At 64.5% G+C, this 57671-nt stretch carries 47 protein-coding genes (2 of these 47 only partly in view); 20 read left to right on the top strand and 27 right to left on the bottom strand.

What is annotated here, in order from left to right; translation table 11 throughout:
• Positions 1-337: the 5' portion of a cytochrome c5 family protein gene (locus tag HW090_RS12715; RefSeq protein WP_179113871.1), read on the bottom strand. The gene continues 89 nt to the left of window position 1, outside the view; 337 of the gene's 426 nt are visible here — the first part of the coding sequence; its start codon is at positions 335-337; its stop codon lies off the left edge, out of view.
• 257 nt (positions 338-594) lie between these two features.
• Between HW090_RS12715 and HW090_RS12710 the strand changes: the two genes are divergently transcribed.
• Positions 595-1893 carry an NAD(P)/FAD-dependent oxidoreductase gene (locus HW090_RS12710; RefSeq protein ID WP_179113870.1) on the top strand — a complete coding sequence of 433 codons (1299 nt, stop codon included), beginning with the start codon at positions 595-597 and terminating at the stop codon, positions 1891-1893.
• Between the two features lie 63 nt (positions 1894-1956).
• Here HW090_RS12710 and mdtD read toward each other — a convergent pair whose 3' ends face one another.
• The 6 genes from mdtD to HW090_RS12680 form a co-directional block, all read right to left on the bottom strand.
• Positions 1957-3348 (bottom strand): multidrug transporter subunit MdtD, encoded by a 1392-nt coding sequence (mdtD, locus tag HW090_RS12705; RefSeq protein ID WP_179113869.1) that lies wholly within the window; start codon positions 3346-3348, stop codon positions 1957-1959.
• A 50-nt stretch (positions 3349-3398) separates the two neighbouring features.
• Positions 3399-4031 carry a flavin prenyltransferase UbiX gene (gene ubiX / locus HW090_RS12700; RefSeq protein ID WP_179113868.1) on the bottom strand — a complete coding sequence of 211 codons (633 nt, stop codon included), beginning with the start codon at positions 4029-4031 and terminating at the stop codon, positions 3399-3401.
• Between the two features lie 24 nt (positions 4032-4055).
• On the bottom strand, positions 4056-5405 hold the full coding sequence (mpl, locus tag HW090_RS12695; protein WP_179113867.1) for a UDP-N-acetylmuramate:L-alanyl-gamma-D-glutamyl-meso-diaminopimelate ligase: 1350 nt from the start codon (positions 5403-5405) through the stop codon (positions 4056-4058).
• A 556-nt stretch (positions 5406-5961) separates the two neighbouring features.
• The gene (locus HW090_RS12690) at positions 5962-8445 is read right to left on the bottom strand and encodes a TonB-dependent receptor (protein WP_179113866.1); all 2484 of its coding nucleotides are present in this window, start codon (positions 8443-8445) and stop codon (positions 5962-5964) included.
• Positions 8446-8541: 96 nt separating this feature from the next.
• Positions 8542-9465 (bottom strand): FecR family protein, encoded by a 924-nt coding sequence (locus HW090_RS12685; protein ID WP_256930667.1) that lies wholly within the window; start codon positions 9463-9465, stop codon positions 8542-8544.
• A gap of 6 nt (positions 9466-9471) precedes the next feature.
• On the bottom strand, positions 9472-9975 hold the full coding sequence (locus tag HW090_RS12680; protein ID WP_179113865.1) for a sigma-70 family RNA polymerase sigma factor: 504 nt from the start codon (positions 9973-9975) through the stop codon (positions 9472-9474).
• A 211-nt stretch (positions 9976-10186) separates the two neighbouring features.
• On the opposite strand from HW090_RS12680, the gene mscK reads away from it, so the two are divergent.
• From mscK to HW090_RS12655, 5 genes are all read left to right on the top strand, one after another.
• A complete protein-coding gene (gene mscK / locus HW090_RS12675; protein ID WP_179113864.1) occupies positions 10187-13501 on the top strand; it encodes a mechanosensitive channel MscK in 3315 nt (1104 codons plus the stop codon).
• Between the two features lie 13 nt (positions 13502-13514).
• On the top strand, positions 13515-14975 hold the full coding sequence (gene selO, locus HW090_RS12670; RefSeq protein ID WP_179113863.1) for a protein adenylyltransferase SelO: 1461 nt from the start codon (positions 13515-13517) through the stop codon (positions 14973-14975).
• A 195-nt stretch (positions 14976-15170) separates the two neighbouring features.
• Positions 15171-15692 (top strand): sigma-70 family RNA polymerase sigma factor, encoded by a 522-nt coding sequence (locus tag HW090_RS12665; protein ID WP_179113862.1) that lies wholly within the window; start codon positions 15171-15173, stop codon positions 15690-15692.
• Entirely contained in the window at positions 15689-16678 is a 990-nt protein-coding gene (locus HW090_RS12660) for a FecR domain-containing protein (RefSeq protein WP_179113861.1), read from the top strand. Before HW090_RS12665 ends, HW090_RS12660 begins: the two co-directional genes overlap by 4 nt.
• A gap of 121 nt (positions 16679-16799) precedes the next feature.
• Positions 16800-19211 (top strand): TonB-dependent siderophore receptor, encoded by a 2412-nt coding sequence (locus HW090_RS12655; RefSeq protein WP_179113860.1) that lies wholly within the window; start codon positions 16800-16802, stop codon positions 19209-19211.
• Positions 19212-19343: 132 nt separating this feature from the next.
• Here the strand turns inward: HW090_RS12655 and HW090_RS12650 are convergent, their stop codons facing one another.
• Positions 19344-20306: an Rpn family recombination-promoting nuclease/putative transposase gene (locus tag HW090_RS12650; RefSeq protein ID WP_179113859.1), complete on the bottom strand. Its 963-nt coding sequence runs from the start codon at positions 20304-20306 to the stop codon at positions 19344-19346.
• Between the two features lie 253 nt (positions 20307-20559).
• Here HW090_RS12650 and HW090_RS12645 point away from each other — a divergent pair, with 253 nt between their 5' ends.
• From HW090_RS12645 to HW090_RS12625, 5 genes are all read left to right on the top strand, one after another.
• Complete coding sequence (locus HW090_RS12645) at positions 20560-21036, top strand: RNA polymerase sigma factor (RefSeq protein ID WP_256930807.1); 477 nt, start codon at positions 20560-20562, stop codon at positions 21034-21036.
• Positions 21033-21980: a FecR family protein gene (locus HW090_RS12640; protein ID WP_179113857.1), complete on the top strand. Its 948-nt coding sequence runs from the start codon at positions 21033-21035 to the stop codon at positions 21978-21980. The genes HW090_RS12645 and HW090_RS12640 overlap by 4 nt, the downstream gene beginning before the upstream one ends.
• Positions 21981-22089: 109 nt before the next feature.
• Complete coding sequence (locus tag HW090_RS12635) at positions 22090-24516, top strand: TonB-dependent receptor (RefSeq protein ID WP_179113856.1); 2427 nt, start codon at positions 22090-22092, stop codon at positions 24514-24516.
• An 84-nt stretch (positions 24517-24600) separates the two neighbouring features.
• Positions 24601-25713 carry a PepSY domain-containing protein gene (locus HW090_RS12630; RefSeq protein ID WP_179113855.1) on the top strand — a complete coding sequence of 371 codons (1113 nt, stop codon included), beginning with the start codon at positions 24601-24603 and terminating at the stop codon, positions 25711-25713.
• Positions 25710-25880, top strand: a complete 171-nt coding sequence (locus tag HW090_RS12625; RefSeq protein ID WP_179113854.1) for a hypothetical protein — start codon at positions 25710-25712, stop codon at positions 25878-25880. Before HW090_RS12630 ends, HW090_RS12625 begins: the two co-directional genes overlap by 4 nt.
• Positions 25881-25895: 15 nt before the next feature.
• Here the strand turns inward: HW090_RS12625 and HW090_RS12620 are convergent, their stop codons facing one another.
• The gene (locus HW090_RS12620) at positions 25896-26390 is read right to left on the bottom strand and encodes an ATP-dependent zinc protease (protein WP_373416348.1); all 495 of its coding nucleotides are present in this window, start codon (positions 26388-26390) and stop codon (positions 25896-25898) included.
• Positions 26391-26501: 111 nt separating this feature from the next.
• On the opposite strand from HW090_RS12620, the gene HW090_RS12615 reads away from it, so the two are divergent.
• The 4 genes from HW090_RS12615 to HW090_RS12600 all read left to right on the top strand — a co-directional run bounded on the left by HW090_RS12615 (position 26502) and on the right by HW090_RS12600 (position 31693).
• Complete coding sequence (locus HW090_RS12615) at positions 26502-27386, top strand: acyltransferase (protein WP_179113853.1); 885 nt, start codon at positions 26502-26504, stop codon at positions 27384-27386.
• Between the two features lie 98 nt (positions 27387-27484).
• Positions 27485-28870 carry an ATP-dependent RNA helicase DbpA gene (gene dbpA, locus HW090_RS12610; protein WP_179113852.1) on the top strand — a complete coding sequence of 462 codons (1386 nt, stop codon included), beginning with the start codon at positions 27485-27487 and terminating at the stop codon, positions 28868-28870.
• A gap of 166 nt (positions 28871-29036) precedes the next feature.
• Entirely contained in the window at positions 29037-30974 is a 1938-nt protein-coding gene (locus HW090_RS12605; RefSeq protein WP_179113851.1) for a putative nucleotidyltransferase substrate binding domain-containing protein, read from the top strand.
• An 11-nt stretch (positions 30975-30985) separates the two neighbouring features.
• Positions 30986-31693, top strand: a complete 708-nt coding sequence (locus HW090_RS12600) for a PolC-type DNA polymerase III (protein WP_179113850.1) — start codon at positions 30986-30988, stop codon at positions 31691-31693.
• 15 nt (positions 31694-31708) lie between these two features.
• On the opposite strand, the gene yrfG is transcribed toward HW090_RS12600, so the two are convergent.
• Positions 31709-32383, bottom strand: coding sequence for a GMP/IMP nucleotidase (gene yrfG, locus HW090_RS12595; RefSeq protein ID WP_179113849.1), 675 nt, complete (start codon positions 32381-32383; stop codon positions 31709-31711).
• A gap of 176 nt (positions 32384-32559) precedes the next feature.
• Here yrfG and nudE point away from each other — a divergent pair, with 176 nt between their 5' ends.
• The 4 genes from nudE to HW090_RS12575 are packed head-to-tail and all read left to right on the top strand — an operon-like array spanning position 32560 to position 37358.
• On the top strand, positions 32560-33126 hold the full coding sequence (nudE, locus tag HW090_RS12590) for an ADP compounds hydrolase NudE (protein ID WP_179113848.1): 567 nt from the start codon (positions 32560-32562) through the stop codon (positions 33124-33126).
• A complete protein-coding gene (cysQ, locus tag HW090_RS12585) occupies positions 33123-33956 on the top strand; it encodes a 3'(2'),5'-bisphosphate nucleotidase CysQ (RefSeq protein ID WP_179113847.1) in 834 nt (277 codons plus the stop codon). The genes nudE and cysQ overlap by 4 nt, the downstream gene beginning before the upstream one ends.
• Before the next feature lie 3 nt (positions 33957-33959).
• A complete protein-coding gene (gene yccS / locus HW090_RS12580) occupies positions 33960-36146 on the top strand; it encodes a YccS family putative transporter (RefSeq protein ID WP_179113846.1) in 2187 nt (728 codons plus the stop codon).
• 30 nt (positions 36147-36176) lie between these two features.
• Complete coding sequence (locus HW090_RS12575; protein WP_179113845.1) at positions 36177-37358, top strand: NAD(P)/FAD-dependent oxidoreductase; 1182 nt, start codon at positions 36177-36179, stop codon at positions 37356-37358.
• A gap of 162 nt (positions 37359-37520) precedes the next feature.
• Here HW090_RS12575 and HW090_RS12570 read toward each other — a convergent pair whose 3' ends face one another.
• From HW090_RS12570 to HW090_RS12500, 15 genes are all read right to left on the bottom strand, one after another.
• The gene (locus HW090_RS12570; RefSeq protein WP_179113844.1) at positions 37521-37790 is read right to left on the bottom strand and encodes a hypothetical protein; all 270 of its coding nucleotides are present in this window, start codon (positions 37788-37790) and stop codon (positions 37521-37523) included.
• Between the two features lie 87 nt (positions 37791-37877).
• Positions 37878-38825, bottom strand: a complete 948-nt coding sequence (locus tag HW090_RS12565; RefSeq protein ID WP_179113843.1) for a LysR substrate-binding domain-containing protein — start codon at positions 38823-38825, stop codon at positions 37878-37880.
• A 141-nt stretch (positions 38826-38966) separates the two neighbouring features.
• Positions 38967-40151: an MFS transporter gene (locus HW090_RS12560; protein ID WP_179113842.1), complete on the bottom strand. Its 1185-nt coding sequence runs from the start codon at positions 40149-40151 to the stop codon at positions 38967-38969.
• Entirely contained in the window at positions 40148-40963 is an 816-nt protein-coding gene (locus HW090_RS12555; protein WP_179113841.1) for an ABC transporter ATP-binding protein, read from the bottom strand. Before HW090_RS12555 ends, HW090_RS12560 begins: the two co-directional genes overlap by 4 nt.
• Before the next feature lie 89 nt (positions 40964-41052).
• Positions 41053-41817, bottom strand: a complete 765-nt coding sequence (locus HW090_RS12550) for an ABC transporter permease (RefSeq protein ID WP_218673536.1) — start codon at positions 41815-41817, stop codon at positions 41053-41055.
• A gap of 9 nt (positions 41818-41826) precedes the next feature.
• Positions 41827-42651 carry an ABC transporter permease gene (locus HW090_RS12545; protein ID WP_179113840.1) on the bottom strand — a complete coding sequence of 275 codons (825 nt, stop codon included), beginning with the start codon at positions 42649-42651 and terminating at the stop codon, positions 41827-41829.
• 3 nt (positions 42652-42654) lie between these two features.
• Positions 42655-43734 (bottom strand): ABC transporter substrate-binding protein, encoded by a 1080-nt coding sequence (locus HW090_RS12540; RefSeq protein ID WP_179113839.1) that lies wholly within the window; start codon positions 43732-43734, stop codon positions 42655-42657.
• On the bottom strand, positions 43731-44561 hold the full coding sequence (locus tag HW090_RS12535) for a class II aldolase/adducin family protein (RefSeq protein WP_179113838.1): 831 nt from the start codon (positions 44559-44561) through the stop codon (positions 43731-43733). Before HW090_RS12535 ends, HW090_RS12540 begins: the two co-directional genes overlap by 4 nt.
• Positions 44558-45910, bottom strand: a complete 1353-nt coding sequence (locus HW090_RS12530) for an LLM class flavin-dependent oxidoreductase (protein ID WP_179113837.1) — start codon at positions 45908-45910, stop codon at positions 44558-44560. Before HW090_RS12530 ends, HW090_RS12535 begins: the two co-directional genes overlap by 4 nt.
• Positions 45911-46136: 226 nt before the next feature.
• A complete protein-coding gene (locus HW090_RS12525) occupies positions 46137-46685 on the bottom strand; it encodes an alpha/beta hydrolase (protein ID WP_179113836.1) in 549 nt (182 codons plus the stop codon).
• 134 nt (positions 46686-46819) lie between these two features.
• Positions 46820-47158 (bottom strand): cytochrome c family protein, encoded by a 339-nt coding sequence (locus HW090_RS12520; RefSeq protein ID WP_179113835.1) that lies wholly within the window; start codon positions 47156-47158, stop codon positions 46820-46822.
• Positions 47159-47160: 2 nt separating this feature from the next.
• Complete coding sequence (locus HW090_RS12515; RefSeq protein ID WP_179113834.1) at positions 47161-48933, bottom strand: GMC family oxidoreductase; 1773 nt, start codon at positions 48931-48933, stop codon at positions 47161-47163.
• Positions 48930-49634, bottom strand: a complete 705-nt coding sequence (locus tag HW090_RS12510; RefSeq protein ID WP_179113833.1) for a gluconate 2-dehydrogenase subunit 3 family protein — start codon at positions 49632-49634, stop codon at positions 48930-48932. The genes HW090_RS12515 and HW090_RS12510 overlap by 4 nt, the downstream gene beginning before the upstream one ends.
• A gap of 11 nt (positions 49635-49645) precedes the next feature.
• Positions 49646-51832, bottom strand: a complete 2187-nt coding sequence (locus HW090_RS12505; protein ID WP_179113832.1) for a TonB-dependent receptor — start codon at positions 51830-51832, stop codon at positions 49646-49648.
• 183 nt (positions 51833-52015) lie between these two features.
• On the bottom strand, positions 52016-52549 hold the full coding sequence (locus HW090_RS12500; protein ID WP_179113831.1) for an alpha/beta hydrolase: 534 nt from the start codon (positions 52547-52549) through the stop codon (positions 52016-52018).
• A gap of 264 nt (positions 52550-52813) precedes the next feature.
• Here HW090_RS12500 and HW090_RS12495 point away from each other — a divergent pair, with 264 nt between their 5' ends.
• A complete protein-coding gene (locus HW090_RS12495) occupies positions 52814-54484 on the top strand; it encodes an ATP-binding protein (RefSeq protein ID WP_179113830.1) in 1671 nt (556 codons plus the stop codon).
• A 98-nt stretch (positions 54485-54582) separates the two neighbouring features.
• On the opposite strand, the gene cysK is transcribed toward HW090_RS12495, so the two are convergent.
• Both cysK and HW090_RS12485 read right to left on the bottom strand, forming a co-directional pair.
• Positions 54583-55530: a cysteine synthase A gene (gene cysK / locus HW090_RS12490; protein ID WP_179113829.1), complete on the bottom strand. Its 948-nt coding sequence runs from the start codon at positions 55528-55530 to the stop codon at positions 54583-54585.
• A gap of 115 nt (positions 55531-55645) precedes the next feature.
• A protein-coding gene (locus HW090_RS12485) for a bifunctional diguanylate cyclase/phosphodiesterase (RefSeq protein WP_179114907.1) crosses the window boundary here: on the bottom strand, positions 55646-57671 show its 3' portion. It continues 188 nt past the right edge of the window; 2026 of the gene's 2214 nt are visible here — the last part of the coding sequence; the start codon falls outside the window, past its right edge; the stop codon is at positions 55646-55648.

The raw sequence follows: 57671 nt of genomic DNA, 5'->3' as shown, positions 1-57671 counted from the left end.
CCTTGATGGCGGTGGCCAGCAGGCCGTCCAGTCCGCCTTCCTTGTCTGCGCGGGCCTTCCAGGCGGCGCTATCGCCGACCTTCGGCGCATCCAGCAGACCAATGCTATGGCACGCATTGCAGAACTTGGCGACCACGTCCTGACCGGAGCGGGCACCACCACCAGCGACCGCCGAAGCGCCTGCCGCAGCGGCTGCGCACTCCTGGCCCTGGATGCAGACTTCACCCACCGGCTTCAGACGAGCGGCGATGGCATCGTTCGTCGTAGCCTGAGCGTTCATTGCCCACAAGGCTACTACGGCAGTCTGTGCTGCCAGGATCTTTTTAATTAGGTTCACCTTACACCCTCATCTGGCTAGATACGCCCGCGGCCACGGTATCGCGAGCGGGCGACATTATATCGAGAAGCCAGACGGCCCGAAACAACCTATATGTCGCAGGGTTATTATTCTTCCTGAAGGGCGTTCGCTCTGCCGTCCGTCGCCATAAAGTCCGGCGAACACCTTGAAAAACCGTACAAAGAGGCAGTTGTAAAGGCAACGACTCGGTGTCATGGTGCCGCGCCAATACGAGTATCTTCACGAGGCGACAGACTGTGCCCCACAGAATTCTCATCATTGGCGGCGGTGCCGGCGGCCTGGAACTGGCCACCCGCCTGGGTCGGACACTGGGCAAGAGCGGCAAGGCCGAGATCACCCTGGTCGATGCCAACCTCACGCATATCTGGAAGCCGCTGCTGCATGAAGTCGCCGCCGGCTCGCTGAACTCCTCGGAAAACGAACTGAACTACGTCGCACAAGCGAAGTGGTGCCACTTCAACTTCCAGATCGGCCGACTCTGTGGGCTCGACCGTGCAGGCAAACGCGTCGAACTCGCTGCCATCGAAGACGATAACGGCGTCGAACTGCTGCCTGCGCGCTGGTTGCCGTACGACAGCCTGGTCATCGCCATCGGCAGCAAGACCAATGACTTCGGCACACCCGGCGCCGCCGAGCACTGCATCTTCCTCGACAGCCCGCAGCAAGCCGAGCGCTTCCACCAGCAACTGCTCAGCCACTACCTGTGCGCTCACGCCCAGAACAACGAAGAAGGCCATATCAGCGTGGCCATCGTCGGCGCCGGTGCCACCGGTGTGGAACTGGCGGCCGAGCTGCACAATGCCGCCCATGAACTGGCGGCCTACGGCCTGAACGGCATCCAGCCGCAGAACATGAACATCACCCTGATCGAGGCCGGGCCGAAGGTGCTTCCGGCGCTGCCCGAGCGTATCAGCGTGCCGGTGCACCGCACCCTGGAAAAACTCGGCGTGCGCGTCCTGACTTCATCGGCCGTGCAACAGATAGATGCCGACGGCCTGACCATCGCCGACGGCAGCGTGGTGCCGGCGGGGCTCAAGGTCTGGGCCGCCGGGATCAAGGCGCCGGGTTTCCTCAACGGCATCGGCGGGCTGGAGAGCAACCGGATCAACCAGTTGCTGGTGCGACCGACCCTGCAGACCACACTGGACGACGACATCTTCGCACTGGGCGACTGTGCCGCCTGCCCGATGGACGACGGCAGCGGACGCAACGTCCCGCCCCGCGCCCAGGCCGCGCACCAGCAGGCTTCGCTGCTGGCCAAGTCGCTGACCCTGCGCCTGCAGGGCAAGGCGCTGCCGACCTACCAGTACAGGGACTATGGCTCGCTGGTATCGCTGTCGCGCTTCAGCGCCGTGGGCAACCTGATGGGTAATCTGATGGGCAACGTCAAACTGGAAGGTTGGCTGGCGCGGATGTTCTACATCTCGCTCTACCGCATGCACCAGGTGGCGCTCTACGGCCTGCCACGCACGGCCCTGCTGATGCTCAGCGACCGTATCGGGCGCGGCACCGAGCCGCGTCTGAAACTGCACTAGCAGGCCACGCCTCACAGGACGTGCCGTACGCACCGGCCAACGATACGGCTTCGGTGCGTACGCTTAGCCGGTACGACCGGCGCGCTCGTCCAGTTGCATGAAAAGCGCCGCCGCCAGCATGGTGATCCCGCCGACACAGACGAAGGTCAACTGGAACGCCTGCAAGGTATCGCTGCCCACATCCGGCCCGTTGAAACCATTGACCAGCGCACTCGCCGCCGCCACGCCAAGACTCATCGACAACTGTATCACCACCGACAGCAAACCATTGCCACCGCTGGCCTGCTCATTGCTCAGGCCGATCAGTGTGATGGTGTTCATGGCGGTGAACTGCAACGAGTTGACCATCCCCAGCACCCAGAGCAGCGCCAGCAGCCCCCACAAGGGCACCTGGCTGCTCGCCAGGCCCAGGGCGATCACCAGCGCCCCCAACAACAGGGTATTGCTCACCAGCACCCGCCGATAACCGAAGCGCTGCAACACCGGCTGTGCCAGCGGTTTGACGCTCATCGCGCCTAGCGCCAGCGGGATCATCGCCATACCGGCCTGCGCGGGCGAATAGTTCAGCGCGAGCTGTAGCAGCAGCGGCAGCAGGAACGGCAGCGCACCGCCACCAAGACGGGCGAACAGATTGCCGAGGATGCCCACGGCAAAGCTGCGGCAGTGGAACAGAGCGGGACTGAACAGCGGGCTGTCGATGCGTGCGGCGCGTAGCCAGTAGGCGCACAGGCAGGCCGCTCCGGCGAACAGCAGCAATAGCACCCGCACATGGGGCATGTGCATTTCCGCCAGGCCCTCCAGCGCCATGGTGATCAGGATCATCGCCAGCCCGAACAGGATAAAGCCCGGTATATCGAAGGGGGTGCGCTGCGTATCGCGCAGGGCTGGCATGAAACGCCAGGCGAACACACAACCGAGCACGCCCACCGGCAGGTTGATCAGGAAAATCCAGTGCCAGGAGGCATATTCCACCAGCCAGCCGCCGAGGGTCGGCCCCACCAGCGGCCCGACCAGCCCCGGCAGCGCAATGAAGGCCATCACCTTGACGAATTCGCTGCGCGGGAACACCCGCAGGATCACCAGGCGCCCGACCGGCAGCATCAACGCCCCGCCCAGCCCCTGGACGATCCGCGAGGCGATCAATTGCCCAAGGCTCTGCGACAGCGCACAAAGCAGCGAACCCAGGGTGAACAGCGCAATGGCGGCGAAAAAGGTCGTGCGCGCCCCGAAACGATCGGCCAGCCAACCCGATGCGGGGATCAGCAGCGCCACGGTGAGCATGTAGGCGATCACCACTCCCTGCATGCGCAGGGGGTCTTCGTGCAGGTCCATGGCCATGGCCGGCAAGGCGGTATTGAGGATGGTGCCGTCCAGCGTCTGCATGAAGAACGCGATGGCCACCAGCCAGGGCAGCACACGCGCGGTACGGGCATCCAGGGAAAAGGGGACTTGCATGAAATGACCTGAGCGAGAAGGGAGGTAATGGTAACGGGTATGCAGGTGGCTCAGTCCTCCCCACTGCCCAGATGATGCTCCCCCCAGCGCGGCAGCATGTCCTGCGGAATACCCAACTGGTTGAGGATGCGGGCGACGACGAAGTCCACCAGGTCATCCAGGGTCTGCGGCTGGTGATAGAACCCCGGCGAGGCCGGCAGGATCACCGCGCCCATGTTGGACAGTTTCAGCATGTTCTCCAGGTGGATGCTGGAGAACGGCGTCTCGCGCGGCACCAGAATCAGTTGCCGGCGCTCTTTCAGCGCCACGTCGGCGGCGCGCTCGATCAGGTTGTTGCATGCCCCGGTGGCGATGGCCGACAGGGTGCCGGTGGAGCAAGGCACCACCACCATCGACGAAGGCGCGCCGGAGCCCGAGGCCACCGGCGCCATCCAGTCCTCCTTGCCGTAGACCCGCACCTGCCCCGGCGCGGCGCCGGTGTATTCGGTAAGGAACGCCTGCAAGGCCTGCGGCTTGGCCGGCAGGATCACGTCGGTCTCGGTCGCCACCACCAGTTGCGCGGCCTTGGAGATGAGGAAATGCACCTCGCGCTCCTCCTGCACCAGGCAATCGAGCAGGCGCAGGCCGTATTGCGCGCCGGACGCGCCGGTCATCGCCAGGGTGACTCGTTCAGCTCCACTCATGGGAATCCTCGACATTCAGTGTTCTCAGGCCAGCGCTGCAGCCAACTTGCCATGCAGACCGCCAAAGCCGCCGTTGCTCATGATCACCACCTGCGCGCCAGGGCGAGCCAGCGCCTTGACGCCCTCGATGATCGCCTCCAGCGAAGCGCAGACATGGGTCGGGTTCTGCGCGCCGGAGACACTGGCGGTGAGGTCCCAGCCGAGATTCGACGGCGCATACCAGAACACTGCGTCGGCCTGTTCGGCGGAGGCCGCCAGCCCATCACGGTGCGCCCCGAGCTTCATGGAGTTGGAGCGCGGCTCGATCACCGCGATGATCTGCGCACTGCCGACCCGCTGGCGCAGGCCATCGAGGGTGGTGGCGATGGCGGTCGGGTGGTGGGCGAAGTCATCGTAGACCGTCACCCCGTTGACCTCGGCGACCTTCTCCATACGCCGCTTGGCGTTGACGAAGCGCCCCAGCGCCTCGATCCCCAGGGCCGGCACAACGCCGACATGGCGTGCAGCCGCCAGCACCGCCAGGGCATTGGCGACGTTGTGACGCCCGGTCAGGCCCCACTCCACCACGCCCTCAAGCGAACCGTCGTAACTCACCTCGAAGCGCGAACCGTCGGCACTGAGCAACCGCGCCTGCCACTGGCCGCCAGGCCCGGTGGTCTGCACGGGCGTCCAGCAACCCATCTCGATCACCCGCGCCAAGGCGGGCTCATCGACCGGGTGAATAATCAGCCCCTCGCCAGGAATGGTACGTACCAGGTGATGGAACTGACGCTCGATAGCCGCCAGGTCAGGGAAGATGTCCGCGTGATCGAATTCGAGGTTATTGAGGATCGCGGTGCGCGGGCGGTAGTGCACGAACTTGCTGCGCTTGTCGAAGAAGGCACTGTCATATTCGTCCGCCTCGACCACGAAGAACGGCGTCTCGCCCAGGCGTGCGGAAATGCCGAAGTTCTGCGGTACACCGCCGATCAGAAAGCCAGGGCTCATGCCGGCATGTTCCAGCACCCAGGCCAGCATGCTGCTGCTACTGGTCTTGCCATGGGTACCGGCCACGGCCAGCACCCAGCGCCCCTGCAGCACATGGTCGGCCAGCCACTGCGGCCCGCTGACGTAGGGCAAGCCCTGGTTCAACACATATTCGACCGCCGGGTTGCCCCGCGACAGGGCATTGCCGATCACCACAAGGTCCGGCGCCGGTTGCAGGTGCGCCGGGTCGTAGCCCTGCTGCAACTCGATACCTTGCGCTTCGAGCTGGGTGCTCATCGGAGGATAGACGCTGGCGTCCGAGCCAGTGACGCGGTGGCCGAGCGCCTTGGCCAGCACCGCCAGCGAGCCCATGAAAGTACCGCAGATGCCCAGAATATGAATATGCATGATCGACCTCGGAAAACGTCGCCGCAGGTTAGCCGATCTGCTCCTGACTTTCATGTCGGGTGATGCCCCATCACCAGGGCAATAGAAGGAGGTGAACCTGAGATAGAGCTCAACCCGTCACTTTCGCGCAAATGCACGACTGCCCGGTACGAACTCTGCGGCTGAGGGCTGCAAGGCTTATGAAGCCTGGGTGTACGGTTTGAGGCTTGTTCTGCCGACTCAATATCGCGTTCAGAGCTGGTCGTTCTCATGACCGCGTATCGCGATACCCGACCAGCCCCTCTACGCAACACGCATGAATACATCCCTGTAGCTCTACGCTGAAATTCCTGTCGGCGAAGGTTGTTCCGAGTGGCTGGTCGGGCTCGCGGCCAATACCGAGGTGACCATGGGAAAGCCCCTACTCCGTCGCTCCCGCGCAGGCGGGAGCCCAGGTGCGCAAGGCTAAAGCAGAAGAGCTTCTTCCTGCAGTCACCACCGAAGGCGGCTGTGCGAGAACGACGATGAGCGCGCCCCCTCACAAACGGGCTTGCCACCCCGCCTATGAAGCCACGACTCAGAACGTGTACTGGCTGGTCACAATGAAACTGCGCGGCGAGCCCCAGGAGGCGCTGTAGAAGTTTTCATCCAGCGCACTCAGGTAATGCTTGTCGAACAGGTTGTTCACCCGTGCGGACAGCGTCCAGTCTTCCGCAAGCTGGTAACGGCCCATCAGGTTGACCGTGGCGAAGCTGCCCTGGCTGACCCTGGCAACGGCCGGCAACTGCCAGTTGTCGACGTCCATATGGATGCCGCTCTGCCAGTTGATACCACCGCCAACCGTCAGGCGATTCAGCGCACCCGGCAGGCGGTAGGTGGTGAAGACCTTCAGCAGCTCGACCGGGATGTGGGCCTTCACCCGCTCGCCGTCGGCGTCCTTGACCACACTATGGCTGTAGCTCGCCGCCAGTTGCCAGTCAGGGCGGATTTCCCCACTGACTTCCAGGTCTGCGCCACGGGTGCGCGTACGGGAGGCGCGGTAGGCGGTGATCAGGCTGTTACCGTTGAGGGTGCCGTCAGCGATGCTGTCGTTGTCCAGGCGAACCTCGAACACCGACAGTGCGGTATTGAGACGGCCGTCGTAGAACGCGCTTTTCAGCCCCAGCTCGTAGTTGTCACCCTCCCTCGGCTCCAGCAGCCGGCCACTGCGTTCACGGTAGGGTTGAGGCTTGAAGATGCTGGTGTAGCTGGCGTACAGCGAGTGGCTGTCGTCCAGGTCATAGACGATGCCGGCATAAGGCGTGACTTCGCCATTGGCCCGCATGTTGTCATGCGTGGCGTACGGCATCAGGCTGGCGACGTGGTAGTCCAGGCGCGCATCGTAGCGGTAGTTCGAGACGCGGGTGCCGAGGATGACGGCCAGGTCGTCCGTCGGTTTCAGGCGTGTGGCCAGGTAGACACCGTTCTGCCACTGGTTGATGTCGTCGTCTTCCCGGTTGAAGTTGTAGCTGGCAACCGGCGCACGGTTGTTCCACTGGTAGTAATTGACCGGCAAGCCGCTGACGCCATTGTTGCTGGAGCCGTTGGCCAGCAGGTTGCCATAGCCGTTGCGCCGATTCTCGTAGTCCTGGTAGCTGAACCCCGCGACCAGTTCATGCTCGCGCCCCAGCGCCTGGAACGGGCCGGACAGCCTGAGTTCCAGGCCTCGCTGCTCCTGCGTGTTGTCACCCTTGGTGGCGGTATAACGCAGGCGGTCGCCGCTCTGCGCATCGATGAAGCCCGTGGTCGTGCCGACGATGATCGAGTCGTAGTCCCGCTTGCCGTACAGGTGGTTCAGCGACAGCTTGAGCGTCCAGCCCGCGTCGAGCTTCTGCTCCAGACTGGCGAAGGTAGTGAGGCTGCTCTGCTCATTGCTGCTGTCGCGGCTGGCGGCGTTGTCCGAGCGCGACGTGTGGAAACGCTGGCCATTGCGGTCGATCACCGGCAGGCCCGTCGTGGAAAAACCGCGCGGATCGCTGCGCAGGTAATCGACACCGAACGTCAGGCGCGTCGTCTCGCTCAGGTCCGCTTCCAGAATGCCGTAGAGCGTGGTCTTTTCCTGCTGCAAATGGTCGACGAAGCTATTGTTCTGTTGATAGGCGGCCACCGCCCGACCACGCACGTGCCCGCTCTCGCTCAGAGGCCCGGACACATCGATCTCGCTGCGGTAGAGGTCCCAGGAGCCAGCGCCGACCGTGAAGCGGCCCTGGAAGGTTTCGGTCGGCTTCTTGCGAATCAGGTTCACCGTACCGGACGGCTCTCCGGCACCGGACAGCAACCCCGTTGCGCCACGCAGAACCTCCACCTGGTCATAACTGGCCATGTCCGCCAGTGCTTGCGGCAGCGCCTGGGTGAAGGCGAAAGACGTCGTCGGCATGCCATCGTACTGGTAGTTGTCGATGGCCAGGCCACGGGAATAGACATACAACCGGTCGCTCCCCGGGCTCTGCACGTTGATGCCAGGCGCCTGCTCCAGCACCTCGCCGATGCTGTTCAGGCTCTGGTCCTCGATGCGCTGGCGGGTTATCACACTGATGCTTTGCGGGGTTTCGCGCAGGCTCATGGCCAGGCCCGTGGCAGCCCTCGACCGGCCCTTGGTGTAGGAACCGCTCCCCTCGGACACCTCTCCCAGCCAGAGCCCGCTGCTCTCGATGCTGGTCACACCCAGCTCGAGTGCCTGACCGTCGTCCGCCACCTGCTCCAGCAACAGGGTATCGCCACTGAGGCGCGCCCTCAGCCCGGTGCCCGCCAGCAGTTGCCGTATACCGTCCTGCAAGTCGTAGGTACCACGCAGGCCGGCGCTACGCTGTCCGGCCAACCACTCGCTGGCGACGACCAGGCGCAGGCCGGTGCGGTCGCCAAAACGGGTCAGCGCCTGCCCGAGCGGTCCGGCCGGGATGTCGAATACATGCTCGGCCCTCGGCGCAGGAAGGCTCTCGGCGGCAGCCAGCCCGGCACTGCCGATGGCGCAAGCCACGCTCAGGGCCAGGTGCAGTGCGTTGCGTTTGTACGAATGGCGCATGGTGTTCCCCCGTGCTGAATATCAGCGAGTTAAAAATCACTCTCAACGGGAAAGACGCCAGCCGCGCCAAACCTGACAACGCCCAATGGATTTTTTCTACTGCGCACGCGCTTCGATCAGCGTCAGCCACGGCAGGCGGCGGAGACGAATCGGCAGCGACGCCTCCAGCAACGCCAACTGCGCCTCGGCATCACGGGTATCGAAGACGGCGGTGACCGGCAGCTCGCGCAACGCCGCATCGCGCACCAGCCACACCCCGGAGTGATAGCGCGAAAGGGCCGACAGGACTTCGCCCAGGGGACGCTCCTCGACGACCAGCCGATCCCGCCGCCAGGCGCCCGCGGACTCCAGGTCCACCGGCTGCACGTCCGCCATTCCCCGCGCACCATAGGCCAGCGACTGGCCGACATCGACGTCGCGTTGCTGCGCACCTTGCCGTACCCGCACCCGGTGCTCGGTCACCGACAGGCGCACATCGTCGCCATCGCGCCACACATCGAAGCCGGTGCCCAATGCGCGAATAGCACCGTCGGCCGCTTCCACCACGAAGGGACGTTGCGGGTCGGCGGCGACCTGCACATGCAATTGCCCGCGATAGAGCGTCAACACCCGCTGCCGATCCTCGAAGCGCAGGTCGACGCGGGTTTCCGGCGCCAGCTCCAGCCGCGAACCATCCTCCAGTTGCAGGGTGCGGCGCTCGGCGACGCCGGTGCGCTGATCGGCCAGCCACCCCTGCTCGTTCCCCTGCCAGAACGCCACGGAAAACGTCAGCCCGAGCAGAAGCAGCAGCGCTGGCGTTCTGCGCCGACGCGGACGCTGGAGCGCGCTGCCGAGGCGCTGCCAGAGCAACTCCGCCTCATCCGCAGCGGCCTGGTGCGCCTCGCTGCGCAGGCACCAGTCTTCGTAGCGCTGCCAGTCCGCCTCGTCTGCCTCGCCCCCATGGAGCATCACCAACCAGTGCAGCGCCTCTTCGCTCAGGGGCGACAGCGGGTTGTCGAGGTCGTGTTCGGAAAGCGCCACGATGGGTCAGGCCAGCCCGAGTGCCCGGGCACAATGGCGCAATGCACGCATGATGTGCTTGCACACCATGCTCGGCGAGATGCCCAGGCGCTCGGCGATGGCAGGATGACTGAGCCCTTCGACACGGTTGAGCAACAGCGCCTCGCGGCAGGCCGGCGGCAGTTCACCGAGCGCCCGGTGCAGCAGTTGCAATTGCTGACGCAGCTCGAGCAGACGCTCGGGACTCGGTCGACCATCGAGCAGTTCGTACTCGTCGTCCGCCAGGCTGACATGCTCACCCTGCCTGGCGCGCTGGCGACCATGGTCGATCACCAGGTTGCCGAGGATGCGCCAGAGGAAGTGCCGGGGGCTCTGGATCAGGGCACGCTTGTGCGTCTCCAGGATGGCGTAACGCAGGAAAGCATCCTGCGCCAGGTCGGCGGCCAGGTCTCGATCGCCGACGCGGCGGTAGGCCAACCGTTGCAGCTCGCGGTGGTACAAGCGGAACAAGGTATCGAGATCGTCAGCCATAACACTACCCATGGAACGCACACCGGCATGGCCGGCTTGAGGCGCGCAGCCTATAAGAAACAATAATTGATCGCAACGCATGCCCATCCCCTGCAAATACCGGGATTTCACGGTCATAGGTTTCGAGCGTTCGGGCGACCATCGTCCGGACTCGCCCTGACCACGCTCTATCCGTAGACTCATGACAGTCTTTTCACCATGGCGGCCCAGCATGACCCCGTTGCGTACCTTGTTGCCTCTCCTGCTGCTGACTCTGTGCCTGGCCACGACCGCCCAGGCCGCGCCTCCCGGGCTGGGCGCACTGACCGGCGGCAGCGTTGCCGCCAGCGGCGCCAGCAGCAGTTCGGAGGGCGAGAGCAAGCCCGCCGCGCCGAACCTCAAGGAGCAGACGCAACAGTTGCAGGAACAGAGGCAGGCCACCCGGCGCAGCCTGGCCGACCTCAAGCAGCAACTGGCCGAAGCGCCCGAGGAAATCCGTCGCAACCAGGCCGAACTGGCCAAATTGCGCGCCAATCCCCAGAGCGACCCTACGACCACCTACAGCCGCCAGGCCATTCCGGAGCTGGAGCGCACGCTGGCCGAGCGTATCGATCAACTGGCCGAATGGCAGCGCGCCTTCACCGTCGCCAACAGCCTGATCATCACCTCACAGACACGCCCCGAACGCGTGCAGACCGAGATCGGCAACAGCCAGACACGCCAGCAACGCATCGCCGCCCAGCTCAAGAGTGGCCGCGAAAGCGCCAGCAAGCCCCTCACGGACGAGAACCGCAAGCTGCTCGAAGCGGAACAGGAAGCCCTCGAAGCCCTGATCGAACTGCGCCGCCAGGAACTGTCCGGCAACAACCTGCTGCAGGACCTGGGCAAGAGCCGCCGCGACCTGCTGGGCGAACGCATCGCCCGGGCCGACCAGGAGACCCTGGCGCTACAGACGCTGATCAACGACAAGCGCCGCGCAGCCTCCGAGCAGACCGTCGCCGAGCTGTCGGCACGCGCCGAAGCCGCCGGTTCCGACAGCCTGCTGGCCGAGGAAAGCGCCGCCAACCTGAAACTCTCCGACTACCTGCTGCGCACCACCGAGCGCATCAACCAACTGACACAACAGAACCTGCAGACCCGCCAGCAGCTCGACGCACTCAACCAGAGCGACCAGGCCCTGGAGGAACAGATCTCCGTGCTGCAGGGCAGCCTGCTGCTGTCCCGCGTGCTTTACCAGCAGAAGCAGGCGCTGCCACGGCTGCACCTGGACAAGAACCTGGCCGATGAAATCGCCGATATCCGCCTCTACCAGTTCGAGCTGAACCAGGCCCGCAACCGCAATGCCGACCCCGTGGCCTATGTCGATCAACTGCTGGCCGGCCAGGACAAAGAAGAGCCGACGCCGGAACTGCGCAAGGCGCTGCTGGAGCTGGTCACCACCCGCAGCGAACTGCTCGACCGACTGAACCGTGGCTTGAGCGAACTGCTCAACGAGTCCATCACCCTGCAACTGAGCCAGAAGCAATTGCAGGGCAAGGCACGCAGCCTGAGCGAGACGCTGGACGAACAGATGTTCTGGATTCCCAGCAACAAGCCGCTGGATTTCGCCTGGCTCGCCAACGTGCCGCAGCTACTGGAACGCCAGCTGGTGGCCATGCCCTGGACCTCCGCCCTGAGCGGCCTGTGGGCCGGCCTGCTGGAGCGCCCGCTGTTCTTCCTGCCGCTGCTGCTGGCCATCGGCGTGCTGCTGTGGCGCCGCCCGAGCATCAACCGCAAGCTGGTGGAACTGAGCCGCGATATCGGCCACTTCCGCAACGACAGCCAGTTGCACACCCCCCTGGCGATGCTGCTCAACCTACTGCTGGCCTTGCCCGGCGCGTTGTTCCTGGCCTTGTGCGGCTACCTGCTGCAATCCGACGGGCGGGCGCAGAACATCGCCCTGGGCTCGGCGCTCTACCAGATGGCACAGGCCTGGCTGGTGTTCTATGCGGCCTATCGCATGCTGTCCCCTGGCAGGGTCGCCGAACTGCACTTCCGCTGGTCGGTGCCGCAGGTGGCCTTCCTGCGCGACGAAGTGCGCCGCCTGGGGCTGGTGGTACTGGTGCTGGTGGTCGCTGTGAGCATCGCCGAGAGCCAACCCGCCGGTCTCGCCGACGACGTGCTGGGCATCGGCGTGATCCTCGCCTGCTACGCCCTGATGAGCTGGCGGTTGACCCGCGTGCTATTGAAAGGCCCTGCCAGCGAGAACGCCCCGCCGCTGCGGCTGCTGTTCGGCCTGCTGTTCAGCACCCTGCCGCTGGCGCTGATCCTGGTGGTGGGCCTGGGCTACTACTACACCGCGCTGAAACTGACCGAACGACTGATCGATACCCTCTACCTGCTTATGCTCTGGGTCGCGCTGGAGGCCACCCTGGTGCGCGCCCTCACCGTCGCCGCACGGCGCCTGGCCTACCAGCGCTACCTGGCCAGGCGGCAGGCGGCGGAAGAGGCCGGCGGAGATATCCCCGAAGCGCAGGAGGAATCCGGCCTGGACATCGAACAGGTCAACCAGCAGTCGTTGCGACTGACCCGCCTGGCGATCTTCGGTACCTTCCTGGTGGCGCTGTACTGGGTCTGGTCGGACCTGATCAGCGTGGTGTCCTACCTGGATAACGTCACTCTCTACGAATTCACCAGCGGCAGCGGCGAGAACGCCGTGAGCAAGCCGATCAGCCTCAACGACCTGCTCGGCGCCCTGCTGATCCTCGGCATCACCATGATCCTCGCGCGCAACCTGCCCGGCCTTCTGGAGGTGCTGGTGCTGTCGCGCCTGCGCCTGGCCCAGGGCAGCGCCTACGCCACCGGCGCCCTGCTGTCCTACACCCTGGTCGGCGTGGGCATCGTGTCCAGCCTGTCCACCCTCGGGGTGAGCTGGGACAAGCTGCAATGGCTGGTCGCCGCGCTGTCGGTGGGGCTGGGCTTTGGCCTGCAGGAAATCTTCGCCAACTTCATCTCGGGCCTGATCATCCTGTTCGAGAAGCCTGTGCGCATCGGCGACGTGGTGACCATCGGCAACCTGTCCGGCACGGTCAGCCGCATCCGCATCCGCGCCACCACCATCACCGACTTCGACCACAAGGAAATCATCGTCCCGAACAAGACCTTCGTCACCGACCAGTTGCTCAACTGGTCGCTGAGCGACACCGTGACCCGCGTCACCATCCGCATCGGCGTGGAGTTCGGCTCCGACCTGGAGCGGGTGCGGCAGATCCTGCTGCAAGCCGCCGCAGACAACGTCCGCGTACTGCACGATCCCGAGCCCCAGGTGTTCTTCCTGAGCTTCGGCGACAGCCGCCTGGAGCACGAACTGCGCCTGCACGTGAAGGGACTGTCGGACCGCAACCCGGTGATCGACGAAGTGAACCGCCAGGTGGACCGCGAATTCCGCGCCGCCGGCATCAAGGTCGCCTTCCGCCAACTGGACGTGCACCTGAAAAGCCGCCAGGGCCAGGAGCTGCTGATCGAACACGGCAGCGAGCCCGCCACAGCCAGCCCCGAACGCCCCTGACGCGGAGACCGCCATGTCCAGCCTGACCACCCTGCATTTCGACAACCGCTTCGCGCGGCTGGGCGATGACTTCTCCACCGAGGTCAACCCGCAGCCGCTGGAAGGCTCGCGCCTGGTGGTCGCCAGCGAGGCAGCCCTGGCGTTGCTCGACCTGCCACGAGAAACCTGCGACGACCCGCTGTTCACCGGCCTGTTCAGCGGCCAGCAGGTGTGGGAAAGCGCAGAGCCACGGGCGATGGTCTATTCCGGACACCAGTTCGGCGTCTACAACCCGCAACTGGGTGACGGCCGCGGCCTGCTGCTGGGCGAAGTGCTGAACCAGGCCGGCGAACACTGGGACCTGCACCTCAAGGGCGCCGGCCTGACACCCTACTCACGCATGGGCGATGGCCGCGCCGTGCTGCGCTCGTCGATCCGCGAATTCCTCGCCAGCGAGCACCTGCATGCTCTGGGCATCCCGACCTCGCGGGCACTCTGCGTGACCACCTCGGACACACTGATCTGGCGCGAACGCCAGGAGCAGGCCGCGATGCTGACGCGCCTGGCGCCAAGCCACGTGCGCTTCGGCCACTTCGAATTCTTCTACTACACCCGCCAGCACGAACAACTGCGGCGCCTGCTCGACCACGCCATTGCCTGCCACTTCCCGCAATGCCTGGAACAGGATGATCCCTACCCGGCGTTCTTCGATGCAGTGGTACACCGTACCGCTCGCCTGATCGCTCAGTGGCAGGCCTACGGCTTCTGCCATGGGGTGATGAACACGGACAATATGTCGATCCTCGGCATCACCTTCGACTTCGGCCCCTACGCCTTCCTCGACGACTTCGACACCGGCTTCGTCTGCAACCACTCCGACAACCAGGGCCGCTACAGCTTCGAGAACCAGGTGCCGATCGCCCACTGGAACCTCAGCGCCCTGGCCCAGGCACTGACGCCGCTGATCGATGTCTCGCGCCTGCGCCAGAGCCTCGACACCTTCTTGCCCGCCTACGAAGAGCACTGGCTGGCACTGATGCGCGCCCGCCTGGGCCTGGCGCGGCAAGAAGCCGACGACCGCGATCTGGTCCTCGGTCTGCTGCGCCTGATGCAGGGCAGCGCCATCGACTATGCGGGCTTCTTCCGCGAACTGGGTGATAGCGCCCCGGAACAGGCCCTGGCACGCCTGCGCGATGACTTCATCGACCTGGCCGGCTTCGACCACTGGGCCAGGCGCTACCGCGCCCGCAACGAAGGCGAAAGCGGCGACCAGGCGCAACGCCAGGCCCGCATGCACGCCGTCAACCCGAAATACACCCTGCGCAACTACCTTGCCCAGCAAGCCATCGAGGCCGCCGAGCAGGGCGACTACGCCCCCGTGCGCGAACTGCATGCAGTGCTGTCACGCCCCTTCGATGAACAACCCGACAGGCAGCGCTACGCCGAACGCCCACCGGAATGGGGCAAGCACCTGGAGATCAGTTGCTCCTCCTGAGCAGCGATCTTGTGCAGGGTGCGCCGCAATCAGCACCAGCCCTGGTGCGCACGGCGCACCCTACAGCCGAGCGTGATCCGGTGCGTGTCGTGGCACTCGCTGGCAACTTGCAGCTATTTTCACATCTCGCTTGCAGCATTGCGCTTAAAAAAGAATGATTAGCATCTTCTGCAGGCGTCGAACGATTTCACGGCCATGAACGAATCACCCCGGTCCGACCTGGACAGGCTCTATCGCAACCACCATCTGTGGCTCCAACGCTGGTTGCGCAGGCAGACCGAGTGCCCGCAACTGGCCGCCGACCTGATGCAGGACACCTACCTGCGCATCCTCGCCTCCAGCAGTGCGCTGGAACTGCTGCGGGAACTGCGCGAGCCACGCAACTACCTGACCACCGTCGCCCGCCGCGTCCTGTTCGACCGCCTGCGCCGCCAGCGCCTGGAGCGGGCCTACCTCGAGGCCCTGGCCATTCGCCCCGAATACCAGGAAATCTCCACGGAAGAACGTGTGCTGATCCTCGACCGGCTGCGCGAGATCGACCGCTTGCTCGACGGCTGTGGCGCCAAAGCCAAGCAAGCCTTCCTGATGGCCCAGTGCCTGGGCATGAGCTATGTGGAGATCGCCCAGCGCCTTGGCGTGTCCCTCAGTTCGGTGAAGAAATACATGGTCAAGGCCACCGAGCGCTGCCTGCTGCTGGAGTTCGACGAGCAGCCATGAGCGAGCCCACGAGCGTGGTCGATAACGCACAGCGGCAGGCGCGCCGCCAGGCACTCAAGGATGCCGCGCGCTGGCATGTGCAACTGTCCGCCGGCGACGGGGGCGAGCAATTGCAGGACGCCTGGAAAGAATGGCTCGCCAGCGACCGCGAACACTGCTGGGCCTGGGAGCGTGTCTCGACCCTGCAAGGGCGCCTGGGCGACTTCCAGGGCCGTGGCGAACTGGCGCTGGACGTACTCGGGCGCAGCGGCCACGGCAACCGCCGCACCCTGCTCAAGGGACTGGTCATCGGCGGTGGCCTGGGCCTGTTCGGCTGGTCCGGCTACCGCATCGCCCCCGGCCAGGGCTGGCTGGCCGACCTGCGTACCGCGACCGGAGAGATTCGCCACCTGCAACTGGCCGACGGCAGCCAACTGACGCTGGACACCGACAGCGCCGTGGATATCCGCTTCGACGAACAGCAACGCCTGCTACACCTGTGGCGCGGCCGGCTGCTGTTGCAAAGCGCCGACGATGCCGCCCGGCGACCGCTGCTGGTACAGACCGCCCAGGGCCGGGTGCAGGCGCTGGGCACTCGCTTCAGCGTGATGCAGCGCCCGGGGCTGAGCGAAGTGGACGTCTACCAGCATGCGGTCAGGCTGCTGCCGGAAGCAGGGCTGCCGCTGAAGCTCGAACAGGGCCAGCGCGGCCTGTTCGACACGCACCAGGCCCATCAGGCCCAGGCAGCGGAACCCTGGAGCGGCCACTGGAGCCAGGGCCAACTGATCGTCGAAGACTGGCCCATGGGCCGTCTGCTCGACGAACTGGCCCGCTACCGCCCCGGCCTGTTGCAACACGAACCGCGCCTGGACAGCCTGCGGGTTTCCGGCACCTTCCCGCTGACCGACAGCGATGCCGCCCTGGCCGCACTGGAGAAATCCTTCCCGCTACACCTCGAACGGCGCACCCGCTACTGGGTCAGCATCCGCCTGAAGCCTGAAGCCTGAAGCCTGAAGCCTGAAGCCTGAAGAAAATATTCTCATCCGCGTTGTACCTTTTCGCGCACTCATACGCCTCTGTCCTGAACACAACAGAAAGGCCCACGGCCACACTCGAGACGAGGACAGCATGCTCACACCCAGTCGCCACCCCCTGGCTTCCATCATCAACGCCATAGTCTTCGGCACCCTGCTCGGCGCCCCGCTGCTGCCACTGCACGCCAGCGCCGCCAATGCGCAGGAGCAAGCCCAGAACATCCCCGCCGGCAGCCTGGCCACGGCCCTCAGCCAGTTCGCTGCCAATGCCGGCATCATCCTGTCCTACGACGCCAGCCTGACCAGTGGCAAACGCAGCCCCGGCCTGCAAGGCCACTACAGCCCCCTCGCCGGCCTGAACAAACTGCTCGCAGGCAGCGGCCTGCTGGCGTACCCGCAGGCGGATGGCAGCTATTCGATCCGCGCCAGCGAAGCCTTCGAGCTGGATGCCACCAGCATCACTGGGAGCAGTCTGGAGGGAAGCCGTGGAACAACCGAAGGGACAGGTTCCTACACCACGAGTGTCACCAGTACCGCCACCAAGATGAACCTGAGCATCCGCGAAACGCCCCAGTCAATCAGTGTGATCACACGCCAGCGCATGGATGACCAGCATCTGACCAGCGTGACCGATGTGCTCAACCAGACACCCGGCATCACCATGTCCCAGGACGGCGGCTTGCGGTACAACATCTATTCGCGCGGCAGCGCCATCAACACCTATCAGCTCGATGGTGTTACCACGACTCAGGAGAACCAGACCCGCAACATGCCCAGCACCTTGCTGGACATGACGCTATACGACCGTGTCGAAGTTGTCCGTGGCGCTACAGGCCTTATGACTGGCGCAGGGGAACCAGGCGGCGTAGTCAACCTCGTTCGCAAACGCCCGACCCGCGAGTTTCAATCGTATATTCAAGCCAGTGTCGGTTCATGGGATTACTACCGCAGTGAGGTCGACGTTTCCGGGCCACTGAACACCAATGGCGCCTTGCGTGGGCGCATCGTGGCCGCCAAACAAAAGAGCGACAGCTTCCGGGACTGGTACAAACAGGACAAGGACATCCTCTACGGGGTACTGGAGACCGACCTGAACGATGACACCCTGCTGCGCGTCGGTGTCGACTATCAAAAGTTCAAGGCCACAGGCTCTCCTGGCGTGCCATTGATGTTTACCAACGGCAAGCAGACCAACTTCTCCCGTTCAACCAGCTCCGGTGCACGCTGGATGTACGATGAGTTGGAAACCACCAACTATTTCATGGCCATCGAACACAGCTTCGCCAATGACTGGCAACTGAAGATGGCCGCGAACCATATGGAATCCGACCGCCACAACTACAACGGCTCGTACCAGACATCCTCCGGCCGCGCCTGGCTGGATGAAACAACCGGATCAGCGCGAATGCTCCGTTACAACGCACTGGCCGAACAAAAACAGAGCGGAGTGGACCTAACATTGCAGGGGCCGTTCTCTCTGCTCGGTCGTACCCATGAGTTCATTACCGGCTTCAACTATCAGAACTATAAGAATGACCATACGGGCTACGACATCGGCATAACCATGGTCAACTTCTATGACTGGGATAACTATCTGCCACACCCTACCGAAACGGGCACAGTCATGGAGATCTTCAACATTGAAAGTCGCCAGAAAGGTAGCTACGCGGCATTCAAGCTCAACATCATGGACGATATGAACGTTATCGTCGGTATCCGTACGTCCGACTATGACTACGACTACTACTACGCACCTCAGGTAACAAAGATGAAACAGCGTGGTGAAGTGACACCCTACGCGGGAATCATCTATGACCTGACGGCGGAGCAATCCGTGTATGTCAGCTACACCGACATATTCAAACCACAATCGAGCCGTGACCGTAATGGCTCCATCTTGGAACCCATCGTGGGCAGTAACTACGAGTTTGGCTGGAAAGGTGAATTCCATGATGGCCATCTTAATGCCAGCGCTGCGCTGTTCCTGGTCCAAAGGGACAACCTGGCAGTCTTGGACGGAGGCGAACTCGTCGTCGGCACGATAGGTGAGTCGGCCTACAAGGCCGCCAAGGGTACCGAGACCAAAGGTATCGACATGGAGCTTTCGGGTGAAGTGCTACCAGGCTGGCAGGTCATGGCAGGCTACAGCCATGCGCGTACGGAAGACGCCGATGGAGTACGCCAGTTGACCCAACTGTCGATGGATACCTTCCGCCTCTGGAACACCTACCACTTGCCCGGAGACTGGAGCAAATTGACCGTGGGCGGAGGTATTTCCTGGAATTCCGGCACTTCGCTCTACTACAGCACCCTCAAAGCCAGAGCCAAGCAAGATGACTACAGCATCACCAGCCTGATGGCGCGCTATCAAGTTACCGAGCAACTGGCGGCCACATTGAACCTGGAAAACCTGTTCGATGAGAAGTACTACTCCGGTATCGGAGGCAGTGTTGGTCACTATGGAGACCCGCGTAACTTCCGCCTTGGCCTGCGCTACGATTTCTAAACGAGCGGTTTTAAAAGCACACGGCCCATAGCATAACTCGTAGGATGGGTTGAACCGCTAGGTGATACCCATCATCGCCATCAACGATATTTCGTGAATCGATGGGTATCACCACGGCGCGCTTGTCCCGTCCTACACCTCGCCCTGAGCCAGCAACTCTTCCAGGCTTTGCGCTTCGAAGATCGCTTCGGCCCAGAGGCCAATACGTTCCACCCCGGCCTGCTCGATCCGCTGTACGGCCCACTCAGGCAATGGGCCGAAACGCTTGTCCAACTGGCGTTGCAGCAATACAGCCTGGCCTTCCGCCCTGCCTTTCTCCAGACCTTCCTGCAACCAGCGTTCGCTCCAGGTTTCCGTACGTTCCGCCAACATGGTGCTGACCTCCAGCAAGTCGCTCAGTGGTGGGATGCGCCCGCTCGACGTGCGCCTGCGGACCAGCCCGATAATCCATCGGATGATATTGCGGCGCAAGGGCGTCTGGTCGTCGAGAGTCAGCCAACCGCGCAGTTCGTCGATAGCGGTCTTCATGACCTGAGGTGTTTGCGCCTGCTCCAGGCGTATCAGCATCGCCACTAGGTTCTGCCGCCCGCTCAACTCGCTGTCCGAATAGCGATTTTCATCGATCAGCAGGTATTCGAAATGCGGCTGGAACGCCCGCAAGCCGGACTGTGCGGGATGGCACAGGTCGTCCAAGCGGGTGGAGTAGGGCCATTGGCGCAAGCCGTTGTAGAGCACCAGCGGCAGCACCGGTGGCAAGCGACCATCGTGGGTCAACTGTCCCTGCTTCTCCAGTTGTTGCCAGAACAACCCGACATAGGTCAGCAGACGCAGGGCCATGAAACGGTCCGGCGTGGACTGGAACTCCAGCAGCAGATACAGGTAGACCCAACCGTCATCGCCCAACCGAAGCCGCCACACCATATCCTCATGGCGGCCCTGCATATCTTCACTGACGTAATGCCCATTGAGCATTTCCAGGCTGGAGAAATCGACCTGCCCGACCCAGTCCTGCGGTACGAACCCAACCAACAGATCACGCACGAACTCCGGGTTGGAGAACAACAGCTTGTAGCCAGTGTCGTGCGCCTGGGCCATTTTCCGGTCCTGCATGAGGGGTATGCAGGGCAGATACTGCCTGCTTGCCCAAAGGAAATCCGTGACCGGATTCACACTGCCCTCATCTTGCCGCCAACCAGAGCGGCTGGCTCGCTATCGTACGATTGGCTATTGCCGGGAGGTGCGTGAGCCGTGATAATTCCGAGAATCGTTCTCGTTAATTCAGGGTCCACGACCCGCAGGAGTGCCCTTGTCGCACGAAGAGCCCGCCAAGCAGAACCTCGTCGAGGGTATGTACCGCCAGCACCGCGACTGGCTGGTCGGCTGGCTGCTGCGTAGCCAGGGCTGTCCGCACCGGGCCGAGGACCTCAGCCAGGACACCTTCCTGCGCTTGCTCAGGCGCAACGACCTGCTGCTTCCCCGGGAACCTCGGGCCTTGCTGACCAGCATCGCCAAGGGCCTGTTGATCGATCACTTCCGCCGCAATGCCCTGGAACGCGCCTACCAGGCAGAGCTGGAGCGGCTGCCCGAGGCCCTGCAACCCAGTGAGGAAGAACGCATCCTGCTGTTCGAATCCCTGAACCGGATCGATGCCTTGCTCGGACGCCTCTCCAGCAAGGCCCGCGCCGCCTTCCTGCATAGCCGCCTGGACGGACTGACCCACGCAGAGATCGCCGAGCGCCTGGGCGTCTCAGTGCCACGGGTGCGCCAGTACCTGGCACAGGGCATGCGCCAGTGCTACATCGCCCTCTACGGCGAGCCGGCATGAACCACGCCCCCGTATCGTCCGCCGTGCTGGACGCGGCCATTGCCTGGCAACTGCGCCGCCAGGAAGACGACTCGCCGGGTTGCCAGGCCGCGCTGGAGCAGTGGCTGGACGAGGCGGCGGAACACCGCCGCGCCTGGCAACAGTTGCAAGGCATCGACCTGCAACTGGCGGCCATCGACAACCCGTTCACCCGCCAGTTGCTGCAACGCCCGCGTGAGCGGCGGATGCCACGCCGCACCCTGCTCGGCCTGGCCCTGCTCGCAGGCCTCGGGGTCGGCATCGCCCAGCAGCGCCCATTAGGGGACTGGCTGGCAGACGAGCGCACGGCCAGGGGCGAGCAACTCACCCTGACGCTGGCCGACGACAGCCATATACGTCTCAACAGCCTCAGCGCCCTGGATATCCGTTTCGACGAGCAGCAGCGCGCCCTCTACCTGCGCAGCGGCGAAGTGCTGGTGGAAACCGCCGGCAAGCCGGACCCGCGCCCCTTCATCGTACAAACCGAGCAAGGTTCGCTGCGCGCCCTGGGCACGCGCTTCCTGGTTCGACGTGAGGGCGAACGGACCCGCCTGATCGTCCTGCAATCCGCCGTGGAAGCCAAACCGGAACAATCGGCAAAGCGGCAGGTGGTAGAAGCAGGGGAACAGCTGCTGATGGGCCACGACGCACTGGGCCAGATCCAGCCCGCCCCGCTGGCCGCCGATGCCTGGAGCAAAGGCATGCTGGTGGTCGAGGATATGCCGCTGAGCGAGTTGCTCGCGCAACTCGGCGAATACCACACGGGCTACCTGGGGCTGGACGATTCGCTCAGGCACCTGCACATCAGCGGCAGCTTCCCCTTGCACGATCTCGACAAGGCGTTGGCGGCGCTGCCGGCCAGCCTGCCGGTGCGGATCGAACGCCACACCGACTGGTGGGTGGTGATCAGGGCCGCTCGCGACTGACGCCCGGAGCCAGGCACAGGCTTCCCAGAAATATTTTCAGGACGCCCTATCACTTTTGCATTCTGCTTCGGCAAGGGAGTGACCGAATCATTCCCTGCGGAGCCGCTCCATGTCGTCATCCAGTCTTTTACTGCGCCCTACCCTGCTTGCCGCCGGCATCGCCATGCTGGGCCTCGCGGCCGCCCTGCCGGCCTCCGCCCAGGAAAACCACGGCGAACAGAGCAGCGAATACGCGCTGCCCGCCGCCCCGCTGGCCTCGACCCTGAGCCGTATCGCCGCTGATGCCGGCCTGGTGTTGAGCATCGACCCGCAACTGACCCGTGGCCGCACCTCACAGCCGGTGCAGGGGCAACTTTCCCCTGAGCAGGCACTGCGCCAGGCCCTGAGCGGCAGCGGGCTGATACTGGTTCCCGGCGCATCCGGCAGCTACAGCCTGCAAGCGCTGGACAGCGGCAACGCCCTGCTGCTCGATGACGTCGACATCAGTGGCCGCCTGCGCACGCAGGACGGCTCCGAGGCCAGCGGTTACCGCAGCGAAGACCTGAAGAACGTCGGCGCCCTCGGCGGCATGGCGCTACGCGACACGCCCTACTCGATCAGCGTCTATTCCAGCGACCTGGTGCGCAACATCCAGGCCACCTCGCTGGACGATATCTTCAAGCTCAACCCCTCGACCCAGTTCACCTCGCCCACCACCGCCGGCTACGCCAGCAGCCTGAGCGTGCGCGGCTTCAGCGCCTCGGGCAACCTGAACGTCGCCAACGACGGCCTGCGCTTTTCCAACTCGTCCAACAGTGGAAACGCCATCGAGGAAATGGAACGCCTGGAAGTCGTTACCGGCCTCAGCGGCTTCCTCTATGGGCCGGGTACACCGGGCGCATTGCTCAACTATGTGCTCAAGCGCCCCACCACCGAGCGCTATAACAGCGTCACCCTCGGCAACGCCGGCGGCGAGAGCTACTACCTGCACGGCGACTTCGGCGGCAAGATCGACGAACAGGGCGTATTCGCTTACCGACTCAACGTCCTCAGCCAGGACGGGGAAACCGCCATCGACCTGCAGAAGCGCCGCCGCCAACTGGTCAGCCTGGCACTGGACTGGAATGTCAGCGACGACCTGCTGGTCCAGTTCGATGCGTCATGGAAGAAAAACCAGACTCGCGGCCTGACCAGCTACTGGTTCTTCTCCAACCATGCCCACCGGCCCGATGCCAGCGATCTGGACAACGACAAGCTGTACAGCCAGCGCTGGTCCTTTGCCGACAGCGAGCACAAGCGCGTCGGTGGTCGCTTCCAGTGGAAACTGGACGACATCTTCAGCCTGCGCGGCGCGCTGGCCTATGACCTCAACGAAACCCAGTACGCCTACACCGGCCCCACCGTCAGCAGCGCCGGCGTATATGGACAACCGCTGTACGCCTTCGCCCCAGTCGAACAAGAGGAAACCTCGACCTACCTGTTCCTCGATGCCGCCTTCGACACCGCCGGTATCGGCCACAAGGTCACGACGGGCTACCAGGGCAATATCGCCCGCGAGCGTAACTACACCGACTACATCGACACGAGGTTCCAATACACCTCGGTGGTCGGCAACCGCCCCTTCAACGAACGCCCACAGGTGGCCAAGCCCGCGTACTCGGTCGGCCACGGCGACCAGCACCTGTCGGAGCGCAGCCAGTCGGACAACCTGCTGATCGGCGATGTCATCACCTTCAACGAACAATGGTCGTCGATCCTTGGTGTCACCCGCACACGCATCAAGTCCTTCAGCGACAACTTCGTCTGGGTCGGGACCAGCGGCTCCAAGCCGGCCATCAAGCGCTACAACGAGAGCAAGACCTCGCCGAACGTCTCGCTGGTCTACAAACCGCAGCCCTGGCTGACCACCTACGTCACCTACATCGAGGCTCTGCAGGCAGGCGGTATCGCACCGGACGCGGCCCTCAACAAGGGGCAGTCGCTGGCGCCCTTCATCAGCGAACAGTATGAAATCGGCATCAAGGCCGCCCTCGGCGAAACCCTGCTGACCGCGGCGCTGTTCAATATCGACAAGCCCAACGCCCTCCAGAACGCCCAGGGATACTATGTGCAGGATGGCCGTCAGGAGAACAATGGCCTGGAGCTTGGCCTGACCGGCAAGGTCACGCCAGCATTGACGCTGATCAGCGGCATCACCCTGCTCGATCCTGAGGTCAAGAAAGCCGCGAAGGCCGAGCACGAGGGCCAGAAGCCCGTCAGTGTCGCCACGCAACTGGCCAAGCTCTACGCCGAATACGACCTCGGCGCCGTGCCCGGCCTGACCCTGACCGGCGGCGCCTACTACACCGGCAAGCAATATGCCGACGAGGCCAACCAGCACAGCCTGCCGTCCTTCACCACCTTCGACGCGGGTGCCCGCTACCGCCTGCCGCTGGCGGACAACGACCTGACCCTGCGCGCCAACATCAGCAACCTGACCGACAAGGAATACTGGCTGAGCCGCCATTACCTGGGCGCACCGCGCACCCTGACCTTCTCGGCCCAACTGGAGTTCTGAAAGAGCAGCGGCACGTTACGAGCGGCAAGGCATGCACCCATGGCTAGCCGCTCGGAGCTTGCGGCTTGTCGCTCCGTATAGCCTATGAAATCCGCCACCATCCGACGCTGGTCCTTCGTGCACACCTGGACCAGCCTGATCTGCACCCTGTTCCTGCTGATGCTGGCGATCACCGGCCTGCCGCTGATCTTCCACCATGAGCTGGAACACCTGCTGGGCGAGGCCCCGCAACTGCGCGAAATGCCGGCGGACACGCCACGCCTCGACCTGCAGCGCCTGGTCGAGGCCGCCGAGCGCCAGCACCCCGACAAAGTGGTGCAATACCTGGGCTGGGACGACGAAGACGCGAACGCACTACGGGTGATCATGGCGGCCACCGCCGGCACCGAGCCGAATTCGTCGCACACCTTCGGCCTGGACGCACGCACCGGGGAAGCCTTCGAGATGCCCTCGGCCAACGGCGGCCTGATGATGTTCTTCCTGCGCATGCACGTGGACATGTACGCCGGATTGCCAGGCAAGCTGTTGCTGGCCTTCATGGGGCTGCTGTTCGTCGTGGCGATCGTCTCCGGCGTGGTGCTCTATGCGCCGTTCATGCGCAGGCTCGACTTCGCCGAAGTACGGCGGCACAAGTCACGCCGCACACGCTGGCTGGACCTGCACAACCTGATCGGCATCGTCACCCTCAGTTGGGCGCTGGTGGTCGGCATCACCGGCGTGATCAGCGCCTGCGCCGACCTGCTGATCTCGGCCTGGCGCAACGACGCCCTGGCCGCCCTGGTCGAGCCCTATCGTGACGCACCGCCCTTGCAGGCCCGTGCCCCGGCCAGCCCACTGCTGGGCATCGCGGCACAGGCCGCGCCCGGCATGCAGCCGGACTTCATCGCCTTCCCCGGCACCCGATTCTCCAGCGAGCACCACTACAGCGTCTTCATGAAAGGCAGCAGCCACCTGACCTCGCACCTGTGGACACCGGTGCTGATCGACGCCGCCACCCTCGAGGTGACCGCCGTCGGCAGGCGCCCGTGGTACATGGACATGCTGTCGATGTCACAACCGCTGCACTTCGGCGACTACGGCGGCAGGCCGATGCAGATCCTCTGGGCCGTGCTCGACCTGCTGACCATCGTCGTGCTCGGCAGCGGCCTGTACCTGTGGTGGAAGCGCCGGGGCAAGACACGGGAGGCCAGGCCATGAAACGCTGGCGCCGCTCGACCTTCCGCCTGCCGACACTGATCGCCCTGCTGGGCTTTGCCGGGCTGGTCACCGCACTGCTCGGGGACGGCGGCTGGGACGTCCTGGCCTGGATCGGCCTGGGCATTCCAGCCGCATTGGGCTGCCTGGCGCTGCTTCCGCGTCGCTGACAGTGACAGGGGCGTCTAGCAGTCCGGCTGCCCCGCCGTGTACTTGCGCGCCGGGTCGATGGCGGCCTGCAACTGGCTGATCACCTTGCTGCCGATCAACAGCGGATAGTTGAAGTGGGAGCGATCGGTCAGATTCACCTCGGCCTGGTGCAGGCGGTCGGCGATGCAGATATCCATATTGATCAAGGGCCGCGAGGCGACCCCCGGTTTGCCGCCCCCCTCTTCCGCCCGCCCCTTGATCTCGCTGGTGCCCAGCAGCGGGCGCTCATGCAGGCGGTCGTCGGCGCCCTCGACAGCCAGGCGGAAACGAACCCAGCGCGCATCTTCGCGCTCGAATATCTCGATATCCCGCGCCGACAGCGAAGCGGTTTCGGCACCGGTGTCCATCTTGGCCTTGAGGGTCGCATCGAGGCCTTCGAGCCGGATGTGCTCGTAACGGCCATAAAGCCGGGGCTCATCGGCGAAGGCCGGCATACAGAAGAAACAGGCGAGTAGCAGTGGACGCAGCAAGGGCGCTCTCCTTTCATCAGCGGATTCGGAAACTGGGACTTGAACCCCCGGCTTTTCGTTCAACCACCTGCTGTTATCATCCCTGCACCTTGACTTTAGTAAGGAGCACTCATGAGGCATCTGCTGACCGGGCTGGCCGTTCTCCTGTTGCTGGCGATCAATACGCTGGCCCTGATAGGGCCGATCCTGCTGCTGGCGTTACTCAAGCTGCTGCCGATTCCACGCCTGCGCAAATACTGCTCCCATGGCGTGATGTGGTTCGCGGAAACCTGGGCGCAGATCGACAAGGCCATCTTCGCCCTGCTGATCCCCACCGTCTGGGATATCCGCGGTGCCGAGCAGTTGCGCCGCGACACCTCCTACCTGGTGATCAGCAACCACCAGTCCTGGGTGGACATTCCCGCGCTGATCGAGACCTTCAACCGCAAGGCACCTTTCTTCAAGTTCTTCCTCAAGCAGCAACTGATCTGGGTGCCCTTCCTCGGGCTGGCTTTCTGGGCGCTCGACTACCCGTTCATGAAGCGCTATTCCAAGGCCTTCCTCGGCCGCAACCCACACATGAAGGGCAAGGACCTGGAGATCACCCGCGAAGCCTGCGAGAAATTCCGCGAGATGCCGGTCACGGTGGTCAATTACCTGGAAGGCACCCGCTTCACCCAGGCCAAGCACGACCAGCAGCAATCGCCCTACCGTCACCTGCTCAAGCCAAAGGCCGGCGGCGTGGCCTTCGTCCTCGCCAGCCTGGGCGAACAGCTCGACGCCATCCTCGATGTCACGGTGATCTACCCCGGCGAGCGGGTGCCCGGCTTCTGGGAACTGATCAGCGGCCAGGTGCCGAAAGTCATCGTCGATATCCGCAGCCTGCCACTGGAGCCTTCCCTCTGGCAGGGCGACTACCAGGACGACCCGGCCTTCCGCCAGCAGATGCAGGAATGGGTCAGCGAGCTGTGGCAGGACAAGGACGCCCGCATCGAGGCATTACGGGCTGAGCGCTAGCACACGCAAGCGGGAGAGGGCCGGGGAGAGGGTAAGCCACGGCACCCCACGCCCCTTTCAGTTAGACTGCGCGCCACTTCCCTGCCGATGATGCCGCCGTGTCCAGTACCGCCTTCTCCAGCCTGCCCCTGTCCGCCGCCCTGCTGGGCAACCTCGAGTCGCTGGGTTATGCCCAGATGACCCCGATCCAGGCGCAGTCCCTGCCGATCATGCTCAAGGGCCAGGACCTGATCGCCCAGGCCAAGACCGGCAGCGGCAAGACCGCCGCCTTCGGCATCGCGCTGCTGGAGCCGCTGAATCCGCGCTGGTTCGGCTGCCAGTCGCTGGTGCTGTGCCCGACCCGGGAACTGGCCGACCAAGTCGCCAAGGAAATCCGCCGACTGGCACGCGGCGCCGACAACATCAAGGTCCTGACCCTGTGCGGCGGCGTGTCCTTCGGGCCGCAGGTCGCCTCGCTGGAGCACGGCGCGCACATCATCGTCGGCACCCCGGGACGGGTGCAGGAACACCTGCGCAAGGGCACGCTGAAGATCGACGGCCTGCGCAGCCTGGTGCTGGACGAAGCCGACCGCATGCTCGACATGGGCTTCTACGACAGCATCGCCGACATCATCAGCCAGGCACCGGGCAAACGGCAGACCCTGCTGTTTTCCGCCACCTACCCCACGGCCATCAAGCAGCTCGCCGCCAGCTTCATGCGCGAACCGCAGCAAGTGCACGTGGAAGCCCTGCACGACGATACGCAGATCGAGCAGCGCTTCTACGAAATCGCCCCGGAACAGCGGCTGGAAGCCGTCGCCCGGTTGCTCGGCAACTTCCGTCCGGAAAGCTGCGTGGCCTTCTGCTTCACCAAGCAGCAGTGCCAGGAAGTGGTCGAAAAACTCAATAACCTGGGCATCTCGGCGATGGCACTCAATGGCGACCTGGAACAGCGGGATCGCGACCAGGTGCTGGCGATGTTCGCCAACCGCAGCCTGTCGGTACTGGTCGCCACCGATGTGGCCGCGCGCGGGCTGGATATCGAGGCGCTGGACATGGTCATCAACGTGGAGCTGGCGCGGGACGCGGAGATCCACGTTCACCGCGTGGGCCGTACCGGGCGCGCCGGCCACAAGGGCCTGGCCGTCAGCCTGGTGGCACCGGCCGAGGCCCACCGTGCCCAGGCCATCGAGGCGCTGCAAAAGGCGCCGCTCAACTGGATGCCACTCGGCGCACTCAAGCCGCTGGACGGGGCGTCCTGGCAGCCACCGATGGTGACGCTGTGCATCGCCGCCGGGCGCAAGGACAAGCTGCGCCCCGGCGATATCCTCGGCGCGCTCACGGGCGATGCCGGCATCCCCGGTACGCAGGTCGGCAAGATCGCCATCTTCGACTTCCAGGCCTATGTCGCGGTCGAACGGGGCGTAGCCCGCCAGGCCCTGCAACGCCTGAGCCAGGGCAAGATCAAGGGACGTTCGCTGAAAGTGCGCTTGTTGAACGCCTGAAAACGTCAGCGCGCGCACCGTTCATCGGCGCGCGCGCAGTACACGGCAGGATGCCGCCGGGCATGACTTAAGACATACATTAAGCAAGGTCTTTTCCCATAGACTTACGTCCAATGTGCCCGCCAGGCCTGGCGGCTCAACATCGCCGGAAAAAAGGATGTGGACCATGAGCAAAGCGGACGCCTTCACCGAGGCGGGGAAAACGGCAGTGCTGCAGAACATCCATGGCACCATGGAATTCCTGCGCAAACACCCCCCCTTCAACCTGATGGAAAACGCCCATCTGGCCTATCTGGTGGAAAACTCCCTGCTGCGTTTCTATGCCGCCGGCGAATCCATCCTCAAGCCTGACGACGGCATCGTCGAGCACTTCTATATCGTCAAGCAGGGCCGTGTGCACGGCCAGCGGCCCTACACCACCAAGCGCGGCACGGAACCGACCTTCGACATCACAGAAGGCGAGTGCTTCCCGGTGGCCGCGCTGGTCGGCGAGCGGGCCACGCGCACCGAGCACCTGGCCGCCGAAGACACCTTCTGCCTGGTGCTGAACAAGGAAGCCTTCGTCAAGCTGTTCTCCCTCTCGGACACCTTGCGCGACTTCGCCTTGCGCGGCGTCAGCAGCCTGCTGGACCAGGTCAACCAGCAGGTCCAGTTGCGCGCCGCCGAGAGCCTGGGCGCACAGTATTCCCTGGACACCCGCCTGGGCGACCTGGCGCTGCAACACCCGGTCACCTGCCTGCCCGACGTCTCCCTCAAGGAAGCGGTGCGGACCATGCACGAGCAGCATGTGGGCAGCATCGTGATCGCCGACGCACAGTTGCACCCCCTGGGGATCTTCACGCTGCGCGACCTGCGTCGCTTCATCGGCGGCGGTGACTGCGACCTGAACACCCCCATCGACCAGTTGATGACGCCGCGCCCCTTCCACCTGCCACCGAGCGCCACGGCCTTCGATGCGGCCATTTCCATGACCGAGCGTCATATCGCCCACGTCTGCGTGGTCGATCACGGCGTGCTGAAAGGCGTGGTTTCCGAGCGCGACCTGTTCTCCCTGCAGCGCGTCGACTTGGTGCATCTGGCCCGTACCATCCGCAGCGCCACCAAGGTGGAAAGCCTGGCCGCCCTGCGCGCAGACATCCGCCAACTGGTGGACAACATGCTGGCCCACGGCGCGTCCTCGACGCAGATCACTCATATCGTCACGCTGCTCAACGACCACACCGTATGCCGGGTGATCGAACTGGCCATCGAGGAACTGGGCGATCCTGGCATTCCCTTCACCTGGCTGTGCTTCGGCAGTGAAGGTCGCCGCGAACAGACGCTGTACACCGACCAGGACAACGGCATCCTCTTCGAAGCATCGGATGCCGCCGAGGCCGCGCACATCCGTGGACGCCTGCTGCCCCTGGCCGAGCGCATCAACCGCGACCTGGACACCTGCGGCTTCACCCTGTGCCGCGGCAACATCATGGCCAGCAACCCGCAGTTGTGCCTGTCACGCCAGGAATGGCAGCGCCGCTTCAGCACCTTCGTGCGCGAGGTCACCGCGGAAAACCTGCTGTCGAGCACGATATTCTTCGACCTGCGTGCCATCTGGGGCCCCGAGGAAAGCTGCGAGCAACTGCGCGAGGCATTCCAGCACGATATCGCCAGCAATGGCGTGTTCCAGCGCCTGATGGCCGAGAATGCCCTGCGCCAGCGGCCGCCCATCGGGCGCTTCCGCGACTTCGTGGTCACGCGCAAGGACGATGAGGAAACGGCGAAGCTGGACCTCAAGGTGCAAGGCCTCACCCCCTTCGTCGATGGTGCGCGCCTGCTGGCCCTGAGCCATGGCGTCGAGTCCTGCAACACCCTGGAACGACTGCGCCACCTGGTGGAAAAGGAAGTGATTGACGCCAAGGATGGAGCCGCCTATGAAGAGGCCTATCACTTCATCCAGCAAACGCGCATGCAGCAACACCAGCAACAATCCCGCGAGGGGCAGCCTTATTCGAACCGGCTGGACCCTGACTCACTCAATCACCTGGACCGCCGCATCCTGCGCGAGTCCTTCCGCCAGGCACAACGCCTGCAAGCAAGCCTGGCGCTACGATACCGACTCTGATGACGACCTTCATGAATATGGCCTGGTTCAAGAGACGTCGGGGGCCTCTGCTGGACCTCGATCAGTTGCAGCGGCTCAAGTGTCTGCCGACACCGGCCGCTGCCGATTCGCGCCCATTGCGCGAGCAGCGCATGGTGGTGCTGGACCTGGAGACCAGTGGCCTGGATACCCGCCGCGACATCGTCCTGTCGATTGGTGCCGTGGTGATCGAGGATGGCGCCATCTCCATGCGCAACCAGTTCGAGTGCACCCTGCTGCGCCCGGACCAGGCGGTCAGCGAGAGCGTGCTGATCCACGGCATAGCCCCCAGCGCACTGGCGGCGGGCGTGGAGCCGGCCGAAGCACTGTTGTCGTTCATGGAATTCGTCGGCGACAGCCCGCTGCTGGCCTTTCACGCCGCCTTCGACCAACGCATGCTGACCCGTGCACTCAAGGACAGCCTGGACTACAAGCTGCGCCACCCGTTCTACGACGTCGCCGAACTGGCGCCGATGCTCTGCCCGGACAACCGCCCGCGCAAGAGCGGCCTGGACGACTGGACCGAACACTTCGGCCTGCAGATATTGCAGCGTCACCATGCCAGCGCCGATGCACTGATCACCGCCGAACTGGCGATGATTCTGTTCAGCAAGGCACGCCGCCAGGGACTGGACAGCCTGCTCGCCCTCAATAATCGCCTGAACAACTGGCGGCATCGCCAAAAGGCGCAGATGCTCTGAGTCTCGGTCTGGGCTCTACACCCGCGCGCCCGTCAGTTGGTCGATCAGCGCCTGATACGCCTCCAGCGCAGCGAATTCCTCGGTGTCCTTGTCGACACCCTGGCTGTCCGGGCGGCGTACGCCGAGCAGGTGACCGACACCGAAGTCCCGGGCACTGCGCAGGATCGGCAGGCTGTCATCGATGAACAGGCTGCGCGTCGGGTCGAATTCGACCTCCTGGCGCAGGCTCTGCCAGAAGCGCGCATCCTCCTTGGGGAAGCCGTAGTCGTGGGAACTGACCAGCCGTTCCAGCCAGGGCGCCAGGGCGACGCGCTCCAGTTTGATCGCCAGCGAGTCGCGGTGGGCATTGGTGATCAGCACGGCACGCTTGCCGGCCTCGCGCAGGGCCTGGAGAAAGGCCAGGGCACCGGGTCGCGGGGCGATCAGTGCGGCGGCCTCGCGCTTCATCTCGCGGATCGGCAAGTCCAGCTCGCGACTCCAGTAATCCGTGCAATACCAGTTCAGGTGCCCATGCTGGGCGGCGAACACCGGCGCCAGCAACGCCTTGCTCCGCGCCAGGGACAGGCCACGCCGCTCGGCATAACGCGCTGGCAGCATTTCGAGCCAGAAGTGATTGTCGAAATGCAGGTCCAGCAGGGTGCCGTCCATGTCCAGCAGCACGGTGTCGATGTCATTCCAGGGTAGTGTCATGTTCTCTCATCAGGGTAATTGCATGAGGCCTTTCTTCCCTCTCCCCAGCCCTCTCCCGCAAGCGGGAGAGGGGGCAACAGTAGGCGCTATCGATGAAGATCCGTTCTCTCATCATCAGGCAGGGGCGCGTGGGCAAAGCCGGGTTATGATAGCCGCTCGTCTCCAGGAGTGTTGCCATGCGCCAGAAGCCCACAGTGCTCGCCCGCGAAATCGTCGCCTCCAGCCGCCTGTTCCGGGTGGAAGAGCTGCAATTGCGCTTCTCCAACGGAGTCGAGCGTACCTACGAGCGACTGGCCAGCAAGGGCAGCGGTTATGGCGCCGTGATGATCGTGGCACTGGACGGACAGGGCCGCGCACTGTTGGTCGAGGAATACTGCGGCGGCACCGACAGCTATGAACTGTCCCTGCCCAAAGGGCTGATCGAGCCTGGCGAGGACGTACTGGACGCCGCCAACCGCGAGTTGAAGGAAGAGGCCGGCTTCGGCGCCAGGCAACTGGAATTCCTCGCCGAGTTGTCGCTGTCGCCCGGCTACATGAGCCAGAAGATCCAGGTGGTGCTGGCCCGTGACCTCTACGAGGAGCGGCTACCGGGCGACGAGCCGGAACCCATGCGCCTCGATCACGTGGACCTGCGCGAACTGTCGAGCCTGATCCAGCACCCGCAATTCAGCGAGGGCCGTGCCCTGGCGGCGCTCTACCTGACCCGCGACCTGCTGACCCAGCGCGGGGAGTTCCAGCCATGAGCCACCCGCTGCTCGAACCGGTCATCGCCCTGGTGCAAGCCGCCGGCCAACAGATCCTGCCCTACTGGCGCAGCGACCTGGCGGTACAGGAAAAAGCCGACGCCTCACCCGTGACGGCAGCCGACCTGGCGGCCCATGCCTTGCTCGAAGCGGGCCTGCGCGCGCTGGACGACAGGATCCCAGTACTCTCGGAAGAAGACTGCGAACGCCCACTGGCCGAACGCGCCGACTGGAAGCGCTGGTGGCTGGTCGACCCGCTGGATGGCACCAAGGAGTTCATCAGCGGCAGCGACGAATTCACCGTCAACGTGGCGCTGATCGACGCGGGCCGTGTGGTGTTCGGCGTAGTCGGTATTCCGGTGCGCGGCACCTGCTACTACGGTGGCGACGGCCTGGGCGCCCATTGCCAGGAGCGCGACGGCCAGGTGCGAGCGCTGCACGTACGCCAGGCACCACCAGGGCACTTCACCGTGGTGGCGAGCAAACGCCACGGCAGCCCGGAACAGACCCAACTGCTCGAAACCCTGCGCGAGCGCCATGGCGACCTGACACTGGCCTCCGTCGGCAGCTCCCTGAAGTTCTGCCTGCTGGCCGATGCCCAGGCGGACTGCTACCCGCGCCTGGCCCCGACCTCGCAATGGGACACCGCCGCTGCCCAGGGTGTGCTGGAGGGCGCGGGCGGCGAAGTGCTGGACCTGCAAGGCCAGCCGCTGACCTACGAGGCCCGCGAGAGCTACCTCAACCCCTTCTTCCTGGCGCTACCACAGGAGGCCGACTGGCGCACCGAGCTGCTGGCGGCCAGCCGCCATCTGTCGTCGACGGCCGGTTAGCACATGGGCAGCCCGTCCCTCGGCCAGTCCCTGCGCAGCTTGTGGGCGCTGGAGAAATTCGGCTATAGCCTGCGCGTACTGATCGCCCTGGCGGGTGCCATGGGCCTGTCCTGGTACCTCGACCAGCCGAACCTGATGATCCCGCTGTTCCTCGGCATCATCGCCAGCGCCCTGGCGGAAACCGACGACAGCTGGTTCGGACGCCTGAGCGCACTGCTGGTGACCCTGCTGTGCTTCAGCATTGCCTCGGTCTCGGTGGAGCTGCTGTTCCCCTTCCCCACCCTGTTCATCGGCGCCATGGCGCTCTCGGCCTTCGCCTTGGTCATGCTCGGCGCCATTGGCGAACGCTATGCCACCATCGCCCAGGCCACGTTGATCCTGTCGATCTACAGCATGATCGCCGCCGACCAGCGCGGCGGCGAAATCAGCCACTTCTGGCGCGACCCCGGCCTGTTGGTCGCCGGCGCCGCCTGGTATGGCCTGCTCTCGGTGATCTGGAACGCACTGTTCGTGCACCAGCCGGTGCAGCACAGCCTGGCCCGTCTGTACCGCGAGCTGGGGCAGTACTTCAAGCTCAAGGCGGCGCTGTTCGAACCGACCCGCGCCATCGACCTGGAACACCAGCGCCTGCAACTGGCGCAGCAGAACGGGCGCGTCGTGGCGGCCCTCAACGCCGCCAAGGAAACCCTGCTGCACCGCCTCGGCCATGGCCGCCCCGGGGTGAAGATCAGCCAGTACCTGAAGCTGTATTTCCTTGCCCAGGACCTGCACGAACGCGTCAGCTCCTCGCACTACCCCTACCAGGCGCTGGCCGAGGCCTTCTTCCACAGCGACGTGCTGTTCCGCTGCCAGCGCCTGCTGGAGGAACAAGGCAAGGCCTGTCGCGACCTGGGCCGCGCCATCCAGTTGCGCCAGCCGTTCAGCCATGGCGAGTCCGGACGCATGGCCCAGGATGACTTGCAGGCGTCGCTGGAACACCTGCGCCAGCAGAACAACCCGGCCTGGCGCGACCTGCTGCGCTCGTTGCGCGCCCTCTCCGGCAATCTGTCGACGATTCACCAGCAACTGTCCAACGCCAGCAACCCCGATGCCCTCGGCAACGAGGCCGACAGCAGCCTGTACGACCGCCAGCCAAAGACCCTGCGCGACGCACTGCAACGCATACGCATGCAGATCACACCCTCTTCGCTGCTGTTCCGCCACGCCCTGCGCATGAGCCTGGCGCTGGTCTGCGGCTACCTGGTGCTGCACGCCATCCATCCGGCCCAGGGCTACTGGATACTGCTGACCACCGTCTTCGTCTGCCAGCCGAACTACGGCGCCACCCGCATCAAGCTGGTGCAGCGGGTCAGCGGCACCGTGCTCGGGCTGCTGGTCGGCTGGGCACTCTTCGAGCTCTTCCCCTACCAGCAGATCCAGGCGCTGTTCGCGGTGGTCGCCGGCGTGGTGTTCTTCGCCACCCGCAGCAGCCGCTACACCCTGGCCACCGCCGCCATCACGCTGCTGGTGCTGTTCTGCTTCAACCAGGTCGGCGACGGCTACGGGCTGATCTGGCCACGCCTGTTCGATACCCTGCTCGGCAGCTTGATCGCGGCGGCGGCGGTGTTCCTGGTGCTGCCCGACTGGCAGGGTCGACGCCTGAACCAGGTCGTCGCCAATACCCTGGCGCGCAGCAGCGACTACCTGCGCCAGATCGTCCAGCAGTACATCACCGGCAAGCACGACGACCTGGCCTATCGCCTGGCCCGCCGCGATGCGCACAACGCCGACGCGGCGCTCTCCACCACACTGTCCAACATGCTGCTGGAGCCTGGGCACTTCCGCCGCGATGCGGAAACCGGCTTCCGCTTCCTGACCCTGTCGCACACCCTGCTCAACTACCTCTCGGCCCTCGGCGCCCACCGCGAGAGCCTGCCAGGCGGCGCCAGCGACACGCTGCTGGAACAAGCGTCGCAACAACTGGCTCGCAGCCTCGACACCCTGGCCGAGGCCCTGCGCAACAACGAAACGGTCGAGGTGCATTGCGAGGATGAGGAACGCCTGGCCCTGCAACTGGAGCAACTGCCGGACGAACTCGACGAGAGCACCCGACTGGTCTACGTCCAGCTCGGGCTGATCTGCCGACAACTGGCACCCCTGCGCAGCATGGCTGCCCACCTGGTCCGCAAACCCGACGCACAATCGGAGTAAGATGCGCGCCCGGTCACAGGAGAACGCAGGGTGCAGGCTACAGACGTAATCATCATCGGCGCGGGCGCGGCAGGCCTGATGTGCGCCTTCAACACGGCCCTGCGTGGCCGCCGTGTCCTGCTGCTGGACCACGCCAACAAGCCCGGCAAGAAAATCCTCATGTCCGGTGGTGGCCGCTGCAACTTCACCAACCTGTACGTCGAGCCAGGCAACTTCCTTTCGCACAACCCGCACTTCTGCAAGTCGGCACTGGCGCGCTACACCCAGTGGGATTTTCTCGAACTGGTCGGCAAGCATGGCGTGCCCTGGCACGAGAAGAAGCTCGGGCAACTGTTCTGCGACAACAAGTCCAGCGACATCCTCGACATGCTGCTGGCCGAGTGTGACCAGGCCGGTGTCGAACTGCGCCTGGATACCCGTATCGATGCGATCGAAGCCAGCGGCCACGGCTATAGCCTGTCGACCAGCGCCGGGCCGCTCGCCTGCGAATCACTGGTGATCGCCACCGGTGGCCTGTCGATTCCGACCCTGGGTGCCAGCGGTTTCGGCCATCAGGTGGCGCGTCAGTTCGGCCACCACATCTGGCCGACCCGCGCCGGCCTGGTGCCTTTCACCCTCACCGACCCACAGTTGAAGAACCTCTGCACGGAACTCAGCGGCACCTCGGTGGACTGCTACGCGCAGTGCGGCGGGCAAGGCTTCCGCGAGAACCTGCTGTTCACCCACCGCGGGCTGAGTGGCCCGGCGATGCTGCAGGTGTCTTCCTACTGGAACCCTGGCGATACGCTGGAAATCGACCTGCTGCCGGGGCGTGACGCGCTGCAATGGCTACAGGAGGCCCAGGCGCAACGGCCCGCCATCGAACTGAAGACGCTGCTGGCCGAAGTGTTCACACGCAAGATGGCCGGCCTGCTGTGCGAGTGCTGGTTCGAATCACGGCCATTGAAGCAGTACAACCCGCCGCAGTTGGACGAGATCGCCCGACAGCTTGCCGCCTGGCAACTGACGCCAGCGGGCACGGAAGGTTATCGCACGGCGGAAGTGACCCTGGGCGGCGTCGACACCCGCGAAGTCTCGTCGAAGACCATGGAGTCGCAGAAATCGCCAGGTTTGTATTTCATCGGGGAAGTCCTGGATGTCAGCGGCCACCTGGGCGGCTTCAACTTCCAGTGGGCGTGGGCGTCGGCCTACGCGGCGGCTCAGTACGCCTGAGCCCGGAGAAGTCGGCGCAGTGCGCCTGCACCGTGCCACCGCTACCCGGACGAATGCCGGGAGCAGTGGCGCGCTCTTCATGCAGGCAGGAGCCGAAAGCAGCATAGATCGTGAGAAAACCAGGCTTCATCGGAACCTCCCTGCATAAGCGGGTGCGGCCGTTTACTCAGCCGCTTTTTCGGCTGCCGGCGCGCTTTCGTCAGCTTCGACAGGCGCGGACTCGGCTGCCGGGGCGCTGCTGTCAGCCTCGGGTGCTACGGTTTCAGCTTCCGGCGCGCTCTCGACGGGCTCGCTGCTCGGTACCGGATCAGCGACCGGCGGGGCAGGCTGCTCGGCAGGAACCGGTGCCGGCGGCGTAGTCGGCTCGCTCTCGGAACCACAACCGACCAGCAGCAGACCCAGTGCCGGAGCCAACAGATAAGAAAGACGCATCTTCAACCTCCTGAATGAAAGACGATGGGCCTCTAGGCCCACGGTTAAATCGACAACGAAACGGGCAAAGAGTGCCGTACAGCGGATTCAATGCCCGGGAACCACCTCGATTTCGGCGCTGTTTTCCACGGCAACACGGATAGCCTCCGCGCTAAGACCCGGAATCAGCATCTGGATGAAGGCGATGGCGTAGCCACGCAGGAAAGTCCCCCTGCGCACGGCGATACTGGCGACGTTCGGCGGAACCAGATTGCCCGACAGGCATTCCAGCTTGGTGTCGCGCTGCGGATTGTAGGCCATCTCGGCGACGATGCCGATGCCCAGCCCCAGTTCCACGTAAGTCTTTATCACGTCCGAATCGATGGCGGTCAGCACGATATTGGGCGTCACCCTCTGGTCGAAGAACGCCTGGTTGATACGGCCCCGTCCGGTCATGCCCTCTTCGTAGGTGATGATCGGGTACTGGGCGATGTCGACCAGTGTCGGCTGCTCGATCCGGGTCAGCGGATGCCCGATGGGCACGACCACCCGGTGCCACCAGCTGTAGGCCTTGAACAGCGCGAAGTCGGATTGCCGCGACAGTGATTCGGTGGCGAACCCCAGGTCGGCGCGCCCATCGCGTACCATCTCGACGATCTGCGCCGGAGAGGTCTGGTGCAAGGCCAGCTTGACGTTGGGGAAGGCTTCGCGAAAGGCCGTCACCACACCGGGCAAGCGGTAACGCGACTGGGCATGGGTGCTGGCCACGGTCAGGCGACCGCTGGCGAAGCCCAGGTATTCGTCGGCGGCGTCCTTGAGGTTGTCCTTTTCCACCAGGATTCGCTCGATGATGCGGGCGATGTCGCGTCCAGGGGCGGTAAGCCCGGTCAGGCGCTTGCCGTGGCGTTCGAATATCGTTACGCCCAGCTCTTCCTCCAGTTCGCGCAACTGTCGCGAAACGCCGGATTGGGAGGTGCACAGCACGTCAGCGGCTTCGGTCAGGTTGAAGCCCTTGCGGATGGCTTCGCGCACGGCTCGTAGCTGCTGGAAATTCATGGTTGGAGCTTCCTTCGTTGGCCCCGGCCTCCTGGCCGACATGCACTCCATTACGGCGATTACAGGTTTGTCAGCACCATGTTAGGCAAAACGGTAAATTATTTTAAGTTATAAATTATTATTCATATATTCCATAAACAACTATTCAACCTGCCTCCGGCCATCCGTCCGCCAGCACAGAAACATCACGAAGATCGGCACCAACAGAACAAACACCGTTTGCAAGCCGAACAGTTCACCCAGCACGCCACCCAGCAGGGCACCACTCAAGCCACCCGCCGGCCCGACGAACATGGTCAGGCCGACGATGCGACCCTGCCCCAGGCGCTCCCCGGCCTGTGCCAGCCAGGTGATGTTGATCACCTGCACCATGCCCGAGCCCACCCCCAGGACGACGGCCCCCAACCACAACTGCCACGCGCTGTCGGCACTGCCGAGCAGCAGCAGCGCCACGACGATGAACAGGCAGCCAGCCCGAAAGAACGCCTGCGCATCCATCCGCGCAGCCACACCGCCAAGGCACAGCAGGGCCAGGACATAACAGGCGCCCTGGGCCGAGATCAGCCCCGCCGCCGCCGCGGGGCCGAAGTGAAAGCCGGAGATGGCGATCACCACGATGAAGAAGCCATAGAACTGCCCGACCGCCTGCATGCAGAACTCGCGCAGGCAGGCTGCGCGCAATTGCCGGTGCGGGCCGAGCAGCGCCACCTGGGCCTTGAGCTCGGCGAAACTCAACGGCCGGCGATGCTCCTGCTGCGGCCGGTACTGGCGCAGGATGCCGCTGGCCAGCACGACCAGCAGGAAAAAACTGCCGGCGATGACCAGGTAGGTTCCGGGAAAGCCCAGTGTCCGCAGCAGAAAAGCCCCCGCCAACGGTCCGAGCAGCAGCATGCCGACCATGTGCGTGGCACGGAACCAGCCGGCGATGCCGACGCCGACACGGCTGATCTGCTGCATGAACAAGGCCGTCAGCGACACGATGCGCAGCGGCATGAAGCAACTGATCGCCAGCATCAGCAGGCACAGCCAGAGCGGCGACTCGACCAACGGCACGAACAGATAGAGCGCGCCACTGCACAGGGTGCCGATGCGAAACAGCAGCAACGGCCCGTACTGGTCCACCAGTACCCCGGCAGGCAAGCTCATCAGCAACAGCCCGAGGCTCTGCACGGCTGCGATCAGGCCGAGCTGGGTGGCATCCGCCCGCAGCTCGACGGCATACAACGACAGGATCACATGGGCCAGCCCGGCACTCAGCCCGGCCACGGCATTCAGGGCGATGAAGGCCGGCAGGAAACCACGGGGGCTCGCTGAGCCGTCACTCACCAGGTCATTCTCCAGGACTCCACGCCCTGCGCGGATGGCGATGCCTCGGGAAGGTCCAGCGGGTCGGCGAACTCCGTCATGACATCGTCCCGGACCGCGGCGAGCGAGCGCCCGGCACGCTGCCGTGGACGCGCCTGGGGCACCTCGACAATGCGTTTGATCCGGCCCGGCCGGGGTTCCATTACCACCACCCGGTCGCCAAGGAACACTGCCTCGTCCACATCGTGGGTGACCATGATGGCGGTGATGCCTTCGTGTTGCAGGATGCCCTGCAACTCGCGTTGCAAGTGGCTACGGGTCAGGGCATCGAGCGCGCCGAAGGGCTCGTCCAGTAGCAGGATGCCAGGCCGAGCCACCAGCGCCCGGGCGATCGCGACACGCTGCGACATGCCGCCGGAAAGCTGTGCCGGGTAGCTGTTCTCGAAACCGGACAGCCCGACCAGGTCGATATGGCGCCGGACCACCTCGCGCTTGTCATCGGCCGACAGCGCGGCATTGATCAGGCTGACGGCGACGTTCTGCTCCACCGTCAGCCAGGGAAACAGGCGATGTTCCTGGAACACGATACCGCGCTCGGTGCTGGTGCCGGAAATCGGTTTGCCGTCGCTGAGGATTTGCCCCTGGTAATCGCTCTCCAACCCGACGATCAGCCGCAGCAAGGTGGATTTCCCACAGCCGCTGGCACCGACGATGCTGATGAACTCGCCCGCACGCACGCTCAGATTGATGTCGTCGAGCACCGTTAGCGGGCGCGCCTCGACCGTGTATTGCTTGCTCAGGTGCCGGATTTCCAGGGCTGCGGCATGGGCCATGATGTGTGGTTCCTCGATAACGTAGGGTGCGCCACGCGCACCGAGCCCCGGCAACGGCATCCGTCCGGGCACCTTGGAAGACAGGTTGTTCAGTGATCGCGCCAACGCAGCAGACGGCGCTCCAGCGCCTTGGCCGAGATATCGAGCAGGAAGCCGATCGCACCGACCAGCACGATGGCCAGCAGCATCAGGTCGATGCGGAACTCGGCCCGGCTCTCCATCAGCACCACACCGATCCCGTTGCCGGAGCCCAGCATGTATTCGGCACCGAGCGTGGCCAGCCAGGCGAACATCAACGCCAGGTAGAGACCGTTGAAGATCGACGGCAAGGCCGCTGGCAGCACCACCCGGGTGAACATCTGCCAACGGCTGAAGCCCGTTACCCGTCCCACCTCGACCAGTTCGCGCGGCACGCCGGCCACCCCCTCGAAGGTGTTGAGCAACACCGGGAAGAACGCCGCCCAGGCGATGAACGCGAGCTTGCTGCCCTCGCCAAAGCCGAACCACAGGGACAGCAGCGGCAACCAGGCGAACAGCGAAACCTGCTTGATCGAATGCAGCGTCAGGCCGAAGAATCGCTCCGCGCGTCGCGACACCCCCAGCAGCACACCGAACGCCAGCCCCAGCGCCAGGCCGATCAACAGCCCGCCCAGGCCACGCAGCAGGCTGAGCGCCAGGGTGCCCCAGATGGCGCGGCCCTCGGGGCTGTACAGCGCCGTGTCGATAAGCTGCCCGGGCGCGACGAACAGCTTGCTGTCGGTAATGCCGAAGGCATAGGCGCCCCACCACCCCAGCAACAGCAGTAGCGGAAGCGTCAGTCCACGGCGCAGACGGCGAAAGTCGATGTCAGCCACGAGAATTCCTCAATCGAAACCGGAACGCCGCCAGCGCAGGATGTGCCGCTCGACCAGGGCCAGCAGCAGATCGAGCAGGTAGCCGATCACGCCAATCGCCGCCACGGCCACCAGCATCACGTCGAGCTGGTAGAGCGCACGGCTGTCCACCATCAAGAACCCCAGCCCCTCCGACGAGGCCAGCAGTTCCACCACCACCAGCGCCAGCCAGCTCTTGGTCAAGGCATAGCGAATGCTGCTCCAGACCGACGGAAAGGCCGCCGGCAGGATCACCCGCCAGAGGGTCTGGCCACGGCTGAAACCATAGACTTGTGCCACTTCGAGCAAGCGCCGAGGCACCGCGCGGATGGCACTGCTGGTATTCAGCGCCACCGGCAGCAGCGCTGCCTGGGCCACCAACACGATCTTCAAGGTCTCGCCAATACCGAACAGCACCATCAACAGCGGCAACCAGCCGAGCAAGGGGACATAGGCAACCAACCGCAGCAGCGGATAGAAGTAGTCGCTGCACCGCTCCGACAAACCCATGGCACCTCCCAGCACCAGACCGATGGCACTGCCCAGCAGAAAGCCGAACAGCACCCGTTGCAGGCTGATCCACACATGCTCCTGCAACAGCCCGCTGGCGATCATGTCCCGACCACTGTCCAGCACGAACTCCGGCGCCGGCAGTACCTGCGAGGTCAGCCAGCCTGCGCTGCTGCTGAACCACCAGCACAGCAGCAGCGCCATGGGCAGTAACAGCGGCCAGGCCAGTCGACCCAGGCGACGGGCCTGCAGCGTTGGCCAGGCGGGTACCCTATAGCTCGTGAGAGGTGCGATCGGAACGGCCATCGCTTACGAACCCTGGCCGTCGATGACGCGGCCCTCGGCATCCAGTGCCGGCCAATAACCTTGCAGGTCGAGGTCCTGCAACGCCTTGTCGAGGAAGCTGCGGTCCATCCACTGCTCCACGTCGAAGTCCTTGCCGCGCAGCAAGCGCAACTCTTTGGCCAGGCGGTTGGTGTCCTTGTACTGGGCGATCAGGAAGGGGTCGAACAGCGGGCTGGCGATCTGCTTCCAGGAGCGGCCAGCGGAATCCTCGGCCACGGCCGATTGCAGGCGGAAGCTCCACCAGGGCCCGTAGATACCTTCCCGGTTGGCCTCGTCGGAAGCCCAGCGGGCGGCGCGCACCAGGACCTTGACCACCCGAGCGGTGGTTTCCGGGTAGCGACTGGCGAAATCCTCACGCACGATCAGGCCGGTCTGCGCGGTCGCATGCAAATCGCCATCGCGGGTGGTGTAGACGATCCGCGCCACACCACTGTCGCGCAGCGGCAGCAGGTCAGGCCCGCTGAAGACCGCATCGACATCGCCAGTCGCCAGCGCGGTGTTGGCGGTGGCCATGTCCAGGTTGACCTGGCGCAGGTCGCGCTCGGTCAGGCCGTTGGCCGCCAGGATACGGATCACCTGCAAATGGACGTAGGTGCCGCGGGTGTAGGCGACGCGCTTACCCTTGAGTTCGGCGACCGAGCTGATTGGTGAATCCTTGGCCACCGCCAGATAGGCATTGGCGTACTTGCTGACCGGCAGCACATAGCGGGTCTGCAAGCCGGCCGAACGGCCGATCAGCGAGATCAGGTCGCCCTGGCCGGCGAAGTCGATCTGGTTGCTGGCCAGCGCCTCGCCGACCATCGGCACGGTATTCAGACCGACGAACTTGAAGCTGACGGCATCGTTCTTGAACTCCTCCTGAAACAGGCCTTGCGAGTGTGCGATGCCGAGCAGGCCCCAGCCCCAATGGTTCGACCCGCTGGTACTGAGGGAAGGACCGCCGATGCGGATTTCCTGCGGCGGGGTCTCGGCGAGCACCTGGCCGGCGCCAAGCAGCAGCCCCAGTAACAGGAGCGTTCGTTTCAGGAAGGACGGATGGTTCATGAGACGCTCCTGGCGGATGGGTAGGCGTCGAGCAGGTCGGGCTGCTCCTTGAGGATGGTCTGGTACAGCGGCTGGAAGTTGAGCCAGCCGTGGTACGGCTGGAACCAGTTGGAAATCCGCCGGGCCTGCTCGGGCTCCATGGTCTGGGTCGAGCCGATGGACTCGGCGGCGATCTGCGACTGGCAGATCTTCTCCAGGGAGACGAACAGGTAAGCCGCTTCGTCGACACTCTGGCCAACGGTCAGCAGGCCATGGTTCTTCATCAGCAGCGCACGGTTGCCACTCAGCGCATCGACCAGCTTGTCGCCCTCGCCATGGGCATGGCTGTCGTAGACGCCATGTTTTTCGAAGAACACCGCCGACTCGGCACTGGCCGGTGGCAACGAACGGCCATTGGTGGTCCAGGTCCGCCCGTAGAGCGAATGGGTATGCGCCGCCGAAACGATGTCCGGACGCAGCGAGAGGATTACCGAATGCAGCGGGATGCCGCCGGGGTGAGGATAACCCTCACCCTCGACGACATTGCCCTCCAGGTCGACGCGCATCAGGTCGTCCGCCGTGATCAGGTTGAAGCTGACACCGAACGGGTTGATCCAGAAGGTTTCGGGCTCCCCCGGATCCCGCGCGGAGATATGCCCCATCACTCCCTCGTCGTAGCCCAGTTTGCCGAAGATGCGAAATGCCGCCGCCAGCTTGTGCTTGCGGTGCGCGCGCTCCTCTTCGACGCTGCCGAACACGGGCGGCTGCGGGCTGGGGTAGCTGCGCCCCAGTTGCAGCCGCCGCTCCACTTCACGCCCGGCATCGGGCAACTGGCTGGACTTGCTCATGCGGGCTGAGTCTCCTGTTGACCGAGGCGACGAGCGGCGGCATGGCGGTTTTCCGGGAAGTCCAGGCCGAGGTTGCCACGGAAGGTCTCAGCCTCGTACTCCGTGCGGAACAGCCCACGCGCCTGCAGGATCGGCACCACCTTGTCGATGAAGGCGCCGGCGGTGCGCAGGCCACCCATGATGATGAAACCGTCGACCACCTGTTCCTCGAACAGATGCTGCAGCTTGTCGGCGATCTGCTCCGCCGAGCCGACGAAATTGCCGCGCGGATGAGTGGCCAGCAGGGCCAACTGACGCAGCGTGAGCTTCTGCTCCCTGGCGATACGCTTGTAGTACTCGGCAGTGGAGCGGAAGCTGTCCTTGCCGATGTCGCCCAGTTCCGGCAGCGGCTCATCCAGCGGGAACTGCGAGAAGTCGAAGAAGCTGAAATAGCGGCCCAGGTACTTCACCGCATGCTCGATATCGACGTGCTCGAGCGAAGCCTGGTACAGACGCTCGGCCTCCTCTTCGGTGTCTCCCACGATCGGTGCGATAGCCGGGAACACCAGAACGTTCTCCGGATTGCGCCCATGGGCACGCACCCGGTCCTTGATGTCCTGGTAGAACGCCCGCGCCTCGTCGATATCGCCGGAGCTGACGAAGTCGGAGAAGATCGCATCGGCATAGCGGGCCGCGAGATCACGGCCCGCCTCCGAAGCACCGGCCTGGAACTGCACCGGTCGTCCCTGGGGCGAGCGCTCGATGTTCAGCGGTCCTTGCACGGAGAAGAACTCACCTTTGTGGTCGAGGGTGTGCATCTTGTCGAAATCGACGTACTGGCCGGTCTCGCGGTTGCGCACGAAGGCGTCGTCCTCCCAGGAGTCCCACAGGCCATTGACCACGCCGACATACTCCTGGGCGATGCGATAGCGCAGCTCATGGGCATGCAGCTTGTCATGGCCGTGGTTCTTCGCCACGCCTTCGAGGGCCGAGGTCACTGCGTTCCACCCGGCACGGCCGTTGCTGATCTTGTCCAGCGAGGCCAGTTGCCGGGCCGTGGTGAACGGTTCGCTGTAGGAGGTGGTCATGGTCCCGACCAGGCCGATACGCTCGGTCACGGCAGACACCGCCGACAGCGCGCTGATCGGCTCCAGGCGACTGAGGAAGTGCCAGGTGGAGTCCTTGGTGACGTAGGCCGAGTCAGCGATGAAGGCGAAGTCGAACTTGGCCCGCTCGCCCAACTGGGCGAGCTTGATGTAGCTGCGAATGTCGGCGACGGCCCCATCGGGGATCGAGGGGTCGCGCCAGTCGCCGCCACCACCCTGGATGCCGAGGCCGAAATGAATTTTACGCGAGTCTGTACGAGCCATGATGTATGTCCTGCGGGGCGCGGGCTGTCGATAAGCCCACGCTGGATAAAGGTAATGCGGCTGTCCTGTGCAGGGTGAGCGCGGTTTCGCACGAGCAGGCAATGGTTTTTATCCGGCAATAAGAGAGCTTGCTCTTATTCCTTTTGATCACCATCAGGACATGGGTTGCTAAGTAGCATTGCCCTGCGTGATCGTGAAATACGCATAAGTTTTAAGCTTATGTGCCTCACGTTTTCGCGGCGTTCCTGACCAGTTCATCGAGCAGGTCGTGGCCGAATGGCCAATCGGCCAGGTTCGCGTCCGCCCCCAGGTGCCCATGGGCTCCCGCGACTTCCAGGCGTGCGCCCCAGGCGCTGGCGAACTGTTCGGCGCGCGCCAGGCTGACCTTCGGGTCATTGGTGCTGGTCACGACCACACTGGGAAATGGCAGCGTCTGCAAGGGAATCGGCGTGAAACCACGGGTACCGGCGGGATAGTCCGGCGCCTCGACATCGCTGGGCGCCACCAGCAGCGCACCCTTGACCGGGCCGACATGGCGTTGCGCCCAATGCACCACCAGGCTGACCGACAGCGAGTGAGCGACCAGCACCACCGGCCTGTCGTCTTCCTCGATGACCGCCTGCAAGGCGGCCACCCAGTCGGCCCGCTCCGGGGTGCTCCACTCCTGCTGCAAGACTCGCCGGTACTGCGGCTGGCGCTTCTGCCAATGGCTCTGCCAGTGCCGCTCCCCCGAATTGCCTCGGCCCGGGAGGAGTAGAACACGCACATCGGTCATCGATTTCTCCTTCGTTGAAACGGACGGCGCCATAGCCGTATGGGTTGCAGTCCATGCTAGGTCAGCCGGACCTTCGGATGAACCGATATAAAATCCAATGCTTAGACGCTGGGCGCATATACCCTGGAGTTACATCAATGACGGGACAGCCAGTCGATCAAGGCTTCGATCTGCGCGGCATCGTCCATCCCGGAAAAGGCCATGCGATTGCCTGGCAGGCTGGCCTGGGGGTCATAGAGAAATTCAGCCAACGCCTCGCGGCTCCATACCCGCTGGTTGCCGAGCAATGCGTTCGAGTAGCGAAAACCGCTGGCCTGGCCGGCCTGGCGCCCGACCACGCCCTGCAGGCTCGGCCCGATGCCGTGCTGCCCGGCCTGCAGGCTGTGGCAGACCTGGCAAGGCTCGAACAGCTCAGCGCCCGGCTCCGCCGCCAGGCTGGCGCAGGGAACCAACAGCGCGAGCCAGGCCAGCACCCTCACGCCAGTCGCCCAGGGTTGGCGCGGTAACGACGCACGATGGCGTCCGCCGTGTGGTAGGCCAGCGCCCCGACCAGCAGGGTCGGTGGATAGGCCGCGTTGTGCGGAAACAGCGACGCACCAGCGATGAACAGGTTGTCCAGTGCCCAGGACTGGCCGTACTTGTTGGTCACGCTGGTCTCGGGATCGGCCCCCATGACGGTGCCGCCAGTGTTGTGGGTCGCCTGGTAGCGCTCCACCGACCAGTGCCCGACCTCCCGTGGCTGGGTCTGGTGAGTCGGCTTCATCCCCCCCGCCAGGCGCTCCAGCACCTGGGCCGCATGCCGGGTCAGGCGCCGCTCGTTGTCGGTGAAGTCATAGGTGATGCGCAGCAACGGCTGCCCCAGCGCATCGCGGTAGGTCGGATCGAGGTCCAGATAGTTGCCCCGGTGCCCGGGGTTGGTCGTGTGGGCACCGATGACCATGCTGCGCGGATACCAATAGGCCATCTCGCGTTTCCAGGCCGCGCCCCAGCGTGGCGTGCCAGGCGGCAGCATCTGGGCACTGATCGGCAGGCCCGGACCACTGCTGGCATAGAACACCGAACCACCGACCGCGCCGATCTGGCCACGGTCGAAATCCCAGTTGGCATTGAAATCGTCGAGGCTGCTCAAGGCGCCGTTCATGAACGGGTTGAACTGCCGGTCGGCGAAGAACAGGCCAATGCCGGTGCCCGGTTGATAGGCATAGTTGCGCCCGACCACCCCTTGGCCGGTGGCGGGGTCGTAGGGCCGGTCGATTCCCGAAAGCAGCAGCAGGTGCACGTTGTTCAGCGCGTAGGCACTGAGGATCACCAGCTCGGCCGGCTGAAAGTACTGCTGCCCGCTGGGCAGGTGGGTGTACTCCACGCCGGTGGCGCGCCGACTCACGGCGTCATGGACGATGCGCGACACCCAGGCATTGGGCCGCAGCTCGAAATTCGCCGCCTGGCGGGCCTGCCCGATCACCGTATGGTGCGGACTGCCCTTGGCGTTGACCTCGCAGCCGTAGCCGCCGCAAAAGCCGCAGTACTGACAATCGCCGAAGGTGACACCCGCCGGGTTGGTGTAGGCCCGCGATGCCCGCGCCATGGGAATGGTGTAGGGGTGATAGCCAAGGCCGCGTGCGGCCTCTCCGAACAGTTCGCCGGCCAGCCCCGCCTCCAGCGCGGGCAGCGGATAGGCACTGCGCCGCACGGCCTCGAACGGGTTGCCGCCCTGTGGTCCGGCACCGGGCAGCAGGCGCTGGCCGACGTTGTGCGCCGTCCCGGAAACCGCCGCCATCCGTTCGAACTTCTCGTAGAACGGCTCCAGCTCGTCGTAACCGATGCCCCAGTCCTGCAACTGCATGCCATCCGGGAGATGGCCCGCGCCATAACGCTCACGGTAGAGACTGGCGATGCGAAACTCCTGCTCGGGCCAGCGCAGCGACAGCGTGCCCCAGTGGATACCCGAACCACCGACACCTTCGCCAGGCAGGAATGCACCCAGGCGACGCATCGGCAGCGCGGTCTCGCCGGCATGGTTGCGCACGGTGAAGGTGCTGCGCGAAACATCCTGCAGGAGTTCGTGGCGCACCGAGTAACGCAGCTCGTCCCGAATCCAGGGCACACTGAAGTCCTCGGCGGTGCTGTAGTCGCCACCCCGCTCCAGGGCCACCACGGAAAGTCCGGCACGGCTCAGTTCGTTCGCCAGGATGCCGCCTCCCCAGCCAAGCCCGACGATCACCGCATCGACGGCGGCGAGTCGCTTCATCGCTCGCCACTCCAGCCGGAGACATCGGCGATGGCCAGCGGCTCGGCACGGTACGGACGATCATGGAAGCGCACGATGTTGCGCCGGTTGGACTGGATCACGCCGGGGAAGCCCAGCAGTCGCCACCCCCCCTTGTCGCGGTTGCCGCCATAGGCCGGATCGGCAAAAAGACCTTCGCGCACCAGGCCGTAGAGCATCTCGAAATAGACACCCGACGGTACGCCATCCAGCACCTGCTGGTTGCCTGCCAGTTGCTGCAACAACGTCTCGAAGCCTGCCTCGTCCAGTTCGGACCACGCCCGCTGTGTGGTTTGCCGCACATGGACGAACAGCCCCGCCGTGGCCACCCGGAACAGCCGCGCGGGCGGCAGTCCCAACTGATAGCCCTGGGCTGGCGTGCCCTCGGCGAACGGTCCCTGCTGGTAGAGGCGTTCCCCCTTACCCCAGCCACTGGACAGCGCCCGGTCGATGTACAGCGCGATCCCCAGTTGGAACCCCGACGGCGACAGGTCGTCGGCCGGCACCATGTGTTCGCTCAGTCGTTCGATGAAGGCCGCCTCGGACGGCCGCAGAAAGGTGTAGGCCTGCGGCGCGACCGGAGCGGCCTGCTCGACCTGGGCGGCACGCGGCAAGGCCGGTACTCCCAGGGCCAGCAGACCGACCGGCGCCGACTTGAGCAAGTCTCTGCGCTTGACGCTCATGCTCGGCGGCCTCAGAAGAAATCGCGCTTGACGCTGAACAGTACGGTGCGCGGATCGTTGTAGGTCTCGCCGAGGATATTGAACGGTGCGAACCAGGTGCTGCTGGTGACATAGGTCTTGTCCAGCAGGTTGCGCACGTTCAGCGACAGGCTCCACTGGTCGCCCGGCAGATACCAGGTCCCGCCCAGGTTGACCAGGGTACGCGACGGCACCTCGGCCTCACGGGTCAACTGCACCTCGCGGGAACGGTAGCTGACGTCGCCATAGAGCTCGGCGCTGCCGGGAATGGCGAACGGCAGGTTCCAGGTGAATCCGGCGCCCGCCAGCCAGCGTGGCCCTGGCAAGGAGTTGCCGGTGTAGTCGGTGTTGGCGTTGCCGGTCGGGTTGAGGAAGTCCTTGAACTCGGACTCCACGTAGGTGGTGTTGAAGTTCACCTTCAGGTCATCGGTGACCCGCGCCGTCACTTCCAGCTCGGCCCCGTAGAGCACGGCGCTGGCCGCATTGACCACCACCGAGCCATTGATCACCTGGCCATTGACGATCGGGCTGGAGACCCCCGACTGGTAATCGTCGAAATCGTTGTAGAACAGCGCCAGGTTGCTTTGCAGTCGACCGTCCAGCGCGGTGCTCTTGAGTCCCCATTCATAGGCCGTGACCTGTTCCGGCTCGATCGGCAGCCCGGCGACCGCGATCGATCCCGAGACCACGTTATGGCCGCCGGCCTTCTCGCCCTTGGCGAAGCTCAGGTAGGTGAACAGGTTGTCGTTGATGCGGTAGTCGAGGCCGAGCCTGGGCGTCCAGGCGTCGGTCTTGTGGGTCAGGCCGTCCAGGCGACCGGTGGTGCCCAGGTTCTCCAGCGCGGCATTGGAGGCATAGCTGGTCCAGTCGTACTCATCCTTCTGCTTGTTGAAACGCAGGCCGGCGGTGGCCCCCAGGCGCTCGGTCAACTGGTAGTGGGCCTGGCCGTAGACACCGAGTGACTGGACGTCGGTATCGCTGGTGATGCCGTTGTAGGCGTTGAAGGTCCAGTTCGGACGGTTGACCTTGAGCCGCTCCTGGAAACCGATCACACCGGTGGTGTAGCTCAGGGCGCCATGCTGCCCGTTGAGCTGGAATTCCTGGGAGACCTGGCGCTGATCCAGGTGGAATTCCCAGCCAAAGCGGCGGTCGGGGATACCGTCATAGGACCAGACATCCGGATCGGTCTTGAAACGGCGCCAGGCAGTGATCGACTTGAACTCCAGTTCGTCATTGAGCTGGGTCGCCACCTTGAGCGACAGCCCGGCATTGACGTTCTTCGCCTTGAGCTGCTTGTCCTCGTAGGTCACCCGCTCGCTCAGTGGATAACCCGCGGCATTGGCACGGCTCAGGGCATAGTTGTCCGACGTGTCCTTGAGCGCATCGCCAGTCAGCACGATGTCCGTGGTGTCGTTCGGGGTCAGCCGCAGCTTGGCGCGCGCCTGCTCGGTATTGATGCGGTTGACGTCCTTGTTCAGGGTGCGGTTGCGCACCGTGCCGTCGTTCTCGCGCTTGGTGTAGGCGAAGCTGCCGTAGAGCAGGCCAGGGTTGATCGCACCAGTGATGAAGGCCTTGGCCTCGCGGCTGCCGTGGTTGCCGGCACCCAGGGACAGCGAGGCGCGGTACTCATCGGTCGGCGTGGCGGAAATCACCTTGATCGCCCCGGCGCTGCTGTTCTGGCCATAGAGCGTCCCCTGCGGGCCGCGCAGCACTTCTATACGCTCGATATCCGGCAGGCCGAACACGCCGCTGTTGATCACCCGTGGGATGTAGACATCGTCCAGGTACAGCGCGACGGAGCTGTTGTGGCCCGGCATGGAGCCGCTGCCGATGCCACGAATGGAGCGATAGCCCATGCTCGACGATGTCGTGCCGGGCGCGTCCAGCCCCGCCACAGCCCCGGCCGCCAGGTCCTGCAGCCCCCGCGAATTCTTGCGTTCCAGCGCAGCGGCATCCAGCACCCCCACCGCGACCGGGGTCTGCTGCAAGGAAGTCTCGCGCCGCTCGGCGGTCACGATCACATCAGGCAGACGCGGGTCCTTGCGAGCCTGGGGCTCCTGCTCCTCGGCCTGCAAGGCCATGGACGGCGTGGAAGCACCCACCAGCAACGCCAGGCCAATCGCCTGACGAAGACGGGAACGCGGGAAAACGGTGGGGCCGAATGGAAGCGAGGTTGGCATGATCTACTCCTGAGATTATTGGACTCAACACCTCCATTTCGTGATGGTCGGTTCGTGTCCCGCCGGGCGTTACGCGGGGCGGATAGCGGCAGAGTAGAGTGAGCTGCCTATTCGGCAAACCGATATAAACGACGATCTAAAATCATTTTTGGAATATGCGTGCCCCCCCCCCCCCCCGCTTGCCTATCGCCTGGCGAGCAACTCCTCCAGTCGCTCAGCGCCATATGGCCAGTCGCGCAGCTCGGCCAGCGACCCCAAATGGCCAAAGGCGCCCGGCACATCCAGGCGTGCCCCCCAGGCCTCGGCAAACTGCCGGGCACGCACCAGGGAAACCCGCTCGTCGTCGCTGCTGGCCACGACGATGGCGGGAAAACCCAGGGCCTGTAACGGCATGGGCGCGAAGCCTTCGGCTCCGGCTGGATAGGCAGGCTGCTCGACATCGCTGGGCGCCACCAGCAACGCACCGCTCACCGGCCCACGATGGCGCGCGGCCCAGTGCGCGACCAGCGCCACCGACAGTGAGTGGGCGACCAGTACGACGGGGGAGCTGTCCGCGTTGATCGCCTGATTCAGGGTTTCGACCCAATCGTCGATATGCGGATTGTCCCATTCGCGCTGCAGCACCCGCTGGTACTCGGGGTGGCTGCGCTCCCAGAAGGTCTGCCAGTGCTTGTCACCCGAGTTGCCCCGGCCGGGCAGGATGAGAACACGCGTCATGGCAATGGCTCCCGCTCAAAAGCCGGCAGGCTAACCCATGGAGTGCCAGACGGCGACTGACCAGATGGAATAACGAAATAACGCATTTTCGGCAGGCCACCCGGAACGAGGCAGGCACCGCAAGCGGTTGGCTGGCAACCCAGCAAAGGACTAACCTGCCCCTGTCGAGTGACCACACCGCCAGGAACCACCGCCACGCCTGGCACTTATACGGCCACTGCGTCACCATCGGCCAACAGCCTGCCTGGATAAACGGGATCCGCCATGAACCAGCGCCTGCCACGTTGCGAAACCCTCACCATCGAGTTCAAGAGCGACCGCAGAAAGTTGCCGGACAATGACCTGGTCGAAGCACTGGTCTGCCTGGCCAATGCCGAAGGCGGTGAGCTGTGGCTGGGGATCGAAGATGACGGCACACCCAGCGGCCTGCATGCCGAGCATCGTCTTCTGGACGGCCTGACTGGCATCGTGGCGGCGCGTACGTCGCCATCGCTCTCCGTGCAGGCTGAAGCGATAGAGGCGGGAAGTGTCACCGTGGCGTGTCTCCGCGTAGCCAAGGCCCAGGGCTATGTCGCCACCTCGAGCGGTGTCTACCTGCGCCGCCGCCTGAAGCACGACGGCACACCCGAATGCATCGCACTGCTGCCCCATGAACTGGGTAGCCGCGCTGGCAGCTTCGGGTTGATCGACGCATCCGCACAACCGGTGGCGGGTACGGTCCTGGCCGATCTCGATCCACTGGAGCGCGAACGACTACGCCAGGCCGTCCAGCAATACGGTGGCGACCGAGTGCTGCTGGAGCTGGACGATGAGGCCCTGGACGGTGCGCTGATGCTGACCGTACGACTGCCGGACGGTTCGCGCGTGCCGACACTTGCCGGCCTGCTGCTGATCGGACGGGAGACCGCGTTGCGTCAACGGGTATCCACTCATGAGTTCGCCTTCCAGGTGCTGGCCCAGCAGGCTGTGCGCTTTAACGAATTCCGCCGCTTTCCGTTACTCAAGGCTCTGGAGTGGCTGGAAACCAACTTCCGCCCCTACAACCCGGAAGAAGAGCTGCAGGTAGGCCTGTTTCGCGTGCCAGTGCCCAAGGTCGATATGGGAGCGTTTCGCGAGGCCGTGGCCAACGCCCTGATCCACCGTGACTATCACCGGCTCGGAGCGGTCCATATCCGCCTGGAGGACGATGCGCTGGTGGTCAGCAACCCTGGTGGCCTGGTGGACGGCGTGACCCTGGCCAACCTGCTGGTGACCGAGCCACGACCGCGCAATCCAGCCTTGGCGGACGCCATGAAGCGTATCGGCGTGGTCGAACGCTCCGGGCGCGGAGTGGACAAGATTTTCCGTGGAATGCTCAAGTTTGGCCGTCCCATTCCGGACTACAGCTACACCACGGCGCAAAGCGTGGTGCTGCGCTTGCCAACCTCAGAGGCGGACCTGGAGTTCCGCCGCCTGGTGGTCGAGCATGAGCGCACGGCCAACGCCGAACTCCCCATCGACAGCCTGATCGCACTGGCGGCACTGCGTGCAGCCAAACGGGTAACGGCAGACGAATTAGCCGTACAGATACAGCGCAACAGCACGAGCGCCAAGCACACGCTGGAGAGCCTGACCGAAGCGGGCCTGGTAGACGCCCATGGCACCACCCGAGGTCGCAGCTATACCCTGTCGGCCCGCCTGTACCAGGCCGTGGGCGACAAAGCGGCTTATACCAGGCAAGCCGGCTTCACGCCGATTCAGCATGAACAGATGGTGTTGAGCTACGCACAGCAGCACGGGCAGATCCGGCGGGCCGACGTGATGGAGCTTTGCCGGCTGTCGACCGACCAGGCGGCAAAGCTGCTGAAAAAACTCAAGGACAGCGGGTCCATCGTCCAGCATGGCAAGAATCGTGGTGCGCTCTATACCCTCGCATCACGGAATGAGCCGGAATGAGCCGGAATGAGCCGGAATGAGCCGGAATGGTTCATAGCCGTATTGCTCCAAGCTGCACCACAGATACTCACGCCCCAGTAACGATCCATCCGCACCGCTCAAACCCCGTCGAACAGCACGGTCGACAGGTACCGCTCGGCAAAGCTGGGAATGATGGTGACGATCACCTTGCCGCCGTTCTCCGGCCTGCGCCCCAGCTCCGCGGCGGCCCACAATGCGGCGCCCGAGCTGATGCCAACTGGCGCCCCTTCCAGGCGCGCCACCTGGCGAGCGGTGTCCAGGGCGGCATCGTCGGTGACGGTGATGATTTCGTCGATCACCTGCAGATCGAGAATCTTCGACAGGAACCCCGAACCGATCCCCTGGATCTTGTGCGGCCCCGGCTTGCCTCCCGACAGCACGGCGCTGCCGGCTGGCTCGACGCCGACGATGCGCACCGAGGGTTTGTAGCCCTTGAGCACCTGCCCCACCCCGGTGATGGTGCCGCCGGTGCCGATGCCGGACACCACGATATCCACCTCCCCGGCCGTGTCGTTCCAGATTTCCTCGGCGGTGGTGAGCCGATGGATCGCCGGATTGGCCGGGTTCTCGAACTGCTGCAGGACGATCGAGTCGGGAATCTCCCGGCTCAGTTCCTCGGCCCTGGCGATGGCCCCCGTCATGCTCTGGCTGGCCGGCGTCAGTTCGAGCTGCGCACCGAGGAAACGCAGCATCTTGCGCCGCTCCTCCGACATGCTCTCCGGCATGCAGAGGGTCAGCGAATAACCCCTGGCCGCCGCGATAAAGGCCAGGGCGATACCGGTATTGCCGGAGGTCGGCTCGATGATGGTGGAACCGGGACGAATACGCCCTGCGCGCTCGGCATCCTCGATCAGGGCAAGGCCCAGGCGATCCTTGACCGACGACAGCGGGTTGAAGAACTCGAGTTTGCCGAGCAGTTCGGCCTGGCTTCCCAGCGCCTCTGCCAGGCGGCTGAAACGCACCAGCGGCGTGGCGCCGATGGTGTCGATGATGCTGTCGTAGATACGACCTCTGAACGTGGACATGCTTCTCACCTGAACGATGGCGAGCCCGCACAGACCCTGCGAGCCCTCTGGGTGAAGGCACGCTAGCGCCAACGCCTAGCGATTCAAAACGAGAAAACCGGACAAGCTTAGACAGTTATCGCGATAGCCCGCCGCGCCCCTGCACCGTCTCGTTGAACGCTCCGCTCTGGCTGAACATCGACTGCAACTGCTCGGCCGGGATCGGGCGGCTGAACCAGTAGCCCTGGGCGAACGGACAATGTTCGGCGTTGAGGAAGTCCAACTGCGCCTGCTCTTCGACGCCCTCGGCCACCACCAGCAACCCCAGGCTCTGCCCCAGGCCGATGATCGCGCGACTGATCACCACCGACTCGGCGTTCTCCGGGGCGCCGGAGATGAAGCTGCGATCGACCTTGAGGATATGCAGGGGGAAACGCTTGAGATAGCCGAGGGAGCAGTAGCCCGTACCGAAGTCGTCCAGTGCCAGGCGCACCCCGAGCCCGGCGATGCGCTGCAAGTTGTTCCTGAGCAGCGTGCTGTCCTGCATCAGCAGCGACTCGGTGATCTCCAGCACCAGGCTCACAGGCGACAGCCCGGTGTCTTCGAGAATGCACTGGAGGCGGTCGGCGAAGTCCGGCTGCTGCAACTGGCGGATGGACAGGTTCACCGCGCAGTGCATCTGCTCCTGGCCCGCCAGTTGCCAGGCACGGACCTGGCGGCAGGCCTCCTGCAACACCCATTCGCCGACACGGACGATACCGCTGGACGCCTCCAGCACCGGGATGAACTCCTGCGGCGGCACTTCGCGCCCCTGGTCGTTCCAGCGCAGCAGCGCCTCGACCCCGGCCAGGTAAGGCTTGCCCTCGCGCAACTGGCAGATCGGCTGATAGTGCAGGCTGTATTCGTTGCGTTCGAGCGCCTGTGCCAGGGCGCTCTCCAGAGCCAATTGGCGCTTGGCGGTGTGTTGCAGGCCATCGTAATAGAGCGCGAACTGGTCCTTGCCCGCCCCTTTGGCGCTGTAGAGCGCAAGGTCGGCGGCCTGGAGAGCATCCAGCGGCTTTCCATCGCGGTACAACGGCGCGATGCCGATACTGGCGCTGATCGTCAGCGTCTGGCTGTCGATCGTCATCGGATGCCGCAGGGCGTCCAGCATGCGCTGGGCGACACCTTCGGCATCGACCTCGCAGGCCAGGTCACCCAGCAGGGCGACGAACTCGTCACCACCGAAACGTGCCAGGTGATCGCCAGGCCGCAGGCAGCGACGCAGCCGCGTGGCGACTTCGATCAAGACTTTGTCACCGATACCATGGCCAAGGCTGTCGTTGATCAGTTTGAAGCGGTCAAGGTCGACGAACAGCAAGGCCGAATCGCGTACATGCACCCGCGCCTGCACGGTCTTGAGCAATTCGTCCAGGTGCATGCGATTGGCCAGTCCGGTCAGGGGATCGTGCCGCGCGGCATGCCGCAGGGAGGCCTCGGCCCGCTTGCGACCGCTGATATCGGCCTGGGAGCCGGCCATGCGCGTGCCCTCAGGCCCCTGCTCGACGACACCACGCGCCAGCACCCACAGGTAGTCATCACGCCCGGTGCGAATCCGGTATTCATGGGAGAACGAGGGCACCAACCCGTTCAGGTGAGCGCTGATCGCCCCCCGCAAGCCCGGCAGGTCGTCCGGATGCACCCGACTGAACCAGATATCGCTGCCGGATGCTTCCTGGGGCGGCAAACCGAGCATGTCGGTCCAGCGCTCGGACAGGTAGAGGCGATCCCCGCCGATGTCCCAGTCCCAGATACCGTCCTCGGTGCCACGCAATGCCCGCGCCAGGCGAGCCTCGCTGTCCTCCAGCGCCTGCCGCTGGGCCGCGCTGTAGGTGTCGATGGCCAGGATCATGTCGAAGAACACCGCCTTGAGCAGACTGCCATAGAGCTTGCAGTTCGGTGCATCGCCCAGCAGTTCGTCGAGTATTTCGCCCAGGTACAGGCGGTAGGCGCCCAGGTACCACTCCAGGTCGACACCGACGCGCTGGTGCACCAACCCCACCAACAGGCGGTCGTTGACGTAGTCACGGTCATAAGGCCCCATCCAGAGGCGCTGGTAATAGCGCTTCTGGCTGTGCTTGAGGCGCGCGACACCCTCCGGATCGTCGAGAATCCGGGCTGGC

Origin of the sequence: Pseudomonas sp. ABC1, assembly GCF_013395055.1 — a bacterium.
GTDB lineage: Bacteria > Pseudomonadota > Gammaproteobacteria > Pseudomonadales > Pseudomonadaceae > Stutzerimonas.
This window is presented reverse-complemented; position numbering and strand designations above follow the sequence as displayed.

Excerpts from the sequence above, each read along its gene's own strand:
- HW090_RS12495 (WP_179113830.1), top strand. The coding sequence starts at position 52,814 with ATGAACCAGCGCCTGCCACGTTGCGAAACCCTCACCATCGAGTTCAAG.
- HW090_RS12650 (WP_179113859.1), bottom strand. The coding sequence starts at position 20,306 with ATGGCCCAGGCGCACGACACTGGCTACAAGCTGTTGTTCTCCAACCCG.
- HW090_RS12540 (WP_179113839.1), bottom strand. The coding sequence starts at position 43,734 with ATGAACCATCCGTCCTTCCTGAAACGAACGCTCCTGTTACTGGGGCTG.
- HW090_RS12640 (WP_179113857.1), top strand. The coding sequence starts at position 21,033 with ATGAACCACGCCCCCGTATCGTCCGCCGTGCTGGACGCGGCCATTGCC.
- HW090_RS12530 (WP_179113837.1), bottom strand. The coding sequence starts at position 45,910 with ATGGCTCGTACAGACTCGCGTAAAATTCATTTCGGCCTCGGCATCCAG.
- HW090_RS12570 (WP_179113844.1), bottom strand. The coding sequence starts at position 37,790 with ATGCGTCTTTCTTATCTGTTGGCTCCGGCACTGGGTCTGCTGCTGGTC.
- cysQ (WP_179113847.1), top strand. The coding sequence starts at position 33,123 with ATGAGCCACCCGCTGCTCGAACCGGTCATCGCCCTGGTGCAAGCCGCC.
- HW090_RS12645 (WP_256930807.1), top strand. The coding sequence starts at position 20,560 with ATGTACCGCCAGCACCGCGACTGGCTGGTCGGCTGGCTGCTGCGTAGC.
- HW090_RS12660 (WP_179113861.1), top strand. The coding sequence starts at position 15,689 with ATGAGCGAGCCCACGAGCGTGGTCGATAACGCACAGCGGCAGGCGCGC.
- HW090_RS12565 (WP_179113843.1), bottom strand. The coding sequence starts at position 38,825 with ATGAATTTCCAGCAGCTACGAGCCGTGCGCGAAGCCATCCGCAAGGGC.
- mpl (WP_179113867.1), bottom strand. The coding sequence starts at position 5,405 with ATGCATATTCATATTCTGGGCATCTGCGGTACTTTCATGGGCTCGCTG.
- HW090_RS12630 (WP_179113855.1), top strand. The coding sequence starts at position 24,601 with ATGAAATCCGCCACCATCCGACGCTGGTCCTTCGTGCACACCTGGACC.
- HW090_RS12635 (WP_179113856.1), top strand. The coding sequence starts at position 22,090 with ATGTCGTCATCCAGTCTTTTACTGCGCCCTACCCTGCTTGCCGCCGGC.
- cysK (WP_179113829.1), bottom strand. The coding sequence starts at position 55,530 with ATGTCCACGTTCAGAGGTCGTATCTACGACAGCATCATCGACACCATC.
- yrfG (WP_179113849.1), bottom strand. The coding sequence starts at position 32,383 with ATGACACTACCCTGGAATGACATCGACACCGTGCTGCTGGACATGGAC.
- HW090_RS12680 (WP_179113865.1), bottom strand. The coding sequence starts at position 9,975 with ATGGCTGACGATCTCGATACCTTGTTCCGCTTGTACCACCGCGAGCTG.
- nudE (WP_179113848.1), top strand. The coding sequence starts at position 32,560 with ATGCGCCAGAAGCCCACAGTGCTCGCCCGCGAAATCGTCGCCTCCAGC.
- HW090_RS12665 (WP_179113862.1), top strand. The coding sequence starts at position 15,171 with ATGAACGAATCACCCCGGTCCGACCTGGACAGGCTCTATCGCAACCAC.
- HW090_RS12505 (WP_179113832.1), bottom strand. The coding sequence starts at position 51,832 with ATGCCAACCTCGCTTCCATTCGGCCCCACCGTTTTCCCGCGTTCCCGT.
- HW090_RS12615 (WP_179113853.1), top strand. The coding sequence starts at position 26,502 with ATGAGGCATCTGCTGACCGGGCTGGCCGTTCTCCTGTTGCTGGCGATC.
- HW090_RS12625 (WP_179113854.1), top strand. The coding sequence starts at position 25,710 with ATGAAACGCTGGCGCCGCTCGACCTTCCGCCTGCCGACACTGATCGCC.
- HW090_RS12515 (WP_179113834.1), bottom strand. The coding sequence starts at position 48,933 with ATGAAGCGACTCGCCGCCGTCGATGCGGTGATCGTCGGGCTTGGCTGG.
- HW090_RS12555 (WP_179113841.1), bottom strand. The coding sequence starts at position 40,963 with ATGGCCCATGCCGCAGCCCTGGAAATCCGGCACCTGAGCAAGCAATAC.
- yccS (WP_179113846.1), top strand. The coding sequence starts at position 33,960 with ATGGGCAGCCCGTCCCTCGGCCAGTCCCTGCGCAGCTTGTGGGCGCTG.
- HW090_RS12500 (WP_179113831.1), bottom strand. The coding sequence starts at position 52,549 with ATGACGCGTGTTCTCATCCTGCCCGGCCGGGGCAACTCGGGTGACAAG.
- HW090_RS12605 (WP_179113851.1), top strand. The coding sequence starts at position 29,037 with ATGAGCAAAGCGGACGCCTTCACCGAGGCGGGGAAAACGGCAGTGCTG.
- selO (WP_179113863.1), top strand. The coding sequence starts at position 13,515 with ATGTCCAGCCTGACCACCCTGCATTTCGACAACCGCTTCGCGCGGCTG.
- ubiX (WP_179113868.1), bottom strand. The coding sequence starts at position 4,031 with ATGAGTGGAGCTGAACGAGTCACCCTGGCGATGACCGGCGCGTCCGGC.
- mdtD (WP_179113869.1), bottom strand. The coding sequence starts at position 3,348 with ATGCAAGTCCCCTTTTCCCTGGATGCCCGTACCGCGCGTGTGCTGCCC.
- HW090_RS12655 (WP_179113860.1), top strand. The coding sequence starts at position 16,800 with ATGCTCACACCCAGTCGCCACCCCCTGGCTTCCATCATCAACGCCATA.
- mscK (WP_179113864.1), top strand. The coding sequence starts at position 10,187 with ATGACCCCGTTGCGTACCTTGTTGCCTCTCCTGCTGCTGACTCTGTGC.
- HW090_RS12690 (WP_179113866.1), bottom strand. The coding sequence starts at position 8,445 with ATGCGCCATTCGTACAAACGCAACGCACTGCACCTGGCCCTGAGCGTG.
- HW090_RS12600 (WP_179113850.1), top strand. The coding sequence starts at position 30,986 with ATGAATATGGCCTGGTTCAAGAGACGTCGGGGGCCTCTGCTGGACCTC.
- HW090_RS12525 (WP_179113836.1), bottom strand. The coding sequence starts at position 46,685 with ATGACCGATGTGCGTGTTCTACTCCTCCCGGGCCGAGGCAATTCGGGG.
- HW090_RS12545 (WP_179113840.1), bottom strand. The coding sequence starts at position 42,651 with ATGGCCGTTCCGATCGCACCTCTCACGAGCTATAGGGTACCCGCCTGG.
- HW090_RS12535 (WP_179113838.1), bottom strand. The coding sequence starts at position 44,561 with ATGAGCAAGTCCAGCCAGTTGCCCGATGCCGGGCGTGAAGTGGAGCGG.
- HW090_RS12510 (WP_179113833.1), bottom strand. The coding sequence starts at position 49,634 with ATGAGCGTCAAGCGCAGAGACTTGCTCAAGTCGGCGCCGGTCGGTCTG.